The organism is Aquamicrobium ahrensii, assembly GCF_040545755.1.
Lineage (GTDB): Bacteria > Pseudomonadota > Alphaproteobacteria > Rhizobiales > Rhizobiaceae > Mesorhizobium > Mesorhizobium ahrensii.
The window spans coordinates 224,186-281,856 of record NZ_JBEPMN010000001.1 but is presented as its reverse complement, the minus strand read 5'-3'; the positions used below and the strand labels follow the sequence as shown (position 1 = coordinate 281,856).

Sequence of the window (57,671 nt, the reverse complement as noted above, 5' to 3'; positions counted from 1 at the left end):
GAAGGCAACGTCTTCGTCGTATTGTTCCGGGGCGTCGGCGGCTTCACGCAATTGCCTGTCGCGAAATTGCGTGAAGCTCTTGCCAAAGCCGGATTTAGCAACGTTTCGACCTATATCAACAGCGGCAACGCAGTTCTGATCTCGGACAAGGAAAGGACGCAGACGCAGGAGCTTGTCGCAGAAGTCGCGCGGCGCGATTTGGGTTTTGACAAGGATATCATGCTGGTCAGCCACGATGAGTGGCGACAGATCATCGACGATAATCCGTTTCCAGAGGCGGTCGAACGGCCAACGACGCTCCATGTATTCGTGCTGAGAGATGCGCCCGGACAGGAAGCCGTCCAGGCACTGGCGTCACGGGCTACCGGCGAGGGCGTTCACATTCGCGGTAACGTCTTGTACCTGCATGTTCCAGATGGGTTCAGCGCTTCCAGATTGCCGCCCGTAGTCGACCGCACTCTGAAAACGGTGTCGACCGCCCGGAACTGGCGAACAGTCCTGGCGCTCGGAAAGATGGCGGGTGACGCCGGGACAGGGGAATGACTTCAGGTGCGTGCGGGGTTCAGCTCGCAGCCACCACATCGGCGGAGAAGCGCAACTCGCGCATGGGCCTTACACTGGCGGTCGTTTCGGAATAAATCGGATCGGCCTTGAAGGCGTGCAGAGCCGCTTCATTCTCGAATTCGGCATAGACGACGATGTCGATCTCATTTCCGAACAGATCGACCTTACGGTTCACCGTCACTTCGAAATGGCTGGAATGTGGAATCCGGCCCAGGTTCATCAGCCCTTCGCGTACTGTCTCGACATCCGTATCTGGCTTGACGGTAAAGAACACGATGTGCCGGATCAATTCGGCCTCCTAAGGGTCGATATGGAAAAGCTGACGTCGCACGCACGCAGCCGCCTGGCGCATCTTTTGATCCGGAAGGCTCTGCTGCGTCAACTGGCAGGATGTCGCGCCGTTTGCTGGAGGTAAAGGCTCAGCCGGTGACCATGCGCACCAGATGGTTCATGCCCTTCACCCCAGTGTCGATGTAACGGCCTCCGTTGTAGAGGCCGTCCCAGATCAGAAAACAGGCGATGATGACGATCACGATGACGTAGCGCATGGCGTCATGGTAGTCGAAACACTTCTTCCCGGCCAGAGCGCTCAGCCTGGGTGAGTCATATCCTCGGGCCGCACGATGCGATCATAGTCCTCGGCGCTCACCAGACCGGTAGCGAGGGCTTCCTCGCGCAGCGTGGTGCCGTTCTTGTGCGCGGTCTTGGCGATCTTCGCGGCCGCATCATAGCCGATGGTCGGCGCAAGCGCGGTGACCAGCATGAGGGAGCGTTCCAGCGAAGCCTTGATGTTGTCCTCGCGGGCCTCGATGCCGACGACGCAATTGTCGGTGAACGAGACGGAGGCGTCCGCCAGAAGCTTCACCGACTGGAGGAAATTGTAGGCCATGAGCGGGTTGTAGACATTCAGTTCGAAATGGCCCTGGCTGCCAGCGAAGGTCAGCGCGGCGTTATTGCCGAACACCTGCACGCAAACCTGCGTCAGCGCCTCGCATTGGGTGGGATTGACCTTGCCGGGCATGATCGACGAGCCGGGCTCGTTCTCCGGCAGGGCAAGCTCACCAAGGCCGGCGCGCGGGCCGGAGCCGAGGAAACGGATGTCGTTGGCGATCTTGAACAGGGAAGCGGCGACGGTGTTGATCGCGCCGTGCGAGAACACCATGGCGTCGTGGGCGGCAAGCGCCTCGAATTTGTTGGGGGCGGAGGTGAAGCCGAGCCCGGTGATTGCGGCGATCTTTTCCGCCACTTTTTCGGCAAAGCCGATCGGCGCATTCAGGCCGGTGCCGACGGCAGTGCCGCCCTGCGCGAGCTGCATCAGCGCCGGCAGCGTCATCTCGATGCGCTCGACACCGTTCTTCACCTGCTGCGCGTAACCGGAAAACTCCTGACCGAGGGTGAGGGGGGTGGCATCCTGCGTATGGGTGCGGCCGATCTTGACGATGTGATCGAAGGCCTTGGCCTTGGCGTCGAGAGCGGCGTGCAAGTGCTTCAGCGCCGGCAGCAGATCGTGAACGGTACGCTCGGCGCAGGCGATGTGCATGGCCGTGGGATAGGTGTCGTTGGACGACTGGCTCATGTTGACGTGATCGTTGGGATGAACCGGCTTCTTGGAGCCCATCTCGCCGCCGAGCTTTTCGATTGCGCGGTTGGAGATGACCTCGTTGGCGTTCATGTTGGACTGGGTGCCGGAACCCGTCTGCCAGACCACCAGCGGGAAATGATCGTCGAGCTTGCCGTCGATGACTTCCTGTGCGGCTTCCACGACAGTTGCGCCCAGCTTCGGATCGAGCCTTCCGAGCTCCATATTGGCTTCGGCCGCAGCGCGCTTGACGATGCCGAGCGCGCGCACGATCGAGGCAGGCTGCTTCTCCCAGCCGATCCTGAAGTTGCCAAGGGATCGTTGGGCCTGCGCGCCCCAATAGCGATCGACGGCGACTTCGATGGGGCCGAACGTATCGGTTTCGGTTCTGGTCTTCTGAGCGCTCACTGCCGATCTCCTGAACATGCGAATTGAGTGGCTCCGGCCTATCGCTTTGCATCTTCGGCTTCAAGGGGAGATTGCCGCCGTTCACGACCCAAATCGGTTGAACTTTCAGGCGGCCCGCAAGTTCGGGGCAGACATGAAAAAAGGCGGCTTTGAACGCCGCCTTTTCCATTTCGAAGCCGGGTGGAAATCCCTTCAGTGGGCCTTCCGGACCTTTTCTTGGACGTCGCCGACATTCTTCTGCAGCTTGCCCCCGACCTTTTCAGCCTTGCCCTTCAGCTCGGTCTTTGTGCTGCCGGTGACCTTGCCGGCGGCTTCTTTCACCGCGCCCTTGGCCTGCCTCGCAATGCCTTCCACCTGATTCTTGTTCACCATGTCCGCATCTCCCGGGTTGAACTTGCCCGGATCAACGGCAGGCCGGCGACTTCGTTCCAGGGATCAAAAGAAAAGGGCGGCCGAAGCCGCCCTTTCCAATTCGATGCAGAGACCTTCTTAGAAGTCCATGCCGCCCATGCCGCCCATGCCGCCAGGCATGGCCGGAGCCGCAGCTTCCTTCTTCGGAGCGTCGGCGATCATGGCCTCGGTGGTGACCAGCAGGCCAGCAACAGAAGCGGCGTCCTGAAGAGCGGTGCGGACCACCTTGACCGGGTCGACGATGCCGAGCTGGATCAGGTCGCCATACTCGTCCTTGGCGGCGTTGTAGCCGTAGGTCGCGCTCTTGTTCTCGAGGATCTTGCCCACGATGATCGAGGCTTCAGCGCCGGCATTGTTGGCGATCTGGCGAGCAGGAGCCTGCAGAGCGCGACGAACAATGTTGATTCCAGCGGCCTGATCGGCGTTGGCGCCTTCAGCCTTGATCGCCTGGGTGGCGCGCAGCAGGGCGACGCCGCCGCCGGCGACGATGCCCTCCTCAACCGCAGCGCGGGTGGCGTTCAGGGCGTCGTCAACGCGATCCTTCTTCTCCTTGACCTCGACCTCGGTCGAACCGCCGACGCGGATGACGGCGACACCGCCGGCCAGCTTGGCAAGACGCTCCTGGAGCTTCTCGCGGTCGTAGTCGGAAGTGGTCTCTTCGATCTGGGCCTTGATCTGGCCAACGCGGCCCTGGATCTCGGCCTTCTTGCCGGCGCCATCGACGATCGTGGTGTTTTCCTTCTCGATGCGGACCTTCTTGGCGCGGCCGAGCATCTCGATGCCGACATTCTCCAGCTTGATGCCGAGATCTTCCGAGATGACCTGACCACCGGTGAGGATGGCGATGTCTTCGAGCATGGCCTTGCGGCGATCACCGAAGCCCGGAGCCTTGACGGCGGCGATCTTCAGGCCACCGCGCAGCTTGTTGACGACCAGCGTCGCCAGAGCTTCGCCTTCGACGTCCTCGGCGATGATGACCAGCGGCTTGGAGGTCTGCACGACAGCCTCGAGCACCGGCAGCATGGCCTGAAGGTTGGAGAGCTTCTTCTCGTGGAGCAGGATGTAGGCGTCCTCGAGTTCGGCGATCATCTTGTCGGGGTTGGTGATGAAGTAGGGCGACAGGTAACCGCGGTCGAACTGCATGCCTTCCACGACTTCCAGCTCGGTCTCGGCGGTCTTGGCTTCCTCGACGGTGATGACACCCTCGTTGCCGACCTTCTGCATGGCCTCGGCGATCATCTCGCCGATTTCCTTCTCGCCGTTGGCCGAGATGGTGCCGACCTGAGCGACTTCCTCGGAGGTCTTGATCTTCTTGGCCTTCTTGACGAGGTCGGCGACGACTTCGGTCACGGCCAGGTCGATACCGCGCTTCAGGTCCATCGGGTTCATGCCGGCGGCGACAGCCTTGTGGCCTTCCTGAACGATGGCCTGCGCCAGAACGGTTGCGGTGGTGGTGCCGTCACCGGCCTTGTCGTTGGTCTTGGAAGCGACTTCGCGAACGAGCTGGGCGCCCATGTTCTCGAACTTGTCTTCCAGTTCGATCTCCTTGGCGACGGAAACGCCGTCCTTGGTGATGCGCGGAGCGCCGAACGACTTGTCGATGACAACGTTGCGGCCCTTGGGACCGAGGGTGACCTTCACCGCGTCGGCGAGGATGTTGACACCGCGCAGCATGCGCTCGCGGGCGTCACGGGAGAATTTTACGTCTTTGGCAGCCATTGCTTACTCCTGGGCCTGTGGCCCGAAATTCGGATTGCAGTGATTGTTGAAGAATGGGACCGGCAGGATCAGCCGATGATGCCCATGATGTCGGATTCCTTCATGATCAGAAGGTCTTCGCCATTGAGCTTGACTTCGGTGCCCGACCACTTGCCGAACAGGACGCGATCGCCTGCCTTGACATCGAGGGCGACGATCTTGCCGTTCTCGTCGCGGGCGCCCGAGCCAACAGCGACGATTTCGCCTTCCTGCGGCTTTTCCTTGGCGGTGTCAGGGATGATGATGCCGCCAGCCGTCTTCTCTTCGGACTCGACCCGGCGAACGACCACACGGTCATGAAGCGGGCGGAACTTCGTCTTTGCCATTTGATTTCCTCGGTCACAATGATGAGAAAGAATTCCTCCGTCCGGCGTCGCCGGACCTGTTAGCACTCCTTCTTTCAGAGTGCTAACGAGGCATGAGATAATCGGCCCCTTGCACAGTGTCAAGAAGACAGGACCGTTTCCTGTGAGATCCGGTGAATGCCGTTTCCTCTAGCTGGCGAGAATCATCGTCCAGTATCGCCATTCGGGCCGGTCGGGGCGGCTTGCCCAGGCAAGGCCGAAGCGATTGAAACGGGCATCCAGCATGTTGCGGCGATGCGGGGGTGAATTCATCCACATGTCGATGGCGCGCGCGGCGTCCATGCGGCCTTCGGCGATGTTTTCGGCCGCCGCGCCCCTGATGCCGTTGCCTTTCACCCTTGCGGTGAAGCCTTTCCCGAAGCCGGTCGCGTGATTCATCTTGCCCGACGCCGCCATGTAATGGGCCTGCTGCAGTGCGGCCCGCTCCAATTGGCGGTCGGCTGACAGCATGGACAATCCCTGCGTCTTGCGAATTTCAGCCATGGAGCCGCTAGCAGAGGTTGTTGCTCCGCCGCCCGCGCCCTGCCGGGGCAGGGAACCGCAGCCCGCCAAGCCGGCAAGCGCGAATATACCGGCGCCCAGCACCAGAGTGCGGCGGTTGAAACATGGTTCAGGAGCGGGAAAGGAAAGATCGGATCGGGACATGCTCATCAAGTCTGATAGGATTCGGATCGTGGCTTTTAGCGGGCAGGCGTGCAAAATTCGACCTGTATCCCCGCGATCCCCGACGCGCGCCCCGGTTGCGCGACAGTGGTGGTGAAATCTGTTAGGATGCGACCGTTTTGAAGCGGCAGCCTGGGGCGGCCATCCGGCGGTGACCGCCTCATCCTGCTTTGTCAGGGAGGAAGTCATGGCCAGTTTCCACGTTATGACGGATGCGCGCGGCCAGCGCGTTCAGCCCGTTGTCAGGCGCATCGGCGCGTCCGATATAGTTGACGCCCTGCGCCTTGGGCTGGACGACTTCCGGCAAAAGCCGTCTCACTATGTTTTCCTGTGCCTTATCTATCCGGTTGTCGGGCTGATCCTGACGCGCTGGACGACGGGGGCAGGGGCCATTCATCTCGTTTACCCGTTGATGTCCGGTTTCGCCTTGCTGGGTCCGTTCGCGGCGATCGGTCTTTACGAAATCAGCCGCCGGCGCGAACTGGGAATGGACGCTTCGTGGCGTCACGCAGTTCAGTTGCGCTACTCTTCGGCGCTGCCCTCGATCGCCGCCGTGGGCGTCATGCTTTTCGCGCTGTTCCTGCTCTGGCTTTATACGGCGCAATCCATCTACACGGCGCTTTTTGGCGACGCTGCGCCGGCTTCCTTCATGGCCTTCTTCAATGAAGTGCTCACGACAAGGCGGGGCTGGATGCTTATCCTGCTCGGCAATGGCGCAGGTCTCATTTTCGCCGTCGTTGCGCTGGCCACGACGGTCGTCGCCTTTCCGCTGATGCTCGAGCGTGACGCCGGGGCGGTCGCGGCAGTGGAAACCTCGATACGCGCGGTGGGGCTCAATCCGCTTCCTTTGACCCTGTGGGGTCTGATCGTGGCTGCCCTGCTGGTGATTGGCGCCATCCCGCTATTGGCCGGCCTGGCTGTGGTGATGCCGGTGCTGGGGCATTCGACCTGGCATCTCTATCGCAAGCTGGTGGAGCCCGACCGCTCCATGCGCCGGCCAATGTAGCTATCTGAAATGGAAAAGGCCCGGAGCTTCGCAGCCCGGGCCCTGCTTTCTCGGCTTTTCCTAGCTTGTGATGCGCAGGTTGGACAGTTCGTCGGCAATCTCGCGGAACGCGTTCGACAGATCGTTGCCGGCGGCGTTCCAGAACAGCTTGGCTGGTTTGGACGGATCATCCGGATCGCGCCGATTGCGCGAGTCGGATGAGCATTTCTTCAAACCGGCGATCTGATCCTTTACCTTGGAATCTTTCTTTGCCTCGGCCTCGAGGTCAAGCCCGACCGTCATGATCATTACGCCTGAAGCCTTGGCGTTCTCGCACAGAGTTTGCATTTTATCGTTCATTGCCCGCGAGTAGTTTTCATTCGTATACTGGGTCTTGTTGAAGCTGCTGCTCAGGCCCTGGAACAGACGGCCATAGTCATACGGCTTGTTGTAAGGAAGCAGGAACCCGTAATCGCCATAGATCGATTTGACGTTGTTATTGTCGACGGCAGCGGAGGTCGAGCCGTTAAGACGGCGAACGCTGCTGGGCGTGTAATAAGTGTTCGCACCATCGGTGAGCAGGATCACGACCTTGTCGTTGCCACGATCCGTTTCCGGCCGTCCTTCGGTAAACGGCTCAGCGCTGGAGAGCACGCGCCACCCCCAGGCGAGACCGCTGCCGACACTGGTGCCGCCCAGCGGCTGCATCGCGGAAATGGCGTCCTTGATCTGCTTCATGCCCGCAGTATTCGTAACATCCACCAGAGGCGTGATCGGCTGCGTGGTGCAGTTGCCGTTGGGGCCGTTACCCTGACCCATCTTATGCGAGCCGTAGGGAGCCACATAACCCAACTGCGTGCCGTTGCTCGACCTCACGTCGAAATACTTCGTCATGGTGTGCGGAGCGCGATTGCTTGCGGAGAGGCTTGAGTCCGACGGATCCCAAAACAGTTTGTTCTTTGTCGAATCTGTCGTGCTCGTGACTTTGGTGATCCAGTCATTGTAACCGTTGCTGGAATCGTCAGGGTAAAACATCGGAACGAACAGCGTTGCCGGGTTGCCCTCACGGGGGCGTTCGTCGGTGAGGTCATAGGGGTAGGGGCGTTGCTCGACGCAGCCTTCCCACTCGGCATAAGACGCCGTTTCCTTCTTATTGCTGTCTTTATAGTACTTCAGTTCGTCAAAAAGGGTGAAGCGTGTAACGATCTGGTTTTCCTGAGCGCCCCAGTCAGATCCGCTCTTGACGTAAACGTCTCCCTTCTTGGTTATTTTTTTGTTCGTTCCGGAGAAAGAGAAGGACGACCAGTTGAAATTTTCATGATGAATGGGAGATACCCCTCGTGTATCCATCCACGAAGCGTCTTTATTGTCTTTTCCGATATTAACCGAAGTGGCGAATGGCACGACTGCGAATTGGATGGGCTTTTCCAGTTGCTTCACGCTGTCAGCCTGATTGACCATCGTGGTGATCAGTTCGTCGGCGGCTTTTTTCAGCAACTCCATGCGTGTCTGCGTGGAACCTGTACCCTTGATATCCATGGAGCCGGAATTATCGAGCACCAGCGCCACTTCCAGCGTGTTCTTCAGGCGCACCTCGGAGCAGGTTCTGAAGTCGAAATCCCGTGATTGTTTGCCCATCAGCATTGCAGAAGCGGGCAGGAAATAGGGTGAATAGTTCAGCGTGGCGCACATCTCCATGGTGCCGCCGCCAACCACCTGGCTTGGAAGCCGGACGCTAAGACCGCTTTTGGCGGGAACGACATGGCGCAAATTGGCGAAATAGAAATCGTTGGCGTACGCTATCGCCTTCGCATCGCTTATTCCGCTTTGAAGCTCGCGCGCCGTGGCGATGTTGGCTGCATCGAGGGCATTCTGCGTATCCAGCCGCTGACGTGACATTTCCGAGTAGTCGACGGCAAGCGCCACGGCCCCCATCAAAGGCGCCATGATCAGGCCCGTCATCATCGCATAGTTGCCGCGCTTGTCGGCCAGGAATTTTCGCAACATCTGGCTTAAGCCCCCGCTGCCAAATAGTGGTGTCGAGGGCGCATAATCGCAGGAATGGTTAAATTTCGCGTTTGCGAAATTGCCTGAAAACGCGAGCGCATTTTCAATCGGCGTTAACCAGACGGCTGCCGGTCGCCACAGGAAAGCTGATGACAGGGCGCGGCGCATCGGCTAATCCGGGCGCTCGAAGCCATCAGTTCCGACAATCTCCCAAACCATGGACACGCCAGCCGATATGACGGTTCCTCTCCCCATCATTTCTTCGCTCGAGGCCATATCGGGCCGCTACGCCGCAATATTTTGCGATGTATGGGGCGTGGTCCACAATGGCGTGGAGCATTTTCCGCAAGCTACCGCAGCGCTCGCGGCCGCGCGTGAACGTGGCGTCGCGGTTGTGATGATCACCAATTCGCCGCGGCTGCGAACCGACGTCACCACGCAGATGCGGTCCATCGGCGTTCCGGACGGCGCCTATGACAGGCTGGTGAGTTCCGGTGATGTCACGCGCGATCTGATCGCCGAGGCTCCGCGTCGGATTTTTCACATCGGACCTGATCGCGACACCAATATCTATGACGGTCTCGGCGTCGAACTGGTCGAGGATTTCGAGGCGCAGGCCGTGGTCTGCACCGGTCCGTTCGACGATGAGACCGAGACGCCGGAAGACTATCATGATCTGCTTGTACGCTTACGGTCGCGCAATCTGCCGTTCATCTGCGCCAATCCCGACATCGTGGTGGAGCGCGGCGAAAGGCTGATCTGGTGCGCCGGCGCGATCGCACGCGATTACGGGCAGATGGGTGGGCGCACGCTGATTGCCGGAAAGCCCCATGCGCCAATCTATGAGGCTGCGTTTAGGGCGGCCGCCGAAGTTGTGGGACGCGATCTGGAGCGCCGCGAGATCCTTGCGATCGGCGACGGCATGATGACCGACATCAAGGGTGCGGCCGATAATGGCGTTGACGCGCTTTATGTTTCGGGCGGCATCCATGCCCGTGATTATGGCGCTCCCCTGACGCCCGATCCGCGAAAGCTGGCTGAGTTTCTGGAAAAGCATGGCTATGCCCCGGTGGCGATCATGCCCCGGCTGCAATAGGGCGTGCACATGCTGGCGCGTATTGCCGGAAATGTGCAACTGCCCGCTCAACTGCGGGGCGGCGTCGTGGCGATCGGAAATTTCGACGGCGTTCACCGCGGGCATCAGGCCGTGCTCGAACGCGCGCTTCAGGAAGCGCAGAAACGCGGCGTACCGGCTCTGGTTCTTACGTTCCATCCGCATCCCCGGAAGTTTTTTCGGCCGCAGGCGCCGCTGTTCGTGCTGACGCCATCCGAAATGAAGGCAAAGCTGCTGCACAAGCTCGGCTTTGCGGCGATGGTCGAGCAGGAATTCACTGCCGACTTTTCGACGAAGTCGGCCGAGGAGTTCGTTGGGTCAATTCTGCAGAACAATCTTGGAATCTGTCACGCCGTGACCGGATTCAATTTTCATTTCGGCAAAAATCGTCAGGGCGGACCGGCTTTCCTGATGGATGCCGGCGAACGGCACGGGTTTGGCGTGACGCTGGTCGATGCGTTTCGCGACGAAGGCTCCCATATTATTTCATCGAGCCGCATTCGCGAATTGCTGGCGCTGGGCGATGTGGAAGAAGCTGCCGGTCTGCTCGGTTATCGCTTTACGGTATGTGGCGAGGTCATCGATGGGCAAAAACTGGGGCGAACGCTGGGCTTCCCCACCGCAAACATGTGCCTGCCGGAAGAGGTCGAACTGCGCGAAGGCATTTATGCCGTGAGATTCCGCCGGGCCGACGGAAGCCTGCATAATGGTGTCGCCAGCTTCGGGCGTCGTCCTACAGTTAATGACAATGGCGCGCCGCTGCTCGAAACATTCGTGTTCGATTTCTCGGGCAGCCTCTATGGAGAGATCTGCGAAGTCTCGTTCTTCAGCTATCTTCGCGGCGAAGAAAAATTCGACGGCCTGGAAGCGCTCGTCGCGCAAATGAAACGCGACGAGCAGGAGGCGAGAGCGGTTCTGGCCGGCGTGCGGCCGCTGTCGGAACTCGACGCCGCCGTCAGTTTCTGACAGCTCCGCCTATTTCTTCAGAGCCAGCCCGAAGGCGATGAAGGCCCAACCCTGGAAGATCAGGTCGATGGCCAGGAACAGGCCAAGGATTTGCAGGCTGTTGACCGGCCAGCCGAGCGCGATGACCAGACCTGCGAGGATCGTGACCACACCGGCGGTGACGATCCAGCCGGAGCCCTTCTGTTCCCAGTTCTGATAGCCGACCCAGGCACGCAAGGCTCCCGATGCGACCAGGGCTACCGCCAGCAGGAAGGTGAGGACCACGGAGGCGAGCACGGGATTATAAAAGGCGAAGATGCCGGCCAGCGCGTAAAGCAGGCCGCTGGCGAGCCAGAAGAAGAAGCGGCCCCATGTCTTTACGCCGAAGGCATGAATGATCTCGACTACGCCTGAAAACAGCATCAGCCAGCCGACGAAATAGACCGATGCGACCGTGGCGATGACCAGATTGCCGAAGGCGACGCCGCCGAGGATGAGCAGCAGCACGCCAAGCGCCACGAACCATCCCCATTTGCCGCGAATCTCGTCGGTAACGCCGTTAAGCGTCCTGTTCTCGAAAGTCATGATGCCTCTCCTGATTGAGAACTTGTCCACCCATGCAGGTTAGTGCGGCCACCGGGCATCGTCCAGCGGGTCGCCTCGCTATAAAGTATCGGATTTAAAGCAAATTTTACCAAATCTCGCGCAACAGTCGTCTCAACTCCCATTTGTATCGTGTAGACGGTGAGACATGCGTGCGTTGAAAACCACATCCGCTCTGGCGGCGTTGATCGCTTTCGGCGCAGCCGCGCCGGCAAACGCAGGTGAGGGCGTTCGCGGATGGCTCTCCGGCGACTGGTATCTGACGGTTGGGGCGACCGGTCTCATTGCTCCCGACTTCGAAGGCGGCAAGAAATATCTGCTCAGCGCCACGCCCATCATTTCGCTGGGCAAGGCCGGAAATCCGGTTCGCTTCTCCTCGCGCAACGACAATATCTCGCTGGCGCTGGTCGATCAGGGCGATTTGCGGGTAGGCGTCGCCGGGAAGTTCCTCTGGAAGCGCGATAATGACGAGGACGCCCTGCGCGGGCTCGATCCGGTCAAATGGGGTGGTGAGATTGGCGGATTCTTCGAATTCTATCCGCTCGATTGGATGCGCATGAGGGCAGAAGTGCGACAGGGCGTTCGCGCTCACAAGGGCGTGGTCGCTGATATTGCGGTGGACGCCTTTCATGACGTGACGCCCGAGGTTCGTGTTTCCGGCGGGCCGCGCGCATCCTTTGCATCGTCGAAATATTTCGATTCCTACTATGGCGTAAGCGCGGATGAGCACAGCAGGTCGGGTATCAGCGAATACGATCCGGGGGGCGGCGTCCGTTCGGTCGGGGTCGGCGGCGCGATCACCTGGAAGGTATCCGATCCTGTCACCACCAGCCTGTTCGGCGAATATTCGCGCCTGATGGGACCAGCAGCGGATTCCAGTATCGTGCGCGAGCGCGGAACCCGGGATCAGTTCACGGTTGGTGTTTCGGCGACGTATCGTTTCGACTTCACCATGTAGCGGCTTTATTCTTGACCGCTCATGAGTTAGAAGCGCGGCCATGATACGCCAACCGCGCCAGGTCGCGTTCGCGATACGAATTACCAGCCCGGTGCTCCGGGCGGGCTGAGGTGGAACTCGCCTGCCGGAGCCGCCGGGAATTTTGGCGCGCGTCTCTCGCGCATTTTCCAGATTATGTGAACTCCAGGCCCAACGCCCATCGTGGCCGGGCAAGCACTATGGCGAACCGATGACCGATACCGTCGAAACGATCGATTATTCCAAAACACTCTATCTGCCGCAGACAAATTTCCCCATGCGCGGCGGTCTGCCGGAAAAGGAGCCGCAGATCGTGGCTCGCTGGCAGGAAATGGACCTCTATAAGATGCTGCGCGAGGACGCCGCCGGCCGGCCTAAATATGTGCTGCATGACGGCCCGCCCTATGCCAACGGCACCATCCATATCGGTCACGCGCTGAACAAGATCCTCAAGGACGTCATCACCCGCTCGTTCCAGATGCGCGGCTACGATTCCAACTATGTTCCGGGCTGGGACTGCCACGGTCTGCCGATCGAATGGAAGATCGAGGAGAAATATCGCGCCGCCGGCAAGAACAAGGACGAGGTGCCAATCAACGAATTTCGGCAGGAATGCCGGGAATTCGCCCAGCACTGGATCGAGGTGCAGACGGCCGAGTTCCTGCGTCTCGGCGTCATCGGCGACTTCAAGAAGCCCTACACGACGATGAATTTCCACGCCGAGGCGCGCATCGCCGGCGAATTGCTGAAGTTCGCCATGTCGGGCCAGCTCTATCGCGGCTCGAAGCCGGTGATGTGGTCGGTGGTGGAGCGCACCGCGCTGGCCGAGGCCGAGGTCGAGTATCAGGATTATGAGAGCGACACGATCTGGGTGAAGTTCCCGGTGCTCGGGGGGGCACCGGACCTGGCCGGAGCCTCCGTCGTCATCTGGACGACCACGCCGTGGACCATCCCCGGCAATCGCGCGGTCGCTTACTCGCCGCGTGTGGCCTATGGTCTCTATGAGGTTACGGGGGCGGAAAACGATTTCGGGCCGCAGCCGGGGGAGAAGCTGATCTTCGCCGACGCGCTTGCCGAAGAGTCCTTCGCCAAAGCCAAGCTGCAATTCAAGCGCCTGCAGGGCGTGAGTGCCGACGAACTGGCGGCCATCACATTGGCCCACCCGCTCGCCGGTTTGGGTGGCGGTTATGGGTTCACGGTTCCGGCGCTGGCCGGCGATCATGTCACCGACGATGCCGGCACCGGTTTCGTGCACACCGCACCGGGGCACGGCCGCGAAGACTTCGATGCATGGATGGACGCGGCGCGCGATCTCGCTGCGGGCGGCATCGACACCGCCATCCCCTTCACCGTTGACGATGCGGGCTTCTTCACCAAGGACGCGCCGGGCTTCGGGCCGGACCGCGAAGGTGGCGCGGCGCGTGTCATCGACGACAACGGCAAGAAGGGCGACGCCAACAAAGCCGTGATCGAAGCTCTGATCGCGGCCGACAAGCTGTTTGCGCGCGGACGGCTCAAGCACTCCTATCCCCATTCGTGGCGGTCCAAGAAGCCGGTGATCTTCCGCAACACGCCGCAATGGTTCGTCTACATGGACAAGGATCTTGGCGACGCCACCACGCTGCGCTCCCGCGCGCTGAACGCAATCGACGCCACCCGCTTCGTTCCTGCGGCGGGACAGACCCGGCTGCGCGCCATGATCGAGGATCGACCCGACTGGGTGCTTTCGCGGCAGCGCGCCTGGGGCGTGCCGATCTGCGTGTTCGCCGACGAGGATGGCGATGTCCTCAAGGACGAGGCCGTCAACGCCCGCATTCTGGAAGCCTTCGAAAAGGAAGGCGCGGATGCGTGGTTTGCCGAAGGCGCGCGTGAGCGGTTCCTTGGTTCGCGGGCAGGCGAGCCCTGGCGGATGGTGACCGACATTCTCGATGTCTGGTTCGATTCGGGCTCCTCCCACACCTTCACGCTGGAGGATCGTCCCGATCTGAAATGGCCGGCGGACGTTTATCTGGAAGGGTCTGACCAGCATCGCGGCTGGTTCCATTCCTCACTGCTTGAAAGCTGCGGCACGCGGGGCAGGGCGCCTTACGACACCGTCGTCACCCATGGTTTCACCATGGACGAAGACGGCCGCAAAATGTCGAAGTCGCTGGGCAATGTGGTCGTTCCGCAGGAGGTGATGGCAAAGTCGGGCGCCGATATCCTGCGCCTGTGGGTCATGACAACCGACTACTGGGAAGACCAACGGCTTGGCAAGAATGTGCTGCAAACCAATATCGACGCCTATCGCAAGCTGCGCAACACGATCCGCTGGATGCTGGGCACGCTCGCCCATGACGAGGGTGAGGATGTGCCGCTGGCCGACATGCCGGAGCTTGAGCGGCTGATGCTGCACCGGCTTGCCGAACTCGATGCGGTCATGCGCTCCGGTTATGACGGCTTCGAATTCAAGCGAATCACTCGCGCGCTCATCGACTTCATGGTTGTCGAATTGTCGGCGTTCTACTTCGATATCCGCAAGGATTCGCTGTATTGCGACGCGCCGTCGAGCCTGAAGCGCAAGGCCTCAGTGCAGGTGGTGCGCCACCTGTTCGATTGTCTGGTGACGTGGCTTGCGCCCATGCTGCCGTTCACAACGGAAGAAGCGTGGGGCGAACGCTATCCGCAGGCGCGCTCCGTGCATCTTGCGCAGTTCCCGGAAATTCCGGCTGGCTGGCGCAATGACGAACTGGCCGCCAAGTGGCGCAAGGTGCGGCAGGTTCGCAGTGTCGTCACCGGCGCGCTCGAACTGGAGCGGGCCAACAAGACGATCGGTTCGTCGCTGGAGGCGGTGCCGGTCGTTCATGTCACGGATGAGACGCTGAGGGAGGCGATCGCCGATGTCGACTTCGCCGAAATCAGCATCACCAGTGATCTTGTCGTCTCTCCGGATGCCGCCCCGGACGGGGCGTTCACCCTGCGCGAAGTGCCCGGCGTCGCGGTTGTCATCGAAAAAGCGGTGGATCGGGGCCTGCGCAAATGCGCGCGGTCCTGGCGCTATACCGCCGATGTCGGCAGCGATTCCGCATTCCCGGATGTTTCCGCACGTGATGCGGCAGCGCTGCATGAGTTGCAGAATCTCGACCGTCTTTGAGACGGTTTGGGCGCCGCGCTCCCTGTGCGCGTTGCCCTTCAGCCGGGCTTGAGGTAAAGACCTTGGCTTCCGCCGACAAATTGTCGCCGGATTTTCCGTTACAAGGGCAGGGTAGAGTTTGCCCGTGCCCGGCCGGCATACAAGCAGGGGGCCGTTCCAAGTGAGTTTCTTCGGCATGAATGACACCCGATGCGGCCGTTTGGCCATGCTGGCTTCGCTCGCGGCTTCCGGCGCAATGCTCGCCGGCTGCGTGTCGTCTCCAACCTATGGAACCGACAGGACAGCCACGGAGCAGCTTGCCACCGATCTCAGCAGCGCACTGACCTTTGCGCCGCCGAAGCGCGAACGGATCGATTACAAGCCGCGCCCTGAACTCGTGAAGCCGGCTCCTGGTCAGAAGGGAAACCTGCCCGCGCCACAGGACAGCGTGGTCCAGACGGCCAGTGGCCAATGGCCGGAATCGCCAGAGCAGCGGCGGGCGCGTATCAGGGAAAGTGCGACCGCCAATCAGGACAACCGCTTCTATGAGCCGGAGATCACCAATGATCTTCCGGCACGGACCGCATCCGTGCCTGTCGCTTCGGATAAATTCGATCCCACCGAGAACGCTCGTGTGGCCAAGGGCCAAAGCTCGGAAGTACAGAAGCGCCTGGCGCAGTCTCGTCAGGGCAACCCGACCACGCGCCGCTATCTCAGCGAGCCGCCGCTGGATTACCGTGTGGCGGCAAACACCGCCCCTCAGGATGAGCTGGGCGAGGACGAATACGTCAAGGAACGTCGCCTGAAGCGCGCCGCCTCCAAGAAGGGCGGTATGTTCGACTGGCTGCCGTGGTAGATATTTCCTTCGGGATTTTGGGTGCTTAGCGCCGCGTCCTGAAGAATCCTTTCAATAAGGCGGACGCATCGGTTTCCCCCAGGCCAGAATAGACATCTGGCACATGGTGGCACGTCGGCTGCGAGAAAAATCGCACGCCCGAAACGATGGCTCCGCCTTTCTCGTCAGTTGCGCCGAAATAAACCCTGCGCAGGCGCGCAAAGGAGATGGCCGCCGCGCACATGGTGCACGGCTCAAGCGTCACATAAAGATCGCAACCGCACAGGCGTTCGGCCGTAAGTTTTGCAGCCGCCTCACGGATTGCGAGCATCTCCGCATGGGCGGTGGGATCCGCCAGTTCGCGCGTGCGGTTTCCGGCGGCCGCAATGACGGCGCCGTCGCAAACGAGCACCGCTCCGACAGGCACTTCACCGCGCCTTGCCGCTTCTTGCGCCTGCTGAAGCGCCAGGCTCATGAAGTCAGTGCGCTTCATGCAAGCAGTTCTCCTATTATCCCCTCGCATGCCGGGGGTTCACCTGCTATCTAGCCCGCCAAACGAGCAAAAACCACATGACCGAAGACGACAAATCAAAACGAAAGCCTGGTGCGAAACCCGGGGGCGGCCGAGGACCAGGCGCTGGTAAACCGGCCGGCAAGGGCTTTGCCAAGCGGCCGGGCGGGGATTCTCGCCCGAAACGCAAGTTCGATGCGCCCAAGCGCAGTGATGAACCGAGGAAATTCGAAGGCGGAGAACGCCCAAAGCGCGATTTCGATCGGGATGAGCGGCCGAAACGTGACTTCAAGCGCTCCGACCGACCTGAGAAAGCCGAAGCCGGAGCCGAGCGACCTTTCCGCAAAGGTCCCCGGCCAGAAGGCAAGCCGTTCCGCAAACGCGAGGGTGAGGACCGCCCCTTCCGGCCAAGAGAAGGCGAGGCGCGCCATGTCGAAAGGGGTGACAGGCCGCAACGCGATTTCCGGCAGGAAAGGCGTCCGCGCGAGGATGGAGAATCGCCACGCAATGCGGGCGGTCCCGGTAAGGGGCCGCGCCCTGGCGGCAAGCCTTTCGTAAAGCGGGAAGGGGGCGATCGACCCTTCACGCCGCGTGGAGAGCGTGGGTTTGGCCCGCGCAAGGAAGAGCGCGCCGATCGTCCGAAGCGCGACTTCGGCGGCGAGCGTAAAGCTGCCGGACCGTTCAAGCCGCGTCCGGTGGATGCGGAACAGGAAAGCGGTGAGCGCATCGCCAAGCGTCTGGCGCGTGTCGGCATCGCCTCGCGTCGGGATGCCGAGGAGTTGATCGCCGCCGGACGCATTCGCGTCAATGGCGTGGTTCTTGAATCTCCTGCCTTCAATGTGCAGCCGAACGACGTGATCCTTCTCGATGGTGTCGAGATACCACCCATCGAGCGCACGAGGCTGTTCCTGTTCCATAAGCCGGCAGGCGTCGTCACCACCAACCGGGACCCGGAAGGACGTCAGACCGTTTTCGACGTGCTGCCCGCCGAGCTGCCGCGGCTGATGACAGTCGGGCGTCTGGACATCAACACGGAAGGCCTGCTTCTGCTCACAAACGATGGCGGGCTGGCGCGCGTTCTTGAACTGCCGGCGACCGGCTGGCTTCGGCGCTACCGGGTGCGCGTCCATGGCAAGGTGGACGAAAAGGCGCTGGCCGACCTCAAGAACGGCATTGCGGTTGACGGCGTTTTCTATGGGGGAGCGGAGGCTGCGCTCGAACGCGTGCAAGGCTCCAATGCGTGGATCAATATCGGCTTGCGCGAAGGCAAGAACCGTGAAGTGCGCAATATTCTGGGCGCGCTCGGCCTGGACGTGAACCGCCTCATCCGCATCTCCTATGGCCCGTTCCAGCTCAACGAGTTGCCGGAGGGCCATGTGCTCGAAATCAAGGGACGCATGCTGCGCGAGCAGCTTGGCGAAAGGCTGATCGAGGAATCGGGAGCCAATTTCGATGCGGATATTTCAAAACCCTTCTCCAACAAGCCGGTAAGGCAACAACATCGCGCAGGTGACGATGCAGCGGAAGCACGGCCTGCGAAGAGACCGTCGCGGCTCGATATAGGCGAAGGCGGTCTTATCAAGCGCCGAAAGATGCGCGAGAGCGGCCGCGAGGAAGCGCTCGGCAAGCTTTCCACACGCCCGAAGCCGGGCTTCGGCGGGAAGCCGGCACGCAAGGACGAAGGCGGCAGGGAGGGGTTGCGTCGCAAGGAGCGGCCACCGCTCGATCCTCCGGGTCAGCGCAAGGCCAATGTCTGGATGGCGCCGGGCGCGCGTCCGGTTCGTGAGGGCGAAGCCACTACGGAAAAACGCGATGCCAGACCGCCGCGCAAGCCGGTCGGGCGTGGTGGCCCCCGAGGCGGCGCGGGCAAGGGACCTAAGAGGTCGTAGCATGCGAATCGTGGGTGGTGCGCTCCGCGGCCGGCCTCTGGCGACTCCGCGCTCCGATTCCATCAGGCCGACCACGGACCGCGCGCGCGAGGCCGTGTTCAACATGCTTGCCCACCGCTTCGCCGACAAACTGGAAGGCGCGCGCGTGCTGGACCTTTTCGCCGGCACGGGAGCGCTTGGGCTGGAAGCCTTGTCGCGCGGAGCTTCGCATGCCGTCTTCATCGAGGAATCGGCGGAGGGGCGGGGGCTTATCCGCACCAATGTCGAGGCCTTCGGCCTTACCGGACGCACCAAGATATTTCGCCGCGATGCAACGGAAATTGGCGATATCGGCACCCTGTCCCCATTTGGGTTGATCTTTGCCGATCCGCCCTATGGCAAGGGGTTGGGCGAGCGCGCGTTGAAAAGCATCCGCGCAGGGGGCTGGCTGGAGCCGGGGGCTCTGTGCATCGTTGAGGAAGCCGCGTCTGTTCCATTCGAGCCCGGCGCGGACTTCTCCATCCTTGATGAGCGCGGATACGGTGACACGGTGATCCGCTTCATCGCCGCCGCCTGACTTCCGCCGCGTTCGGCCTCCACATCACCCGCAATCCTCGCGATTCGGATCATGATCAACCGGAGCCTGCAATGACACCAACCAGAAACCGGCTATGCGCGATGTTTTTGGGGGCGTCGCTGGGCCTCGGCGTTCTTCCGGCGACAGCAGACACCGAGTCGGCCAAGGAGACGAAAATCTCCAGCTTCACGCTCGATAACGGCATGGAGGTGGTTGTCATCCCGGACCACAGGGCGCCGATCGCTACGCATATGGTGTGGTACAAGGTGGGCAGCGCCGACGAGCCGCCGGGAAAGTCGGGAATAGCCCATTTCTTCGAGCACCTGATGTTCAAGGGCACCAGCAACCACGCGGCCGGCGAGTTCGACCGCGCTGTGGCCGGGATCGGCGGCAACAACAACGCCTTCACCTCCTACGACTACACTGCCTATTTCGAGACGGTGCCGGCCGATGCGCTGGAACAGATGATGGCGTTCGAGGCAGACCGGATGCGCAATCTGGTGCTTAGCGACGATGTGATCGCCACCGAGCGCGATGTGGTTCTGGAAGAACGCCGTTCGCGGATCGATAACGATCCGAGCGCGCTTCTGGACGAGGAAGTCAGCGCCACGCTCTGGCAAAATCAGCCCTACCGCATCCCGGTGATCGGCTGGGTGCAGGAGATGGAACAACTGAACCGCGCCGACGCACAAGCCTTCTATGACCGTTACTATACACCGAACAACGCTGTTCTGGTGGTCGCCGGAGATGTCGAGGAAGAGGCCGTGAAAGCCATGGCCGAACGGACTTACGGCAAGATCGCGCGCGGGCCGCACCTACCGCCGCGTCAGCGCCCGGTCGAGCCCGAGCAGAACACGAAACGCACCGTCTCGCTGACCGACGAGCGGGTGAGCGTGCCAAGCTTTTCGATGCAATGGGTCGTTCCGTCCTACCACACGGCCGGGCCGGGCGAGGCTGAATCGCTCGACCTTCTTGCCGAGATACTGGGCGGCGGAATGCGCAGCCGGCTCTATCAGGAACTGGTGGTCAGGAAGCAGATCGCCGTCAGCACCGGCGCCTCCTATAACGGCACGATGCTCGACGATACGAGCTTCACGGTCTATGGCGCTCCCGTCGGGCAAGCTTCTCTTGAGCAGGTAGAGAAGGCGGTCGCTGCCGAGATCGCCCGGATCGCCGAGGACGGCGTTTCGGCTGACGAGCTTGAGAAAGCCAAGAAGCGGTTTGTCCGCGCCACGATTTTCGCTCGGGACCGGCAATCGGCAATGGCCAACATCTTCGGCAGCACGCTGGCGACGGGCGGATCCGTCCGGGATATTCAGGAATGGCCGGATCGTATCGGCAAGGTCACGCCGGAACAGGTGAAGGCGGCCGCGGTCCGCTATCTGCTGCCGTCACGGTCGACTATCGGCTATCTTCTTCCGCAGGCAAAAGGCGGGAACTGAAACCATGCAGAAGTATTCCGCCCCGCTGCAACGTGTCGCTATCCAGTTCGTCACGCTGTTGGTTTTTCTGCTGGTTATGGCGTCGCCAGCGCGCTCCGACGTGAACATTCAGGAAGTGCATTCGGAAAAGGGCATAACCGCCTGGCTTGTCGAGGATTATACGGTTCCCATTGTCACGTTGCGGTTCGCCTTTGAAGGTGGCAGCTCGCAGGATCCGGTTGGCAAGGAGGGCCTTGCAAACCTGATGAGCGGCCTTTTCGACGAGGGTGCGGGCGATCTGGATAGCGACGCCTTTCAGGAAAAGCTGGATGATGCCGGCGCCGAAATGCGCTTCTCCAGCTCGCGCGACGCGATTTATGGCGGAATGCGGATTCTGGCCGAGGACAGGCAGGCGGCATTCGACCTGCTTCGCCTTGCAATATTGGATCCGCGTTTCGACCAGCAGCCCGTGGATCGCATTCGCAACCAGATACTCACCGGCATAGACGCCGCCGAGCGCGATCCTAACGCGCAGGCGAGAAAGCAATGGATGCGCGCGATCTATGGCGAACATCCCTACGCGCGGCCCGACGAAGGCACGAAGCAAAGTCTGGCCGGGATCACAGCCGATGATTTGCTGTCCTTCCAGAAATCCCAGTTCGCCCGCAGCGGCCTGCATGTCGCTGTGGTGGGGGCGATCGATGCGGAAACATTGAAAGATGATCTCGACCGCCTGTTCGGCGACCTGCCGGAACAGCAGGACTTGCAGCCTGTCCCGCGTGCCGATCTGAAGCTTGGACAGGAAGTCGCCGTGTCTTACGATCTTCCGCAAACCTCGATCCAGATGGCGTTTCCCGGTATCGAGCGCACCGATCCGGATTTCTATGCGGCCATGCTGATGAACGAGATACTGGGCGGCGGCACCTTCACCTCACGTCTTTTCGAGGAAGTCAGGGAAAAGCGCGGTCTGGCTTACTCGGTCGGTTCGATCCTTTCCAATCGCCGCTATTCCGCGTCGCTCGGAATAAGCACTGCAACCCGCTCCGACCGGGCTTCCGAAACGATTCAGGTCATACGCGACGTCGTCAGGCGGATGGCGAATGAAGGTCCGAGCGCGGCCGAGCTTGAAGCGGCGCGAAAATATATGATCGGGGCCTATGCCATCAACAATCTCAATTCGTCGGGCGCGGTGGCCAGCACGCTGGTGGAACTGCAGCTTGCCGATCTTGGCAGGGACTACATATCGCGCCGCCCGGGGTTGCTGGAAGCGGTGACTGTCGATGATGTGACGAGGGTGGCCAAGCGCCTGCTTAGCGCCGAGCCTGCTATTCTGCTCGTAGGGCCCGACATGAAAAAGGCAGGCGCGCAATGAGCCCAACCTTCGGAATAGCTTTCGGAGGTGGAGGAGCACGCGGGCTCGCCCACATCCATGTCGTTGAGGCTTTCGATGAACTCGGCATCAGACCAGCGGCCATTGCGGGCTCGTCCATAGGCGCAATCATCGGGGCGGCCATGGCGTCGGGAATGAGCGGTCGCGACATTCGCCACTACTCACACTCGATACTGGCGCGCCGCTCCGAGGTTGCAAGCCGCATCTGGCAGGCGCGCCCGGAAAGCCTGGCTGATCTGATGAAGGGGGGCCTTCACGTAAGCCAGTTCAATGTCGAACGCGTCATCAAGGCGTTTCTGCCCGAAACCATTCCCGATACATTCGAGGCGTTGCAGATACCCCTCAAGGTGACGGCCACCGACTATTACGGCCACAGGCAGATGGTTCTGGAGGAGGGCGACCTTTACTCCGCGATTGCCGCATCCGCCGCAATTCCGGCTGTGTTCCGGCCGGTGGTGCGGGACGGCAAGATGCTGATCGACGGCGGCATCTACAATCCGGTTCCGTTCGACCTGATAGGCCATGAAGCCGACATCGTGGTTGCTGTCGACGTGATTGGCGGGCCGGTCGCGAACGGCTCCCGCAATCCGTCCTCGGTGGACCTGATGTTCGGTGCGACCCAGTTGCTGATGCAATCGATCATCGACAACAAACTTACTCAAGCGCGCCCGGATGTTCTGGTGAGGCCGCCGGTCTCGAAATTCCGGGTGCTCGATTTCCTCAAGATCGACGCGGTGTTGGAGGAAACCTCCGCCGTCAAGGATGAGGTCAAGCGCAAGATCGATGAAGCATTGAACGCCAGATACGAGCCGCAACGGCACTGATTGCAGCTTGACGCCGCTGAACGGCCTTTCGCCATTGCGAAAGCGGAACGCCGACAATAGATGGAGGCACAGGGTTTGCACTTCCTGCGCCCTCACGGGAATTCGACATGACTGACAAGATCAATGCCGCAAAGCTTACCGATCGCGTTTCGGCGCTGGTCGAGGCGGCGAGCAAGGCCGGCGCGGACGCCGCTGACGCCGTGGCGATACTCAGCCGTTCCTCCGGGGTGAGCGTACGGCTTGGCAAGGTTGAAGGCACCGAATCTTCGGAAAGCGAGGACGTTTCGCTGCGTGTTTTCGTCGGTAAGCGGGTCGCCAGTGTTTCCGCAACTGCAGCGTCCGATCCCGCCACTTTGGCGGAACGTGCGGTCGCCATGGCGAAGGTGTCGCCGGAAGACCCATATCAGGGACTCGCAGACAAGACCCTTCTTGTGCGCCAACCGGTCGATCTCGATCTTTTTGACGCGACCGAGGTGCAGGCCGAAAGGCTGAAAGAGGATGCGTTGGCGGCGGAGTCCGCCGCCCTTGCCGTGAAGGGCGTCACCAACTCGGGTGGCAGTGGCGCAAGTTCCGGGATGGGCGGGCTCGTGCTCGCCACTTCCGGTGGTTTTGTCGGCCACTATGCCGTAACCCGCTTTTCCCGTTCCGCCAGCGTGATCGCCGGTGAAGGCACCGGCATGGAGCGCGATTACGAATATTCCTCACGCCAGCATTTTTCCGATCTGGATTCGCCCGAGGAGATCGGCCGCAAGGCTGGCGAAAGAACGGTGAAGCGGCTGGGCGCGCGCAAGGCCGCAACAGGACCGGTCAACGTTATCTACGATCCGCGCGTGGCGCGTGGAGTCGCTGGACATCTGGCAGGCGCGATCAATGGCGCGGCCGTCGCTCGCAAGACCAGCTTCCTGCGCGATATGATGGGCCGCAAGATCGCCAATGTCTCAATCACCGTGACCGACGATCCGTTGCGCCGGCGCGGGCAGGCCTCGCGTCCTTTCGATGGAGAGGGCGTGGCCGGCGAAAAACTGGTGATGGTCGATCAGGGCGTGCTGAACCATTGGCTGCTTTCGACTTCGGCGGCGCTGGAGCTTGGACTTGCAACCAATGGCCGTGGTTCGCGCCATGGTTCCTCGGTCTCGCCGTCCTCCACGAATTTTTCCATCGAGGCGGGAACCGCGACGCCGCAGGAACTGATAAGCGGATTGAAATCAGGTTTCTATGTCACCGAAGTGTTTGGGCAGGGCGTCAATATGGTCACCGGCGAGTATAGCCGGGGCGCTTCCGGGTTCTGGATCGAGAATGGCGAGCTGGCCTATCCGGTGGCCGAGGTGACCATCGCCTCCAACCTGAAGGACATGTTCCAGAACATGATCCCCGCCAGCGATCTGGATCGCAACTTCGGGACTGCGGCGCCGACACTGCTCATTGAAGGAATGACTCTTGCCGGAAGCTGATGTCCGAAAACTGCCTTCGCCTGCAGAAGACCTTGCCCTTCTGCGGGCCGCCGCACGGGAGGCCGGTCGCATAGCGATGGGCTATTTCGGCAAGGACCCGCAGGTGTGGATCAAGGAGGGGTCCTCGCCGGTCAGCGAGGCCGACTACGCTGCCGACAGGTTCTTGCGCGATACGCTGCTGCAGGCCCGGCCCGACTATGGCTGGCTGTCGGAAGAGACCGCCGACGATCTCGGGAGGCTGAAAGCCCGGCGGACCTTTGTCGTCGATCCGATCGATGGAACGCGTGCCTTCATCGCCGGCAACCCGACATGGTGCGTCAGCGTGGCGGTGGTGGAGCAGGGCAGGTCGCTGGCCGGCGTTCTCGATTGCCCCGCCAAGGGCGAAATTTTCTGGGCGACCCGTGGCGGCGGCGCGTTTTTGGATGGAAACCGGCTGAATGTCGCGGCGATCGGACCACAACCGTCGATAGCCGGGCCGAAAACCCTGATCGACCAACTTGAACCCGGCCTGCTCGCGCAGAGCAAGCGCGTGGACTATGTACCGTCGCTGGCCTACCGGCTGGCGATGATAGCGGACGGGCGCATCGACGCCAGTTTCGTCAAATCGGATTCGCATGATTGGGATCTTGCCGCAGCAGCGCTGGTGCTTGAGGAAGCCGGTGGCGTCCTGCTCAACTCCGGGGGAGATGCGCCGCGCTTCGCTACGGAACTTATCCGCCATGGAGAACTGGTGGCTGGTAGCGGCGAGCTTCTGCAAAAGCTTTTCCCGGTTATTGCCGGTCCTGAAAACGCACGGGCCCAAATGCCGGTTTAGCGCTGGCGCATGTTTCAAAATCCGCCGGTTTGGATTAGACCAAGCACGGTGATTTTCAGCTAGAGGACGAATATGAGCAGCGGTGACGACAAGCAGCTCCTGCATCTGGTGTTCGGCGGTGAACTCAAGGAGCTTGGCAGCAATGAGTTCCGTGACCTCAATGCGCTCGATATGGTGGGCATCTACCCGAATTATCAGGCCGCCCACACGGCCTGGAAGGCCAAGGCGCAGGCAAGTGTTGACAACGCCCATATGCGCTATTTCGTCGTGCATCTGCACCGGCTGCTCGATCCGCAGAACAAGGCCGACGCTTGAGCATGAAGCAGGAAACCGCACCGGTCCAGGCTGCACAAAACGCCTCCGGTGACAAACGCCAGAAGGCGTCCAAACGGCTGTGGCGTCGCATTCGCCAGCCCCTGGCGCAGTCGCGTTTTGCAAAATCCGCAATCGCCACGCTGCTGGCGCAGGCTTTGCGCTTCATCCGGCTCACCAATCCCTTGACGAAGGAATCCACGGCCATCGCCGGCGGCGAATATGGGCATCTTGAGCCTGGCATTATCGCTCTGTGGCATGGCCAGCATCTTATGGCGCCGGTCTTTTACCCCAAGGGCCGGCCGCTCGTCGCCATGGTGTCGCGCAGCGCCGATGCGGAACTCAACGCGCTGGTCGTGGAGAAATTCGGCATCGAGGCGGTGCGCGGATCCGGTGGCCGTGAAAATGCCCGCCATCTCGACAAGGGCGGAGCCAAGGCGCTGATCGCCCTCAAAAAGTCTCTGGTCGCAGGCAAGAACGTAGCCATGATCGCAGATATTCCGCATGGCACGCCGCGTGACGCCGGACTTGGCATCGTTCTGCTTGCGCGCCTTTCAGGCCGCCCGATCTTGCCGGCCGCCATAGCCACCAGCCGCCGCAAGGTGCTGGAAAGGAGCTGGGACAAGACGACCATCAACCTGCCTTTCGGCCGATCCTCGATTGTCGTGGGCGCCCCCGTTTTCGTGCCCAAGGATGCCGATGACGCCGAGATGGAGCTCAAGCGGCAGGAGGTGACCGCCTCTCTGAACGCGGCGACGGCCAGGGCATACGGCCTCGTGGATGCGAGGTCATGAGCGAGCGGGCCGCCCGGACCCTGCTGACGCTCTACCGCTATGCCGGCGCGGCAGCCTATCCGCTGATGGGACCCTATGTCGCCTGGCGCGCTTCCAAGGGCAAGGAAGATAAGGGGCGCACGCGAGAGCGCTACGGCTTTGCCGGCCATGAGCGTCCCGAAGGACCCCTGATCTGGGTGCACGCCGCCAGCGTTGGCGAAACCATCGCCGTCGTGCCTCTGGTTCAGACCATACTGGGCTATGGGGTCAATGTCGTTTTGACCACAGGCACCGTGACCTCGGCCAAGGTAGTGCGCGAGCGGCTTGGCGACAGCGTTATCCATCAATATGTGCCGCTGGACCTGAAGCCGGCCGTGAGCCGTTTCCTGGAGCACTGGAATCCGGATCTGGCCATTATCGCGGAGTCCGAAATCTGGCCGATGACCATTCTGGAACTGGGCGCGCGCAATGTGCCGCAGGTATTGGTCAACGGGCGCATGTCGGACCGCTCTTTCGCTTCGTGGAAGAAGCGGGCGAGCCTTGCCGAAGCGTTGTTCGAGAATCTCGCACATGTCGTGGCGCAATCCGAGATCGATGGCGAGCGCTTCCGTGCCTTGGGCGCGCGACCCGTCACCGTGTCGGGCAACCTGAAGGTGGACACACTGCCGCCGCCGGTTGACGAGAAGGCTTTGCAGACGATCACGCGCCAGATCGGCAAGCGCCCTACCTGGGCCGCCGTTTCCACCCATGAAGGCGAGGAGCAGATGGCGGCTGAAATCCACGCGGCCCTGCGCAAGCGTCATCCCGGCCTGCTGACGATTGTGGTGCCACGGCATCCGCCACGCGCGGACGAACTGGCGCAGCAGATCAGTTCCATGGGCCTCAAGCTGGTGCGCCGCAGTTCGGGCGAGCCTGTGGCCGCCGACACCGATATTTTGCTGGGCGATACGATCGGCGAGATGGGTCTGTATCTGCGCCTGACCGAGATTGCTTTCGTCGGCCGTTCGCTGACGGGGACAGGTGGGCAGAACCCACTCGAACCGGCCATGCTGGATACAGCCGTTCTGTCTGGAAAGAATGTACAGAATTTTCGCGATTCCTATAAGAACCTCCTGGAGCGCGGGGGGGTGAAACTGGTGCGGGACCGGAACATGCTGGCTGGAGCGGTGAACTATCTGCTTCTCAACGAGGAAGCACGGCGCAACATGATCGCTGCGGCGTCTGCAACCGTACAGGATATGCGTGGCGCGTTGGCCGCCACGATGAAGGCGCTTGAACCCTTCATTCACCCTCTGATCGTACAGGCCCGCCTGCGTCGGGCAAGCAAGGGCTGACATGGCCAGTGAAGCGCCGCCGTTCTGGTGGGAAAAGCCGGATTGGCGCGCCTTCGCCCTTTCACCCCTTTCGGCCATCTATGCAGCCGTTGCAGGCCGCCGCCTGCGCAGGGCGCCACGGGAAAAAATTCCCGCCCCCGTGCTGTGCGTGGGTAACTTCACCGTAGGCGGAACCGGCAAGACTCCCGTCGCGATCGCACTCGCCGGCCAGGCTCGCGACATGGGTTTTTCACCCGGAATTCTCTCGCGCGGACATGGTGGAGGCTTTTCCAGCCCGCACATTGTCGATCCTCACCACGACGCGGCGAAGCATGTCGGCGACGAGCCGCTGCTTCTCGCCGAACACGCGCCGGTCGCGGTGTCGGCGAACCGCGCCGCGGGCGCGCGGCTGCTGCTTGAGGGATATGGTTGCGATTTCCTGATCATGGATGACGGCTTCCAGAGTGCGCGCATCCATATCGACTACGCGCTGATGGTGGTGGATGGGCGCTACGGTCTCGGCAACGGCCGGGTCATCCCCGGCGGGCCGCTGCGCGCAAGGGTCGTCGACCAGCTCGTCTACACCCATGCGCTGCTGCGCATGGGTGAGGGTAGCGCGGCAGACACGATTGTGCGGCAGGCCGCGCGCGCGGGAAAACCGGTGTTCGACGCAAGGTCGCGTTCGCGCGATCCTGGACGCTTTGCAGGACGACGTTTTCTTGCATTCGCCGGCATAGGTCATCCCGACAAGTTCTTCGATAGCGTATCGGGAACCGGAGCCACGGTCGCGCAGTCGCGGCCATTTCCCGACCATCATTTCTATGCCGCGGATGAGCTGGAGGAGTTGTTGACGACGGCGCAGGCCGGCGGTCTGGAACTGGTCACGACAGCCAAGGATGCCGTACGGCTGCGCCATGGGGCGGCCAGTCCGGATTTTTTGCAGCGCCTGAACGTGCTGGAGATCGAAACCGTGTTCGATCAGAAACTGGCCCCGGCCAGGATCATCAGGGAAACGGTCGAAAGCTGGAAACTGCGGCGTCTGGCGGGCTGAGGTCGTCCTACTTCATGCGCTCCCGCATATGCGGGTTCATTTCAAGCTCGCGCTCGAAGGAAACCTTTGCGCTGACGTAAGGTTCCTGCCGTTCGACGCTCCAGTATCTCAATTCGTCCAGCGTGATGTGCTCGCCCGTCACGGCGCAGCGGACAAAGGAGCCGGGGCTGGTGACCTGAAAGTCACCATCGAGATAACGGATGCGGGCCTCACGGCTGCCGGGACCATCAAAGCGGTTCATCATGGAAGCGTACCAGGTTCAATCGGCATGTCATCGCTGCAAAAAGCGGCAAGGTCAAGGTCAGGCCCGGATGGTCAGCGCCTGCCGAAAAGGCGCTCGATGTCGGCCAGCTTGAGTTCGATATAGGTCGGGCGACCGTGATTGCAGGTTCCGGACCCCGGAGTCGCTTCCATCTGCCGCAGAAGAGCGTTCATTTCCTCCGGCTTGAGCCGCCGGCCAGAGCGCACCGAACCATGGCAGGCCATGGTCGCGGCGATGTGGTGGAGCCGTCCGGTCAGCGTCTCCGTGGTGTCGTGATCGGCGATCTCGTCGGCAAGATCGCGCACCAGTTGCTGAACATCGACTTCGCCAAGCATGGACGGCGTCTCGCGCACCGCCACTGCGCCCGGGCCGAACCGCTCCAGGCGCAATCCAAAGCGCGCAAGTGTTTCGGCGTGTGTCGCGAGGCGCTCCGCATCGTCCTGCGGCAGATCGACGATTTCCGGCAGGAGCAGCATTTGCGAAGGAACGGCGCGCGCATGCAGCGCCCTTTTCAGCTCCTCATAGACAAGTCTTTCATGCGCGGCATGCTGATCGACGATGATGAGCGAATCTTCGGTCTGGGCGACGACATAGTTTTGGTGAACCTGGGCGCGCGCGGCTCCGAGCGTGAGGCTTTGCAGCGCCTCATCCCCCATGGCCTGGCTGGCGCGCATATCCGCGCTCGTTGCTTCTGTCGAGGTAAAGGAGGTTTGCCCGCTTTCGGTGAAGCCGCCCACCCTGTCCGACGGCCTCATATCGAGAGGTCTGTGGACGGAGCCGTGCATATCGAAACCCGCCATGGCCCGGGACGACGCCTGCCCTCCCGGGAAATAGGGGGCTGAACCGTTTCGGTGTTCGGAGGCAGGCCGGAAGGCCGCCATCATGCCGGCTGCGCCGGTGGTTGCTGCACGGATGCCCGCATCCGCCAGCGCCTGACGGATCGCGCCGACGATGAGGCCGCGCACCAATCCCGGGTCGCGGAAACGCACATCGGCTTTCGCCGGATGCACATTGACGTCCACCGTGGCGGGGTCGAGCGTCAGGAAAAGCACGGTCACGGCATGACGATCCCGTGGGAGCACGTCGGCATAGGCGCCCCTTATCGCGCCGGCGAACAGCTTGTCGCGAATGGGCCGGCCGTTCACATAGGCATATTGCTGGAGCGCATTGGCGCGGGTGTAGGACGGGATCGAAACATATCCTTCCAGCCGCACGCCTTCGCGCATGGCGTCGATGGGAATCGCATTGTCGGCGAACTCCCGCCCCATGACCTGCGCGATACGCTCCAGCCGGCCTTCAGGCGTATCGCTGGCCGCCGGCAGATCAAGAGTGGAGCGATCGGCGCCCGCCAGCGTGAAGCGCACGGTTGGAAAAGCTATCGCTATACGCCGGACGATGTCGGTGGTCGCTGTGCTTTCGGCGCGCTCTGTCTTCATGAATTTCAGCCGCGCCGGCGTGGCGAAGAACAGGTCACGCACCTCCACGGTTGTGCCGCGATTGGCGGGCGCCGGGCGCACGGGACCGACCCGTCCGCCTTCGACAGCGATCTCGGCGCCATTGTCGCTGTCCCGGCCACGTGAGCGGATCGAAAGCCGGGCTACCGATCCAATGGAGGGCAGGGCCTCGCCGCGGAAGCCCAGCGAACGGATGTCGTGAATGTCGTCGGCGAGCTTGGACGTGCAATGACGACCGATGGCCAGCGGCATTTCCTGCTCGCTCATGCCCGAGCCGTCGTCCGTCACGCGGATGAGATTGAGCCCGCCGCCGCCGGTTACGACCTCGATGCGTGCCGCGCCGGCGTCGAGCGCGTTCTCCACAAGCTCCTTCACCACCGAAGCGGGGCGTTCGATCACCTCGCCGGCGGCAATCTGGTTGATCATTGTCTCGGATAGCTGGCGGATTGGCATGGTTCACATTAGCCGGATTCTGCCTTGCAATAAAAGTGATGGGCTCCACTCGCCCCCAGCCAAATGCAGCCTCAGGGCATAGGTAAGGAAAGTGCTTCACATAATCAAAAATTATGCGAATTGGTATGTTTTTCAGGCGTTACAGCCTCCATTGCCCGCGTTAGCATGACATTACTTCAACGTGTGTCAGGTCCGGAGGGGAGGATATGGATACTGCGGAAGCCGCCGCCACCAAGATCGGACAGGCGTCCCGTCGTGAACGGGGAGGAAGGCATGCAAGGCGCGAGCAGCGCTCGCATGGATCGCAGGGAACAGGCCGCCCCTATATCGTGCGCGGCATTCCCGCCTACGACGTTATGTCGGAAGAAAATCTCGTCCGTATCGAGGAGACGGCCGATCGCATTCTCGCAGAGATCGGCATCGAATTTCGGGACGATCCCGTCGCCCTCGATCTGTGGCGGAGGGCCGGAGCCAAAGTCGATGGCGTTCTGGTCAGGTTCGAGCCCGGCATGTTGCGCGAGGTGCTCAGGACCGCGCCGGCCGAGTTTACCCAGCATGCGCGAAATCCGGCGCGTTCGGTTCAGATCGGCGGCAAGAATGTGGTGTTCTCGCCAGCTTACGGTTCGCCCTTCGTCATGGATCTGGACAAGGGACGGCGCTACGGAACGATCGAGGATTTCCGCAATTTCATCAAGCTCGCCCAGTCATCGCCCTGGCTGCATCATTCGGGCGGCACGATATGCGAGCCGGTGGATGTGCCGGTCAACAAACGCCACCTCGACATGGTCTACAGCCATATCAGATATTCCGACCGCGCCTTCATGGGATCGGTGACGGCCGAGAGCCGGGCCGAGGATTCCATCGAAATGGCGCGGATCGTCTTCGGCCGTGACTTCGCGGATGAGAATTGCGTCATCCTAGGCAATGTCAACGTCAACTCGCCGCTGGTGTGGGATGGCACCATGACGCTGGCGTTACGCGCCTACGCCCGCGCCAATCAGGCGGCTGTCGTCGTGCCCTTCATTCTCGGTGGGGCCATGGGGCCGGTGACGAATGCAGGGGCGATTGCGCAATCTCTGGCGGAGACCATGGCGGGCTGCGCGCTCACGCAGCTCGAGCGGCCGGGCGCGCCCGTCATCTTCGGTAACTTCCTTTCATCCATGTCGCTGCGTTCGGGTTCCCCGACTTTCGGCACGCCCGAGCCGGCCGTCGGCTCCCTGGTCGTGGGCCAGCTCGCCCGGCGTCTCAACCTGCCGCTGCGCTGCTCGGGCAATTTCACCACTTCCAAGCTGCCGGATGCGCACGCCATGAACGAAGGCACCATGTCGATGCTGGCGGCGGTGCAATGCGGGGCCAACTTCATCCTGCATTCGGCGGGCTTCCTCGATGGGCTGCTTTCCATGTCCTACGAGAAATTCGTCATGGACGCCGATTTTTGCGGCGCGCTCCACACCTATCTCGACGGCGTGAAGGTGGATGACAATCAGCTTGCGCTCGACGCCTTCCGCGAAGTCGGTCCCGGCAATCACTTCTTCGGTTCCGCGCATACGCTGGCCAATTACGAGACCGCGTTCTGGGATTCCGAAATCGCTGACAATGAAGCGTTCGAGAAATGGGAGGCGGCGGGTTCGGCGGACGCAGCAACACGTGCGAACAGGCGCTGGAAGAAGACGCTGGCCGAATATGAAGCTCCGCCGCTCGATCAGGCGACCGATGAGGCGCTTCTCGATTTCATGGCCCGCCGCAAGGACGCGATGGAGGATGCGTGGTATTGACGGGCAGGTTCATCTCAGGAGGATCGTGATGAGACTGTCTCCGCTTGTCCTTGCCCTAGCCGTTCTCGCCCCGGCAACCGTCATGGCGGGCCCGGCCTCGGACGCCGTGAAATTCTTTTACACGCAAGGGCGATTTGTCGGCGACCCGGACTACCGGGACCGCTTTGTAGGACCGGTCAAAAAGCTTTTCGACCAGAATGACGCGGCGCTCGCCAGCGCGGATGGCATTCCCTGCATCGATTCCGATCCGGCGCTCGACGCTCAGGACTTCGACGATAGCGAACTTGCCCGCACGCTGAAACTCGCCGAAGCGGTGCATGGGGACCAGGCGGAGGTGACGGCCATATTCAGTCTTTTTCCCGGTGATGGGGACGCCAGCCGCGAGATGCTCTGGTCGCTGACGACGGTCGACGGCGAGTGGAAAGTTGCGGATATCTCTTCAAAAACAAATGGCTGGAAGCTGAGCGAACTCGAATGCTTTGCCGGGAACGCCGAATAGGAGCACGTTCCGACGCACGGACGCCAAACCCAGCCAGCATCGCATAGCGGGAAAGACGATGGCCAGCCAGGATCCTTTGCTTCAGCCATATCAGCTCAGGCATCTGACGCTGAAGAACCGCATCATGTCGACCAGCCATGAGCCGGCATACTCCGAGGACGGCATGCCTAAGGAGCGCTACCGCCTCTATCACGCCGAAAAGGCGAAGGGCGGGATGGCGCTGACCATGACGGCGGGCTCGGCCATCGTCAGCAGGGACAGCCCGCCCGCTTTCGGCAACCTGCACCTTTATGACGATGCGATCGTGCCATGGCTCGCTGAGCTGACCGACGCCTGCCACGAGCACGGTTGCAAGGTGATGATCCAGATCACCCATCTCGGCCGCCGTACAAGCGGATGGAACAAGGGCGATTGGCTTCCGGTGCTGGCGCCCTCGCAGGTGCGGGAACCCGCGCATCGTTCCTTTCCCAAGGCGATCGAAGACTGGGACATGGAGCGCATCGCGGCCGACTATGCATCCGCCGCACAGCGCTGCCACGCAGCAGGGCTCGATGGGATCGAGCTGGAGGCCTATGGCCACCTCATGGACGGATTCTGGTCACCCGCCACCAATCACCGTGACGATGAGCATGGCGGGCCGCTTGAAAACCGCCTGCGCTTCACCTTCATGGTGCTTGATGCGATCCGCAAGGCGGTCGGAAACCAGTTCATCGTCGGTATAAGGCTGGTGGCCGACGAGGATTTTGCCTCGGGCCTTTCGCGGGAGGAAGGCGTGGAGATCGCCCGCAGGCTTGCCGGGTCCGGCAGGATCGATTTCCTCAACATCATCCGCGGCTCCATCGAGACGGATGCGGCGCTCACAAGGGTGATCCCCATCACCGGCATGCGCTCGTCTCCACATCTGGATTTCGCAGGCGAGGTGAGGGCGGCGACCAAGTTCCCGACCTTCCATGCCGCACGCATCGCCGATGTCGCCACGGCGCGCCACGCCATCGCTGAAGGCAAGCTCGACATGGTGGGCATGACGCGCGCCCATATCGCCGATCCGCACATCGTCAGCAAGATTATGGCGGGTCGCGAGCATGAAATCCGACCGTGCGTTGGGGCGACCTACTGTCTCGACCGCATCTATGAAGGCGGCGAGGCGCTGTGCGTCCACAATGCCGCGACCGGACGTGAGGCTTTCATTCCGCATATTATCCGCAAGACTGAAGACCCCGTGAAAAGGATTGTCGTCGTCGGAGCGGGTGCGGCCGGGCTTGAGGCGGCGCGGGTGACGGCCGAGCGCGGTCATTCCGTAATTGTTCTGGAGGCTGCGGGCGTCGCCGGCGGCCAGATCGGACTCGCAACACAAAATCCACGGCGCAAGGAGCTGATCGGCATCGTGGACTGGAGGCTTGCCGAACTTGACCGGCTGGGCGTCGAAATTCGCTACGACACATGGGCCGACAAGGATGACGTTCTGGCGCTGGGGCCCGATGTTGTGGTGATTGCGACAGGCGGCCTGCCGCAAAATCCTCCGCTGGAAGCCGGGGATGAACTTGTCACTTCAAGCTGGGACATCATGGCCGGGAGCGTCAAGCCGGGTGAAACCGTTTTGCTGTTCGATGACAATGGCGGCCATCAGGGCATGGGAACGGCGGAGTTGATCGCCAATGCCGGCTCGAAGCTGGAGCTGGTTTCGCCCGAGCGCTTCCTTGCCCCGGAAATGGGAGGCATGAACCATGCGCCCTATATGCGAAGTTTCCATGAGAAAGGCGTCGTCGTCACCATTAACACGCGGCTGAGATCGGTGCGGTGCGACGGCAACCAGCTTGTTGCGATGCTTGGTTCGGATTTCTCCGAAGGCTGGCGCGCCGAGCGGCGTGTCGATCAGGTGGTTGTGGAGCACGGGACCGTGCCGCTCGACGAGCTTTATCTGACGCTCAAGCCCCTGTCGCGGAACCGGGGCGCCATTGACTACGAGCGACTGGTGAAGGGCGGAGACATTTTTCCCGTGCGCAATCCGGACTCCGGCCTCATCGTGTTCCGGATCGGCGATGCGGTCGCCTCACGCAACATCCATGCCGCGATCTATGATGGCATCCGTTACGGTCTTCGGGTTTGACCCAGGCGTCAAGCCACAAGCCTGTCAGCCCTTCGATTGCTGAATGGCGAGGAAGAGATTGGTGCAACGCCCGCCGGAGCGGCAATAGGCGAGGACCGGTGAGGGAAGCTCTTCCAGAGCCTTCGCCTGATCCGCAACATTGTCCGCAGTCATCTGGCCGCTGATAACGGGAATGTAGCGATAGGTCATGCCGGCAGCTTCGACCGCAGCGCGCACCTCGTCCTGCTCCGGCTGGTCGAGTTGCTCGCCGTCGGGGCGGTTGCAGATCACGCTCCTGAAGCCGGCGGCCTTGATTTGCGCCACGTCGGCAAGAACAATCTGGCCGGTAACCGAATAGTCTTCGCTGATCTGACGGATTTCCATGGGATACCTCTGGGCGAAATAAAAGCTGCGCGGATGCGACAGTTGACGCTTACATGCCAAAGCCGAAGGGGGCAGACAAGATATGGAATTCCTTCCGGCAATGTTTTTGCGACATTGCCCAATGTCAGATCGAGATCGCTATTGCCGGGTTTGGGTACGCTATCTACAGAGGTCTTGCCCCATGCAGGGCACGGCATTTTCAGGAAGGAAGACAAATGAGTATCCGTCGTTTGGAAGTTGGCCCGCGCATGAGCGATATCGTCGTTCACGGCAACACCGTTTATCTGGCCGGGCAAGTTGGCGAGGGTGACACCGTCGAGACCCAGACGCGCGATATCCTCGCGACGGTCGACCAGCTTCTTGCGCAGGTCGGCTCCGACAAGACCAAAATACTGCAGACGATCATCTGGCTGGCCGATATTTCGACCTTCGCCGAGATGAACAAGGTTTGGGACGCATGGGCGCCGCAGGGACATACGCCTGCGCGCGCTACCGGAGAGGCGAGGCTGGCCGATCCCAAATACAAGGTCGAGATGATTGTGACGGCGGCAATCTGACCCCGACTTCCATATTGCGCGCCCGGCAAAGCTGTGGCGCGCAATGATATTGCCGGCCCAAGAGTTCACGCAGTTTCGCGCATTCATTAAAGGGCTGTTGCAAAGCTTTATTGAAGCTGGGCTCCTGCACTCGCTACACAGCGCGTAAAACACGAAAAAGCCAGAATTCTTTCCTTTCGATCCCTGTTCGGCTTGCGGGATCGGTGGGAATATGTGTGCGTGGGGCGCGGGTGATGGCGCAGCAAAATCGCTGTGGGCCGTATGATGCAACCATTTGCATTTAAAACGGTTTATGGTTGCAGCGGCCATATCGAAGCCGTGGTCGTTTCTCGCCTTGTGGATTTTTAATGAATATTCAGACCAGCCCAAACAGCCTTGAAGCCAAGCCCACCGTCACGCCTCTGGCTGCGGAGCGCCCGATCAGGGCTCAATTCTATCAGGAAGACAGGTTGAGGCTGCTCGGCAAGCAGATGGCCGAGGGTGACACGCAGAGCCTCGACGGGCTTGGGACTTTCGACTTCCAGTCCCGCATCCGTGAAAGCGCAGCCAGGATTCTCGAGGTCTACCGGTCGACCAACGCCGCTCAGGCCAAGGGTGAAACGATCACACCGGCCGCCCAGTGGCTGCTCGACAACAATTATCTGGTCGAGGAGACGATCTACCAGATCAAGCGCGACTTGCCGCGCCGGTTCTACAGGCAGCTTCCGACGCTCCGACTGAAGGACGGTACAGCCGTGCCGAGAGCGCTCGCCATTGCATGGGCCTACGTCGCGCATTCCGACAGTTCGGTCTCTGGACAGACCTTCAAGGCGATCGTGGAGGGGTTCCAGTCGATCGAACCGATGAAGATCGGCGAGGTCTGGGCGCTTCCATCGCTGCTTCGCTTCGTTCTGATTGAAAATCTGCGCCGTCTCGCCTTGCGTGTCGAACGCGCGCGCAAGATGCGTCTTGTCGCCAACGAGGTCGCTGATCGTGCGCTGGCCTCGGCCGATGGTGGCGAACGCGAGCAGATGCTGAGCCAGTACAGCGCCTATGCGCGCGACACGACGTTCGCCACGCAGCTTCTTTACCGGCTGCGCGACGGCTCGCAGAACGCTGGCAGGGCGCTTGAATGGCTGGAAGGCGAACTGGAGAAATCCGGCTCGGACGCCGAGCAGATCATCATGGCCGAGCACCAGACGCTTTCGGCCGGCAATGTCACCACGGGCAACATTATCAGGGGCCTGCGCCTCATCAACGATGTCGACTGGACCGTCTGGTTCGAGGAGGTCAGCCGCATCGACGAGGTGCTGCGCAAGAAGGCGGATTATTCGGCGCTCGATTTCGCCTCACGCGACCAGTACCGCACTGCGATCGAGGAGCTGGCGCGCGGTTCCGGCCGTTCGGAATATGAGGTGGCCGAAATTGCGGTCGAAATGGCCGCGACCTCCGCCGACCGGCCGGAAATGTCCGGCGAAGCGAGCGATGTCGGCTTTTACCTCGTAGGGGCACGCCGCGAGACGCTGGAAAAAGAGATCGGCTATCGCCCGCCATTCGGTCTGTCGCTGAAACGCTCGTTCCGCAAGGCGGGCTGGATGGGCATTGCGGTTCCGGTGTTCGCGCTTACCGTCCTGTTGCTCTACATGAGCGGCAACGCGCTCATGGTGCTGGGTCTGCCGGTGTCGGCCATCGCACTTATGCTGGCGCTGTTTGTCGTGCCGGCCAGCGAGGGCGCACTCGGTTTCTTCAACACAGTGGTGCTTCTTTTTCTGAAGCCCACGCGCCTGACAGGATACGATTACAAGGACGGCATACCGGTCGAGGCCAGGACCCTCGTCGTGGTGCCCTCGCTGATCGGTTCACGCGATGACGTTGAGGAGAATATCCGCAATATCGAGGTTCATCACCTCGCCAACGTCTCCGATGAACTTTATTTCGCGCTGCTTTCCGATTGGCCGGACAGCGACAGTGAATTGAATCCGGCAGACGCCGAAATTCTCGATTTTGCCCGCGCCGAAATCGCCCGCCTGAACCAGCGCTACCCGGTGGAGGGCGTGCCGCGCTTTCATCTTCTGCATCGGCGTCGTTTGTACAATCCTTCCCAGAGCGTGTGGATGGGATGGGAGCGCAAGCGTGGCAAGCTGCACGAGCTGAATCTGCTTCTGCGCGGGGACGGCGACACCACCTTCATGCCGCTGGACGTGCCGCTTCCCGATAACATTGTCTATGTGATGACGCTGGATGCCGACACGCGCACCACGCGCGACGCGGTGACGAAGCTCATCGGCAAACTCGCGCATCCGCTGAATCGCCCGCACTATGACGCGGCAGCCAAGAAGGTGACCGGCGGCTACACCATCCTGCAGCCGCGCATCACGCCATCCCTGACCACCGGCGACGAAGCTTCGTTCTTTCAGCGTGTTTTCTCGACCGATCGCGGCCTCGACCCCTATGTCTTCGCCGTGTCCGATCTGTATCAGGACGTGTTCGGCGACGGCACGTTCACCGGCAAGGGCCTCTACCATATCGATTCTTTCGAGGCGGCGCTCAAGGATCGATTCGATGAAAACGCCATTCTCAGCCACGATCTCGTCGAGGGCGCTTTCGCGCGCGCGGCGCTGGTGAGCGATGTCGAACTGGTCGAGGATTATCCCACCCGCTATTCGGTCGACGCGTCGCGCCAGCACCGCTGGTCGCGGGGCGACTGGCAGCTTCTGAATTTCATCATCAACCCGCTTTCGGGTGTTCCCGCCCTTTCACGCTGGAAGATGGTGGACAATCTGCGTCGTACTCTCACACCCATCTTCTGGGTGTTGGCAGCGATAGCCGGCTGGACATTGCTGCCGTTTACACAGGCCGCGCAATGGCAGGCGCTGCTGATCCTGACCCTGTTCATGGCGCCGACGTTCAACATCGTGAACGGCTTGTGGCCGAAGAGCCGGGATTCCACGCCGCGTGGACATTTCTCCGCTCTGGCGCGCGACATAGCCTTCGGCACCGCGATGGTGGCGCTGCGTGTGGTTCTCATGGCCCATTCCGCCTGGATGATGGGCGACGCCATCGTCCGCACGCTGTACCGCCTTTTCGTGTCCCGCAAGAATCTGCTCGAATGGCGCACGGCCTCGCAGGCTCACAAGGGCGGGACGAACGATCTCGGTTCCTACTATTCCGCCATGTACGGGGCGGTGATCATCGGCGTCGTCGGCCTGGCCATTCCCGTCTTCGCCGACTCGACCGGCGCCTTCGTCGCCTTCTTCTTCGCCCTGTTCTGGATCGGCTCGCCGGCATTCGCCTGGCTGATCAGCCGCTCGGCCGAAACGGAGGACCGACTGCATCTGGCGCCCCGCGACATGCATGCGTTGCGCATCGCGGCTCGCCGCACATGGCATTATTACGAGACCTTCGTCACCGAAGAACACCGCCATCTGCCGCCGGATAATTTTCAGGAAAGTCCAGCGCCGGTGGTGGCGCCGCGCACTTCGCCCACCAATATCGGCGTGTATCTTCTGTCCGTGGTGTCGGCGCGCGATTTCGGCTGGATCAGCATGGCGGATGCCGTGTCGCGCATCGAGGTGACGCTCTCGACCATGGAGACCATGCCGCGCGAGCGCGGTCATCTGTTCAACTGGTATGATACGAAGACGCTCAAGCCGCTGCATCCGCTTTATATTTCAGCCGTCGACAGCGGCAATCTCGCCGGCCATCTGGTGGCGGCGGCTGCAACCTGCGCCGAATGGGCGGAAGCGCCTTCAGTTCACCTTCATGGCGACTTCGAGGGCGTGCTCGACGTGGTCGCCATTCTGGACGAAAGCCTGGACGAACTGCCGGATGACCGCAGACAGTTGCGCCCGCTGCGCCAGCGGCTGGCGGACCGGCTGGACGGCATGCGCCGGGCGGTGCACACCATCAAGGAACAGCCCGAGATGGCGTCCATCCGCACCATCAATCTGTCGGTGCTGGCCGGGGAAATCCGCAAGCTGGCGACGGCCATACATGCCGAGGTCGGCTCCAGCCGCTCCGAAGTTGTGGGCGACTGGGCTGCCCGTCTGGAAGCGACCTGCGAAGCGCATGTGCATGATTCGCACAGCGAGGACCGTACTGTCGAGGAGTTGCGCGCACGCCTGCTCAAACTGCGCGAACGTGCACGCCGTTTTGCGTTCGAGATGGATTTTTCCTTTCTCATGCGCCCGGAGCGCAAGCTGCTTTCCATCGGATACCGGGTGGAAGAGCACCAGCTCGATGAAGCCTGTTATGATCTTCTGGCGTCCGAAGCCCGGCTGACTTCCCTGTTCGCCGTCGCCAAGGGCGATCTCCCGACCGAGCACTGGTTCAAGCTCGGGCGTCCGATCGTCGAGATCGGATTCCGTGGCGCGCTGATCTCATGGTCCGGCTCGATGTTCGAGTACCTGATGCCGCCTCTGGTGATGAAGGAGCCGCAGGGCAGCCTGCTCAACCAGACGAGCAATCTCGTCATCAAGCGTCAGATGCAATATGGCCGGTCACGCAACGTGCCGTGGGGCATTTCCGAAGCTGCCTACAACGCGCGCGATCGCGAACTGACTTACCAGTACACCAACTTCGGCGTTCCGGGTCTGGGGCTGAAGCGCGGGCTCGCGCAAAACCTCGTCATCGCACCCTATGCGACCATTCTGGCTGCGCAATTCATGCCGCGCGAGGCCGTGGAAAATCTGAAACGGCTCAAGAGCATCGGCGCGCTCGGGCGCTACGGCTATTACGACGCGGTGGATTTCACCCCACAGCGCGTGCCGGAAGGCGCAGACCACGCGGTGGTGCAGAGCTATTTCGCGCACCACTCCGGCATGTCGATCGCGGCCGTCGCCAATGTCGTTTACGAAGGGCGGCTGCGGGACCGTTTCCACTCGGACCCGGTAATCGAATCTGCGGAGCTTCTGCTTCAGGAAAAAGCCCCGCGCGAAATTCCCGCCGATACGGTGCGCACCGAGGCGGAAGAGCGTCCGCTTCTGGACGAGCAGGAAGCCCAGAGCCTCGATACGCGCATCATACCCGACCCCGCAACGGCCCTTCGCGCCACGAGCCTGATGTCCACCGGCCATTATTCCATGATGGTTACGGCGACCGGTTCCGGCTACAGCCGCTGGGGTGACCTGGCCATAACGCGCTGGCAACCCGACCCGGTCGAGGATCGCATGGGCTCCTACATCTTCCTGCGCGACGCCGACAGCGACGAATGGTGGTCGGCGACCGTGGAGCCGAAAAGGGCTCCGGGCGAGGTCGCTCAGACCTATTTTTCCGACGACAAGGCGACGTTCGCAAAGAGCGTGCAATCGCTGCGCTCGGAGGTGGAGTGCATCGTCATCTCGGAAGGTCACGGAGAGGGAAGACGTGTAACCCTTCACAACGACGGATCGATAGACCGTTATATCGAGGTGACGTCCTTCGCCGAGCTCGTTCTTGCTCCGGAAGCGTCGGACAACGCCCATCCCGCCTTCTCGAAGATGTTCGTCGAGACGGAAATCGCTGAAAACAAGGGGGCGATCTTCGCTCGCAGGAAAAAGCGGGACCCGAGCGAACCCGACATTGTCGCGGTGCATTTCGTCACGGACCCGACCGGTCTCGCCCGAGACACGGAAGCGGAAACCGACCGCCGCGCTTTCATCGGGCGCGGGCGCACGATCGCCGACCCGGCCGCCATGGAACCCGGCGCCCGTCTCTCTGGCCACTCCGGCTTTACGCTCGACCCGATCGTCGCCCTGCGCCGCAAGGTGCGCGTTCCGGCCAACAAAAAGGTCTCGCTGACGTTCTGGACCTGTGTCGGGACGAACAGGGGAGAGCTTGATGACGCCATCAACCGTCTCGATCATCCCGAAAGCTTTGCCCGGCAGGCAATGCTGTCGTGGACGCGTTCACAGGTTCAGACCCGCCATCTCGGATTGACCCTGGCGGATGCGGCGATCGGGCAGAGCCTTGCGCGCTATCTGATCTACCCCGATCCGAACCTGCGACTGCCCTCGGAATCGATCGCGAGCGGTCTCGGCAAACAGTCGAGCCTTTGGCCGACGAGCATTTCCGGCGACTATCCGATATTCGCCATACGCATCGACGATCTGGCCGACCTGGAGATCGTCGCACAGGCCCTGCGTTATCAGGAATACATGCGCGCGCGCGGGCTCACCGCTGATCTCGTCATCGTCAACGAGCAGTCCTCCTCCTATGTGCAGGATTTGCAGCAGGCCATCGACTATCTGTGCGAAAACGCCCGTTTGAGAGGCTCGGAACTCGGGCCGCGCCAACACATCTTCGCGGTGCGTCGCGATCTGATGGACGAGCCGACCTATCGCACGCTGCTGACCTCGGCGCGAGTGGTGCTGCACACGCGCAACGGGACGATCAGCGACCAGATCGAGCGCGCCGAGATAACCGCATTGCAGGCGCGCGAGAGTGCGAACGGCGCCGCCAAGACGACATCGATCCATCGTGAGGCGGAACTTGTATCGTCAACAGCACCGGCAAAGTACAAATCCGCGGATGGAAAGGGGCTTTCCAACTGGAACGGATTTGGCGGCTTCGAGGACGACGGACGCCGCTATGTCGTCCGGTTGACCGGGCGCAAGGTCACGCCGCAGCCGTGGATTAATGTCGTCTCCAACGAAAGCTTCGGCTTCCACACCTCGGCGGAGGGCGCAGGCTTCACCTGGAGCCGAAACAGCCGCGACTATCAGCTCACGCCGTGGTCGAACGATCCGGTGACCAACCGGCCGGGTGAGGGTCTGTACATCCACGATCTCGACAGCGGCGCCAGCTTTTCCCCGATCGCCGCCGTGCTGCGTGACCCGGCGGTGGCCTATGAAGCCGTTCACGGACAGGGTTTTTCCTCGTTCCGGGCAAGACGTGGCGCGCTCGAGATGGAACTGACGCATATTGTGGACGCCGCCGACCCGGTGAAGGTGTCGCGGCTGCGCATTCGCAACTCCGGCGCTTCCGCTATGCGGCTCCGCGTCTATGCCTATGCCGAGTGGGTACTGGGAACTCACCGCTCCCGCACCGCCGGCACCATCATACCGTCGCAGGACGAGGCGACGGGCGCGCTGCTCGCCACCAACCCGTACAATCTCGATTTCGGTGGCCGGGTGGCCTTTCTCGCAGGCGATGGCCGACCGGATTCGGTCACAGCCGATCGCGCGGAATTCATTGGGCGGGACGGCTCCAGCGAACGGCCTCAGGCTGTTGTGACGGGCCTGGCGCTGTCGGGCCGCATCGAGGCCGGCGACGATCCTTGCGCCGCGCTGGCGCGCGATGTCGAGGTTCCGGCGGATGGCGAAATCATGCTGCTATGGCTCCTCGGCGATGCGGAAAGCGCGGCGGAGGCGTCCGCTCTCATTGGCCGGCATCGTGCGGTCGATTTCGAACAGCGCCTTGGCGACGCCGAGAAATCATGGCGCGGTTTTCTCGACACCATTCAGGTCGAGACGCCGGACAAGACGCTCGACTTCATGGTGAACCACTGGCTTCCCTACCAGAGCGTCGCCTGCCGTATCCGCGCACGCTCGGCGTTCTATCAGGCAAGCGGGGCCTTCGGTTTCCGAGACCAGTTGCAGGATACGCTGGCGTTGCTCGCGCATGATCCCGGTCTTGCTCGCATCCAGATACTGAACGCGGCCGGGCGCCAGTTCCCAGAAGGCGACGTGCAACACTGGTGGCTGCCGCGCACTGGCGCAGGCGTTCGCACCATCATCTCGGATGATGTGGTCTGGCTGGCTCACGCCGTCGCCAGCTATATCGGGGTGACGGGTGACCGGGCTCTTCTCGACGAGAAACTTCCCTTTATTCAGGGCGAGCGTCTCGGCGAGCAGGAGCATGACGCCTTCTTCCTGCCGGAGCCCTCCGGTGAGAGCGCTTCGCTCTATGAACATTGCGCGCGAGCCCTCGATCTCGCCATCACCCGCAGCAGTCCTGGCGGCCTTCCGCTTATTCTGGGCGGCGACTGGAACGACGGCATGAACAGCGTCGGTGACGAGGGGAGGGGCGAGAGCGTGTGGCTCGGCTGGTTCCTGCTCAGGACGCTTGTCGACTTCGACCCGATCGCAAAAGCGCAGGGCGACGCCAAACGCGTAAAAGCATGGCAGGCGCATGCTTCCGCGCTCAAACGGGCGCTGGAGAACAGCGCATGGGACGGCCAATGGTATCGGCGCGGCACATTCGATGACGGAACCCCGCTTGGCTCCCGTGAGTCACAGGAGTGCCAGATCGACTCCATAGCCCAGTCATGGAGCGTGCTGTCGGGCGAGGGCGATCCCGCCCGGTCACGCACGGCGATGGACAGCGCCATGGAAATGCTGGTCGATGACGAGCACAAGATCCTCAAGCTGTTCACGCCGCCATTCGCCAACTGGGAGAAGGACCCCGGCTACATAAAGAGCTATCCCCCGGGCGTACGCGAAAATGGCGGCCAGTACACGCATGCGGCGACATGGTTCGTCATTGCGCTGGCCGAGATGGGGCGCGCGGACGAGGCGTACCGGTGCTTCTCCATGCTCAACCCCGTCAACCATGCGCTGGATGAAGCCTCTGCCGAACATTACCGTGTCGAACCTTATGTGGTCGCGGCCGATGTGTATTCGGCCGACAAGGCCGGCCGTGGCGGCTGGACATGGTATACCGGCTCTGCGGGCTGGCTTTACCGTGCCGCCGTAGAGGCCATACTCGGCATCCGCAGGCGTGGCGACGCCATGGAAATCAACCCGCGCATTCCCTCCCATTGGGATGGCTATACTGCAAGGCTTTCTCTCGGCGGTGGAAAGCAGACCATTCGGGTGCGGCGCAGCACAGGCGCATCTACGACGACACTTCAAGTGAATGGCAAAAAAGTGAAGGGAACCTCCTTTCCCCTCAAAACGGGTGAAACTGATGTCGTGGTGACATTGCCGGCTAATGGTTCAGGCGGCCGCATCAGTTCGACCAAAAAGCGATAAAGACGGCAGGGAACCGCGAAGGCGCCTACACCCAGTCGTTTCCCGCTAAAATTGCGGCAACCCTTTTCGGGATTGCCGCAATTTTGCCTTACGATGGTCATTTTGCCTTTCAACTCAAATCCTTAGCCGATCACGGCAGATTTCCGCTCGTAGCCATGTTTTGTTCGCGCAACGGGAACTGACGCTGTAAGTGAACATTGTTCTGGCATGCATGATTTCATACGTTTCCAGGCATGGTGCATTGCACAATGAGCGGTTCGGTGGAGTAAGCGAGTGTCCCTTCTGCAAGTCTACTGGAGAGCGCTCGGCTATCTGGCCGCCGACGGCAAACGGGTCGCGCTGATCTGCGGCGCGAATGTCACTCTCGCCATCGTCGCCATTCTTGAGCCGATCATGTTCGGGCGGATCATCGACGCGATTTCCGACCGCGTTGACGTGGTGCCGCCACTCGTAATCTGGGCGGGTCTCGGCATATTCAATATCATCGCCTTTGTTCTTGTGGCGCGTGGAGCGGATCGCTTCGCCCACAGGCTGCGCGGCACGGTGCTGTCGCAGTCCTTCGAGCGGATCATCAACATGCCGCTCGCCTGGCACCATACCCGCGGCACCTCCAATTCGCTTCATACGCTGCTGCGCGCCGTCGAAACCCTGTTCACGCTGTGGCTGGAGTTCATGCGCCAGCACCTTTCCACCGCCGTGGCGCTTATGCTTCTGGTCCCAACGGCTCTGACGCTCGATTTGCGCATGTCCATGGTGCTGCTGGTGCTGGGCGTCATCTACTATGCTGTCGGCCGTCTGGTCATGCGAAAGACGCGGGAAGGGCAGGCGAGTGTGGAACGCCATTACCATCAGGTGTTCGCGCATGTTTCCGATTCTGTCAGCAACGTCGCTGTGCTCCAGAGCTACAACCGCATCGGACACGAGACGGCAGCCCTGAAGCGTTTCATCGGTGAATTGCTGGACGCGCAATATCCTGTTCTGGACTGGTGGGCGCTGGCGAGCGCCATGCATCGCCTGTCTTCCACCATTTCGATGATGGTGGTCCTGCTGATCGGTTCCTATCTGGTCATGCAGGGGCAATTGCGGATTGGCGACGTCATTGCCTTCACCGGCTTCGCCACACTGCTGATCGGCCGGCTCGACCAGTTGTCCACCTTCGTCAACCAGATCTCGGAAGCCAGGGCGAAGCTCGAAGAATTCTACCGGATGGAAGACTCTGCCCTCGAAGTCAGGGAGCCCGCCGGGCTGCGCGAGATCGGCCGGGTTACCGGCCATGTGCGTTTCGAGAATGTCAGCTTTGAGTTCCCGAATTCGGGGCAGGGGTTGGACGAGGTTTCCTTCGAGGTCGCCGCCGGGCAGACCGTCGCCATTGTCGGCCCCACCGGCGCCGGCAAGACCACGCTCATCAATCTCCTGCAGCGCGTATTCACGCCGCAGCACGGCCGCATCCTCATCGATGGCGTCGACACCCGCACGGTCACGGCCCGTTCGGTGCGAAACTGCATCGCCACCGTGTTTCAGGATGCCGGCCTTCTCAATCGTTCCATCGAGGAAAATATCCGCATCGGCTGTGCCGACGCGACCTATGAAGAGGTTCATGCGGCCGCTCGCGCAGCTGCGGCGCAGGATTTCATCCTTGGCAAGGGCGAGGGCTACGACACTCTCGTCGGCGAGCGCGGCGGCCAGCTTTCCGGCGGTGAGCGCCAGCGCATCGCCATCGCCCGCGCCGTTCTGAAGAACGCGCCGATACTCGTCCTCGACGAGGCGACCAGCGCGCTCGATGTCGAGACCGAGGAACGGGTGAAACAGGCCATCGATGAACTGCGTCGCGGCCGCACCACCTTCATCATTGCGCACCGGCTGACCACCGTTCGCGACGCCGATCTGGTCGTGTTCATGGACAAGGGCAGGGTGGTCGAAATGGGCGGCTTCGCCGAACTTTCCCTGCGCAACGGACGTTTCGCGGCTCTGCTGCGTGCCGGCGGTCTTCTCAACGATGAAGAAGTCCGACGCCTGTCGCGCATCTCGGCGGTGGAAGATAACGCCGCGGCATAAGAGGCGCTTCCCCTTGGCCATAGCAGGCTGTTGCTTCCCGGCGTGCTGCAAGGTTATGTAGCTTGTCATGACCGCTTCCCGCACCCGCATGTCCAGTTGGCTGGACCTCGCCAATCCAACCCGGTTTGTCGGCTTTGCCGACAGGGTCGTTCCCTGGCTGACGGGCGCCGCCTGCCTTGTCCTGGCGGCGGGGGTCTATATGAGCTTCTCCGCGCCGGAGGATTACCAGCAGGGAACTACGGTTCGCATCATGTACATCCATGTGCCGTTCGCGTGGCTCTCCATGATGTGTTACGCAGTCATGGCGGCGGCGGCGCTCGGCACGCTGGTCTGGCGGCATCCGCTCGCGGATGTGTCTTTGAAATCGGCAGCTCCCATCGGCGCCTGCTTCACCGCTCTGGCGCTCGTCACCGGCTCGATCTGGGGCAAACCCATGTGGGGAACCTGGTGGGTGTGGGACGCGCGTCTCACCTCGGTTTTCGTGCTGTTTCTGATGTATCTCGGAATAATAGCCCTTACGCGTGCTCTGGAAGACACCGGCAAGGCCGCGTGGGCGGCCGCCATCATCACCCTGATCGGTTTCGTCAACATACCGATCATCAAGTTCTCGGTGGACTGGTGGAACACGCTGCATCAGCCGGCCTCGGTGTTCCGTATGGATGGACCGACCATCGACGGCAGCCTGCTTCGCCCGCTGCTGGTTATGGCGATCGGCTTCACGCTGCTGTTCTTCGCCCTGCACATGGTTGCGATGCGCACTGAAATCAATCGGCGGCGCATCGCTTCCATGCGCAAGCTGGCGGCGCGGGGAGAGCGTTGACCTTCGAACTGGCGGCTGGCTGAATACACCGACGGGAGGGAACATGAAGCGCTCGAGAGTGAACGAGACCATCCGCGAGGGTGACGCCTTTATCCGCTCCTTCGGCTACGTCATGCCGCCTTTCGCCTATTGGTCGCCCGGAGAAATGCAACAGCGCAGAACTGTTTCCGCCGGTGTTTTCGACGGACGGCTGGGTTGGGACATTACCGATTACGGGCAGGGGAAGTTCGATGAGCTGGGGCTCTTCCTGTTCACGGTCCGCAACGGCCGTTTTGAGGACATGAAGAAGGGCGTCGGCATGCTCTATGCCGAGAAGATCATGATCTCACGTAAGGATCAGCTCTCGCCCATGCACCGCCATGTCATCAAGGCGGAGGACATCATCAACCGTGGCGGCGGCAAGCTTGTTCTGGAATTGTTCATGCCCGACGAAGAGGGAGGCATCGACCTTCATGCCGAGGTGACCGTTCCGGTGGATGGCTCCATTCGCAGGCTTCCGGCAGGCGGCCTTCTCAAGCTCGATCCGGGAGAGAGCGTGACGCTGCTGCCCGGCGTATGGCACGCTTTTTGGGCCGAAGGCGCGGACGTTCTTATCGGCGAAGTCTCAACCGTGAACGACGACCTCACCGATAACGTCTTCCGTGACCCCATCGGTCGCTTCTCGGAGATCGAGGAGGATGTTGAGCCGGTTCATCTTCTGGTTTCGGACTACCAGAAATGGCTGACAGACTAATGGCTCCGCGAACCCGTTCCGAGGGCTGACCATCATACTTTCAGTGCACGGCGCGCTTCTCTTTAGCTGAAGGCCGACTCAACGCTGAACGCAGGGGCATTGGACCACAAACAAAAGTCGCATAACATGTATTATGGAACTATTTTGTGCGCGGAGGATTGAGAATGGCCGCTTTCCCACTTTTAATCGCAAGTCTTAAAGACCTCGCCTGACATGCCATGTTTGAGCCCGCGTGCGGAGATTTGTGCGCGAACCAGCAAGGTTGCAGGAAACAGGAACCCAGGGTTTCCGACGCTGTACGAATGGACAGCTATAATGGATTGCTCCAACTTGCGTCGCCGTTGGGGGAGAAATCCCCAGCATCAATCTGATATTATTGGAAATTCCAACATCATGCCGTCATAGGCCGGCTGAACGTGGTCGGGCGTTTCCGCCCGGACCGTCTCATAGTCCAGCGGAATATGCATGTGCGTCAACACAGCGTTCTTCGGTTCGAGCCGTTCGATCCATTCCAGCGCTTCGCCAAGCGAAAAATGGCTGGGATGCCGGCGGTATTGCAGAGCGTCGATGACGAGCAGATCGAGATCGTTCAACCGCATGGCGGTGGCCTCCGGGAAGGCGCTCACATCGGGGCAATAAGCGACATTCTCAACACGGAATCCAAGGGAAGTGATGTCGCCATGCACCTGTGGCAACGGCTCGAAGGTGAGGGAGCCGCCCTCTCCTTCTACAGTCACGGATCGACCATGGTCGATGTTGCGCGCCCATAGGATCGGCGGATAAGCGCTGCCGGGCGGGGTTTCAAAGCAATATCCGAATGCTTCACGCAGGCGCGCCATGGTGACAGTGTCGGCATAAATATCGATAAGACGTTTCTGTTCGAGGACATAACCACGCAGATCGTCAATGCCGTGAATATGGTCGGCATGGGCGTGTGTATAGATCACCGCATCGATATGTCTGACACCCGCCATTAGCATCTGGGCACGGAAATCCGGGCCAGTGTCGATCACCACGACAGTGCGTCGGCCGTCATCCCTGATGCGCTCGAACATTGCTGCCGCGCGCATACGGCGGTTTTTCGGATTGGCAGGATCACACGCGCCCCAGTCACCCGTGATGCGCGGCACGCCCGGGGACGAGCCGCATCCGAGTATGGTCAGGCGCAGCCGGTCGCTCACGCCTCGAGCGCCACTTGATCCGGCTTCGGCATCTTACTGAAAAGCCTGAAGAAATTATCTGTCGTCAGCTTCGTGACCGTCTCGTTATTGACACCGATAGTGTCGGCGAGAACGGACGCTGTGTGCGTCACAAAAGCAGGCTCGTTGCGTTTGCCGCGATGCGGAATGGGGGCAAGATAAGGTGCGTCGGTTTCCACCAGCAGCCGGTCATGCGGCACAGCAGCGGCTATATCGCGAATATTCTGTGAGTTCCGGAAGGTCAGAATGCCGGAGAATGACACATAGCCGCCAAGCTCGACGCCAATCTCGGCCAGCCGCTTGCCTGACGAGAAGCAGTGCAGGACGAAAGGAAAGGGCCCCTTCTCCGTTTCTTCCACCAGAATGGCGGCGACATCCTCGTCGGCCGCTCGTGCGTGAATGATCAGCGGCAGTCCCGTTTCGCGCGCAGCCGCGATATGGGTGCGGAATCCCTTGGCCTGCGCCTCCCGCGGCGCGTAGTCGTAGTGATAATCGAGACCCGCCTCGCCGATTGCGACCACTTTGGGATGGGTCGCCAGCCGCACCAGTTCATCCGCCGTGACGTCCAGTTCCTCGGCCGCGTTGTGCGGGTGGGTTCCGACCGAACAATACACCTCGTCGTGAGCCTCCGCGATTTCGCGAATCCGGGAGAATTGCCGCACGCGAGTGGAAATCGTCACCATGCGTCCAACGCCTGCTTCGCGCGCGCGCGCGACAATGGCGTCCCGCTCATCGGCGAAGTCTGGAAAATCCAGATGGCAATGGCTGTCGACCAGCATCAGGCGGCCTGCTCCGGCTCCGCATAGCGCGGGAAAACCGGCTGCGGCGCCGGTAGCGGCGCCCCCGGCGCCAGAACCTCCAGCGTATCGATCCTGTCGAAGCCGCGCGCATCGTTCCCGACTGCAAGCAGGTCGAGCAGTTTTGCGGCGGAACCGGGAATGAACGGCTGGCACAGGATGCCCACGCGACGGATGACCTCTGCCGTCGTCCACAGCACGGTTTCCATGCGTGCCGGGTTGGTCTTCTTCAGCGCCCAGGGTTCCTGCCCGGCGAAATAGCGGTTGGCTTCCGCCACCACGCCGAAGATCGCCGCCAACGCCTGATGAATCGCTTGCTCGGACATGGCTTTGCGCGCGGTCGCCAGAGCATCCGCCGCCTGCGCGAGGATGGCGCTGTCCGGGTCCGTCAACTCGCCGCGTGCCGGAACCGTACCGCCGCAATTCTTGGCGATCATCGACAGCGAGCGCTGTGCAAGATTACCGAGATCGTTGGCGAGATCGGCGTTGGTGCGGTTGACGATCGCCTCATGGCTATAGCTGCCATCCTGCCCGAACGGAACTTCGCGCAGGAAGAAATAGCGCACCTGATCGAGGCCGTAATGCTCGACCATCGTGAATGGGTCGATCACGTTGCCGAGCGATTTGGACATCTTCTCGCCGCGGTTGAACAGGAAGCCGTGACCGAACACGCGCTTCGGCAGTTCAATGCCTGCGGACATCAGGAAGGCCGGCCAGTAGATGGCATGGAAGCGCACGATGTCCTTGCCGATGACGTGTGCATCGGCAGGCCAGAATTTCCATTTCGCTTCGTTTTCATCGGGATAGCCAAGCGCGGTGATGTAATTGGTGAGGGCGTCCACCCAGACATACATCACATGCGTCTCATCACCTGGCACCGGCACGCCCCAGTCGAATGTGGTGCGCGAGATCGACAAATCCTTCAGCCCCGAGCGGACGAAGCTCGCCACCTCGTTGCGACGCTCGGCCGGCCCGATGAAGTCGGGCTGGTTTTCGTAAAGGTCCAGCAGCCTGTCCTGATAATCGGAGAGACGGAAGAAATAGCTCTCCTCCTCCACCCATTCGACAGGCGTGCCTTGGGGCCCGTAGCGTACGCCGTCCTCGCGCAACTCGGTTTCTTCCTCGCCGTAATAGGCCTCGTCGCGCACGGAATACCAGCCGGCGTACCCGCCCTTATAGATGTCGCCCCTGGCGGCCATCGCCTTCCAGATCGCCTGCGAGGCCTTGTAGTGGCGCTCTTCCGTCGTGCGGATGAAATCGTCGTTCGATGCGTTGAGCGCCGAAGCCATGCGCTGGAACTCGGCAGCATTGCGGTCGGCCAGTTCACGAACGGAAATGCCCTCCTTCCTGGCCGTTTGCAGCATCTTGATGCCGTGCTCGTCAGTACCGGTGAGGAAAAACACGTCCTTGCCGTCGTAGCGCTGGAAGCGCGCCAGCGCATCCGTGGCGATCAGCTCATAGGCATGGCCGATATGCGGCTTGCCGTTCGGGTAGGAAATGGCGGTGGTTATGTAGAAACTGTCGCGCGACATGAAATGGACCGTCTTGAAGCCTGCAAATGAGGAATGTGGGGTGGATATAGCATCGGAACGGCTAACGCCATCCCGCGGCAAGGCGGAGCATCACATTCGAAATGCAGAATTCAGGCGGTCGATCATCGAAAGCGCGTGCTGCTTCTTGTCGAGGTTGTAGGTTTCCATCTCGATTATCGCATCGCGCGCTTCCTGCCAAGCGTCTGCAAGCGATTTGGCGCGGGCGAGATCGCCGGCAAGTGCGGCCTGTCGCGCTTCTTCTGAAAGCAGGTCCAGAGCGTGGCGATTGAAGATGTCGAACGGAACGGCGCCGTCGCGACCTGCGACCACATCCGCGAGCTTGTGCGCAGCGCCGATTTCGTAATGCGCCGACCGCTGCAGATTTTCCAGCGCCCCGGCGATCTCCAGCCCGCCATATTGCGAAAGCAGAATGGCGTTTCGCACGCTGCCCCCTGCCCGCGCCAGCAGATTAGCGTCACCGGCGTGCTGCCCTAGCGCTTGCATCACCTGCCCCAGACCTTGCGGCTCCAGCGGCGACAGACGGACTACCTGACAGCGGGAGCGGATAGTGGGCAGCAGCGAACCCGGCGCATGGACGATGAGGATGAACAACGTGCGGGTCGGCGGCTCCTCAAGGTTCTTCAGCAACGCATTGGCGGCATTGGCGTTCATATCGTCCGCCGGGTCAACGATCACCACGCGATAGCCGCCGTCATGCGAAGTCAGCGACAGGAAGCCGCCCACCTTACGGATTTCGTCTACGGTGACGACAGACTTGAAAGCCTTGGTGCGCTCGTTGAGCGGACGGGTGAGGTGCAGGACCGCGGGGTGAGCGCCTTGCGCGATCTGCCGGAACAGCGGCGACGCAGGATCGGGAACGGCAAGTTGCGCCGGCGAATCTTCATGGCGTGGATATTTCAGAAGATGATGGGCAAGATGGAAGGCGAGCGTCGCCTTGCCTATCCCCACCGGGCCGACGAACATCAGCGCATGCGGCAGCTTGCCGGCGCGATAGGCGCCGACCAGCATGTTCGCGGCCTCCTCATGCCCCACCAGAAGCGGTGTTTCGGCGGGTTCGGGCACGCCGTCCAGCGTGTCGTGTTGTTCGGGTGCAAGGCGTTCGAACATCACTTTGCCGCACTCCGCGAATTTGCGGCGGTTGCGCGCTCGGCGAGCTTTGCGAAAACCGCTTCCGTCACCGCATCCTCCACGGCGTGGGGCGAGGCGGCCGCATCGATGACGACGCAGCGCTCAGGTTCGGCGTTCGCGATGGCGAGAAATGCCTCGCGGCGTCGCCGGTGCGTATCCACGGTTTCCTTCTCGAAACGGTCCGGCGCATCGCCGGCGGAACGGCGCGCATTGGCGCGCTTCAGACCCTCGACCGGATCGATATCGAGGATGATGGTCACGTCCGGCATCATGCCGTTGACCGTGACCTTCTCCAGCGCCCCCATGAAGTCGGACGGCAACCCGCCGGTTACACCCTGATAGACTCGTGAGGAGTCGACGAAGCGGTCGCACAGCACGATCGCGCCGCGCGCAATGGCGGGACGGATGAGCTGTTCGACGTGATCGGAACGCGCGGCGGCAAACAGCATCGCCTCCATCTTTGGCCCGAGTTGTTCGGCTGCTCCCGACAGGATGACATGGCGAACGGCTTCCGCACCGGGGGAACCGCCCGGTTCGCGCGTAACGACAACGTCATATTTCTTCGCGCGCAGCTTCTGCGCCAGCCGCTCGATCTGAGTGGACTTGCCGGCCCCTTCCCCACCTTCGAAGCTTATGAAGAATCCCTGGCGCACTGGCTGATGTTTCGTTCCGTTGTCGCGGTATCGCTACCGCTTATCAGCGCAGCCAGCCGATGGCCAGTTCCTTGAGCGCATCGAATGCCCGGCTGTGGAGTTCGCCCACCTCGACCGTCTCGGCTGCATAGAGCGGCATTTCCTGGCTCAGCGTGTCGCCGATCCATATACGCAACGCGCCGACGTGCTGACCTTCTTCCACAGGCGCGGGCAATGGTCCCTGATACACGATACGGGCCGTCAGCTTGTCGCGATGGAACGTTGGCAAAAGCAGGTCCACCGGCCCTTTTGCCTTCAGCGGCACGCCGCCTTTCGTCCCGCCATAGACCTGTGCAGTGCCGACCACCTCATCAGCCGCAAAGATTTCCGTCTTCTCGAACGAGCGCAACCCCCATTCCAGAAGCTTGCGCGCCTCTTCCGCCCGCTCACGGTCGGAAGACATCCCGCTCAGCGCGGCAATCACACGCCGGCCGTTCTGGTGGATTGCGCCGACAATGGCGAAACCATTCTGTTCGCTTGCGCCGACGGCCAGCCCCTCCGCACCTATATCCATGGCCAGCAATGGATTGCGGTTGCGCTGGTTGATCTTGTTCCAGGTGAAATCCGTTTCCGCAAACAGCCGATAGAGATCCGGGTAGGTTTCCTGAAGGTGACGGGCAAGCTGCACAAGTTCGCGAACTGTGGTCATCTGGCCTTCAGCGGGCAATCCGGTGGCGTTGACGAACACCGATTTCTGCAAGCCAATCTTGCGGGCGCGCTCCGTCATCTGGAACGCGAAACCGGTTTCCGAACCGGCGATGCCTTCGGCAATAATAATGCAGCCGTCGTTGGCTGCCTGCACGGCGATGCCGCGCATCAGATCCTCAAGCCTGATGCTGGAACGGACTGCTGCGAACATGGTGGAGGTGCGCGATGGTGCGCCGCCGGTGCGCCACGCATTTTCGCTGACGACAAAGGTATCGTCGAGCGCCAGCCGGCCGGATTTCACCGCATCGAACGCCATTTCCAACGTCATCAGCTTGGCCAGCGAGGCAGGCTGGATCGGCGCGTCGGCATCCTTGGCGAACAGCACGCTGCCGGTCTCGGCATCGACCATGAAAGCCTGCGTCGCCTTGGTTTCGAACAGTTGCGCAGAAGCCACGCCTGCCCCAAGGCAAACGCTGGCCAATGCGATCAGGCCAAAAAACTGCGCGCGCAGGAAAGATGACATGGAGAATGCGCCCGTGCTGCCTTTGCGGATAGTGGTTCAAGCTAGCAGGGCGTCGCGTCGTGAATCAACTGCTATGCAGCGTTGCGACGATCAGTTGCGAACCCTCAGCGCATCCGGCGCGCCGTTCGCCCACGCCGCCTGCAGCATGGCGTCGGCATCGGCGCGGCCATCGCCGTAAAGCTCCACGGCGTACCATCCCCTGCCCTCTGACGCGGACTGCCTGATCGACACCTTTCCGAACCCGGAAAGGCGCTTGGCGAGCTGGCGCGCCTCTGCGTCGCTTTCGAAGGAACCGGCTGCTATATAATCCGCGCCCGGCTGCCCCGTATTGCTGCGCTTCCACGACGCCGCCACTGCTTGCGAGGTCAGACCACCACGGTCCACGGCGGCAAATGCGTGCGCGGCGGAAGCGACGCGTTCATCCGCATAGGAAAGCGTCGCTAGCGCGAAAGGCGAGTCGGATGGAAGGCTGGAATCCGGGCGAATAGGCACGATCGGGCCATAGTCCGGCAGTGAAACGTCTCCGAAAGCCAATGTCTGCTGTGCGCCGGCCGCCTGCGTCGGAAACGGCACACCACGGATGCCGCCAGCGCTCGGCGTCGAACCACTCATGGCGATCATCACGCCTGTCGGCAGACCGATCGACGGATCGGGAGCGCGGTTTCCTGGATGATAGGAGGCCATCAGATAGGGTTCGTCATCGCCATCGAGAGGCGCGCGGCCGACATATTCGACCTTCACCTTCGCCGTGCCGGCCATGCGATAGCCCAGCATATCGGCGGCGCGTTTCGACAGATCGATGACACGGTCGCCGTGATATGGTCCACGGTCGTTGACGCGTACGACTACCGAGCTGCCGTTCTCGACATTGGTGACGCGGGCATAGCTCGGTAACGGCATGGTGGGATGCGCCGCCGTCAGATGTTCCTTGTCGTAGATCTCCCCATTGGCCGTCAGGCGCCCATGGAATGCGTCCCCGTACCAGGATGCGGAACCCGTCCTGGCGTATTTGGGATCTTCCTTGGGATAGTACCATTTGCCGGCCACCTGGTAAGGTTTTCCGACCTGATCGCGCCCGCCGCCCCGCTTGATCTTCGAGCCATGCGCCACGCGCGGGCTGGCCTTCACGCCATATTTGGATTCGGGGAAATATTCCTTGGAACGTGACTTGACCTGCTCCTTGGGCTGCGGCGTTCCGCAGGCGGCCAGAGCGATCGCCGATACGGCAAAGGACATGATTGTAAGAGTGCGACGAAAACGCTGCCGCGCCACGACCTGCATCAAGACGATCCCCTGACTTCAGGAAGGAGGTCACACAAACAGGATCGCTCGCAGTTCGCGTCGATCCCGAGCATGGCCTTCTGCTTCCGCTCAAGGCCATTTGCGCAGGAATTTCTTAGCGACCTGTTAACCGATTGTGGCGGGAAGCGGGCATCTTTGTGTCGCTCGGGAATCGCATCTGTAGCTGTTCAGGCGTCCGCTTCGCGCCGGTCAGGACAACAGCTCGATCGCCACTGCGGTCGCTTCTCCGCCGCCGATGCACAGGGAGGCGACGCCGCGCGAAAGACCATTCCTTTCCAGAGCCGCCAGCAACGTGACCATCACGCGCGCGCCGGAGGCGCCGATCGGATGACCGAGCGCGCAGGCTCCGCCATGAATGTTGACGCGTTCATGCGGCAGGTCGAGGTCGCGCATTGCGGCCATGGCCACGACCGCGAACGCCTCGTTGATTTCAAACAGGTCCACATCGCCGATCACCCAGCCAGTCCGTTCGGACAGCCGGCGAATGGCATGGACAGGCGCGGTCGGGAACTTCGCCGGCTGGTCGGCATAGGTGGCGTGCCCGACAATCACGGCGCGCGGCGTCAGCCCAAGCCGGTCGGCTTTCGAGCGGCGCATCAGCACCATCGCCGCCGCACCGTCGGAGATCGAACTGGAATTGGCGGCGGTTACAGTGCCACCCGAACGAAACGCCGGTTTCAGGGTCGGTATCTTGTCGAGCCGCGCCTTGCCGGGCTGTTCATCGATTGCGATGCTGCGCTCGCCTGCACGCCCTGTCAAAATCACCGGTGTGATTTCGCTCTCGAACGAGCCGTCGGCGATAGCGGCCTGGGCGCGGTTCAGGGAGGTTATGGCGAAAGCGTCCTGTTCTTCGCGGGTAAAACCATACTCCGCCGCGCAATCCTCGGCGAATGTCCCCATCAGTCGTCCATGATCATAGGCATCCTCAAGCCCATCCAGGAACATGTGGTCGAGCACCTGCCCATGCCCCATGCGGTAACCCTGACGCGCTTTGGGCAAGAGGTATGGTGCATTGGTCATGCTCTCCATGCCGCCGGCAACGACGATTTCGGCGCTGCCCGCCAACAGAAGATCATGCGCCAGCATGGCGGCCTTCATGCCGGAGCCGCACATCTTGTTGATGGTGGTGGCGCCCGCGGCGCGGGTGATGCCTGCGCCCAGCGAAGCCTGCCGCGCGGGCGCCTGCCCCTG

At 61.6% G+C, this 57,671-nt stretch carries 47 protein-coding genes (2 of these 47 running past the window's edge); 26 read left to right on the top strand and 21 right to left on the bottom strand.

The window, feature by feature from the left end; genetic code table 11:
* On the top strand, positions 1–543 hold the 3' portion of the coding sequence (locus ABID44_RS01390) for a DUF1697 domain-containing protein (RefSeq protein ID WP_354149887.1). 15 nt of this gene lie to the left of the window's left edge; the window shows 543 of its 558 coding nt (coding positions 16–558); the start codon falls outside the window, past its left edge; the stop codon is at positions 541–543.
* A 19-nt stretch (positions 544–562) separates the two neighbouring features.
* On the opposite strand, the gene ABID44_RS01385 is transcribed toward ABID44_RS01390, so the two are convergent.
* The 7 genes from ABID44_RS01385 to ABID44_RS01355 all read right to left on the bottom strand — a co-directional run bounded on the left by ABID44_RS01385 (position 563) and on the right by ABID44_RS01355 (position 5,568).
* A complete protein-coding gene (locus ABID44_RS01385) occupies positions 563–853 on the bottom strand; it encodes a Dabb family protein (protein WP_354149886.1) in 291 nt (96 codons plus the stop codon).
* A gap of 130 nt (positions 854–983) precedes the next feature.
* The gene (locus ABID44_RS01380; RefSeq protein WP_354149885.1) at positions 984–1,112 is read right to left on the bottom strand and encodes a hypothetical protein; all 129 of its coding nucleotides are present in this window, start codon (positions 1,110–1,112) and stop codon (positions 984–986) included.
* 41 nt (positions 1,113–1,153) lie between these two features.
* Complete coding sequence (gene fumC, locus ABID44_RS01375; protein WP_354149884.1) at positions 1,154–2,551, bottom strand: class II fumarate hydratase; 1,398 nt, start codon at positions 2,549–2,551, stop codon at positions 1,154–1,156.
* A 192-nt stretch (positions 2,552–2,743) separates the two neighbouring features.
* Entirely contained in the window at positions 2,744–2,923 is a 180-nt protein-coding gene (locus ABID44_RS01370) for a CsbD family protein (RefSeq protein ID WP_354149883.1), read from the bottom strand.
* A gap of 117 nt (positions 2,924–3,040) precedes the next feature.
* Positions 3,041–4,681, bottom strand: a complete 1,641-nt coding sequence (gene groL / locus ABID44_RS01365; RefSeq protein WP_354149882.1) for a chaperonin GroEL — start codon at positions 4,679–4,681, stop codon at positions 3,041–3,043.
* Positions 4,682–4,749: 68 nt separating this feature from the next.
* Positions 4,750–5,046 (bottom strand): co-chaperone GroES, encoded by a 297-nt coding sequence (gene groES, locus ABID44_RS01360; protein WP_354149881.1) that lies wholly within the window; start codon positions 5,044–5,046, stop codon positions 4,750–4,752.
* Between the two features lie 168 nt (positions 5,047–5,214).
* Entirely contained in the window at positions 5,215–5,568 is a 354-nt protein-coding gene (locus tag ABID44_RS01355; protein WP_354149880.1) for a CAP domain-containing protein, read from the bottom strand.
* Between the two features lie 367 nt (positions 5,569–5,935).
* On the opposite strand from ABID44_RS01355, the gene ABID44_RS01350 reads away from it, so the two are divergent.
* Positions 5,936–6,754, top strand: a complete 819-nt coding sequence (locus ABID44_RS01350; RefSeq protein ID WP_354149879.1) for a DUF2189 domain-containing protein — start codon at positions 5,936–5,938, stop codon at positions 6,752–6,754.
* Positions 6,755–6,814: 60 nt separating this feature from the next.
* Here the strand turns inward: ABID44_RS01350 and ABID44_RS01345 are convergent, their stop codons facing one another.
* Positions 6,815–8,908: a TadE/TadG family type IV pilus assembly protein gene (locus ABID44_RS01345; protein ID WP_354149878.1), complete on the bottom strand. Its 2,094-nt coding sequence runs from the start codon at positions 8,906–8,908 to the stop codon at positions 6,815–6,817.
* Between the two features lie 67 nt (positions 8,909–8,975).
* Here ABID44_RS01345 and ABID44_RS01340 point away from each other — a divergent pair, with 67 nt between their 5' ends.
* A complete protein-coding gene (locus ABID44_RS01340; protein WP_354149877.1) occupies positions 8,976–9,836 on the top strand; it encodes a TIGR01459 family HAD-type hydrolase in 861 nt (286 codons plus the stop codon).
* Positions 9,837–9,845: 9 nt separating this feature from the next.
* Positions 9,846–10,820, top strand: coding sequence for a bifunctional riboflavin kinase/FAD synthetase (locus ABID44_RS01335; protein WP_354149876.1), 975 nt, complete (start codon positions 9,846–9,848; stop codon positions 10,818–10,820).
* A 9-nt stretch (positions 10,821–10,829) separates the two neighbouring features.
* Here ABID44_RS01335 and ABID44_RS01330 read toward each other — a convergent pair whose 3' ends face one another.
* On the bottom strand, positions 10,830–11,384 hold the full coding sequence (locus ABID44_RS01330; RefSeq protein WP_354149875.1) for an HdeD family acid-resistance protein: 555 nt from the start codon (positions 11,382–11,384) through the stop codon (positions 10,830–10,832).
* Between the two features lie 166 nt (positions 11,385–11,550).
* On the opposite strand from ABID44_RS01330, the gene ABID44_RS01325 reads away from it, so the two are divergent.
* From ABID44_RS01325 to ABID44_RS01315, 3 genes are all read left to right on the top strand, one after another.
* Entirely contained in the window at positions 11,551–12,360 is an 810-nt protein-coding gene (locus ABID44_RS01325) for a MipA/OmpV family protein (RefSeq protein ID WP_354149874.1), read from the top strand.
* A gap of 229 nt (positions 12,361–12,589) precedes the next feature.
* Entirely contained in the window at positions 12,590–15,511 is a 2,922-nt protein-coding gene (gene ileS, locus ABID44_RS01320) for an isoleucine--tRNA ligase (protein WP_354149873.1), read from the top strand.
* Between the two features lie 175 nt (positions 15,512–15,686).
* Complete coding sequence (locus ABID44_RS01315) at positions 15,687–16,346, top strand: hypothetical protein (protein ID WP_354150183.1); 660 nt, start codon at positions 15,687–15,689, stop codon at positions 16,344–16,346.
* Between the two features lie 25 nt (positions 16,347–16,371).
* On the opposite strand, the gene ABID44_RS01310 is transcribed toward ABID44_RS01315, so the two are convergent.
* Positions 16,372–16,818 carry a nucleoside deaminase gene (locus ABID44_RS01310; protein WP_354149872.1) on the bottom strand — a complete coding sequence of 149 codons (447 nt, stop codon included), beginning with the start codon at positions 16,816–16,818 and terminating at the stop codon, positions 16,372–16,374.
* Between the two features lie 77 nt (positions 16,819–16,895).
* Between ABID44_RS01310 and ABID44_RS01305 the strand changes: the two genes are divergently transcribed.
* From ABID44_RS01305 to lpxK, 11 genes are all read left to right on the top strand, one after another.
* Entirely contained in the window at positions 16,896–18,725 is a 1,830-nt protein-coding gene (locus ABID44_RS01305; RefSeq protein WP_354149871.1) for a pseudouridine synthase, read from the top strand.
* A 1-nt stretch (position 18,726) separates the two neighbouring features.
* Positions 18,727–19,281: a 16S rRNA (guanine(966)-N(2))-methyltransferase RsmD gene (rsmD, locus tag ABID44_RS01300; RefSeq protein ID WP_354149870.1), complete on the top strand. Its 555-nt coding sequence runs from the start codon at positions 18,727–18,729 to the stop codon at positions 19,279–19,281.
* A 71-nt stretch (positions 19,282–19,352) separates the two neighbouring features.
* The gene (locus tag ABID44_RS01295) at positions 19,353–20,723 is read left to right on the top strand and encodes a M16 family metallopeptidase (protein ID WP_378226713.1); all 1,371 of its coding nucleotides are present in this window, start codon (positions 19,353–19,355) and stop codon (positions 20,721–20,723) included.
* A gap of 4 nt (positions 20,724–20,727) precedes the next feature.
* On the top strand, positions 20,728–22,074 hold the full coding sequence (locus ABID44_RS01290) for a M16 family metallopeptidase (protein ID WP_354149869.1): 1,347 nt from the start codon (positions 20,728–20,730) through the stop codon (positions 22,072–22,074).
* Complete coding sequence (locus ABID44_RS01285) at positions 22,071–22,916, top strand: patatin-like phospholipase family protein (RefSeq protein ID WP_354149868.1); 846 nt, start codon at positions 22,071–22,073, stop codon at positions 22,914–22,916. The genes ABID44_RS01290 and ABID44_RS01285 overlap by 4 nt, the downstream gene beginning before the upstream one ends.
* A gap of 107 nt (positions 22,917–23,023) precedes the next feature.
* Complete coding sequence (locus ABID44_RS01280; protein WP_354149867.1) at positions 23,024–24,367, top strand: TldD/PmbA family protein; 1,344 nt, start codon at positions 23,024–23,026, stop codon at positions 24,365–24,367.
* On the top strand, positions 24,354–25,181 hold the full coding sequence (locus tag ABID44_RS01275) for a 3'(2'),5'-bisphosphate nucleotidase CysQ (RefSeq protein ID WP_354149866.1): 828 nt from the start codon (positions 24,354–24,356) through the stop codon (positions 25,179–25,181). Before ABID44_RS01280 ends, ABID44_RS01275 begins: the two co-directional genes overlap by 14 nt.
* Before the next feature lie 72 nt (positions 25,182–25,253).
* On the top strand, positions 25,254–25,496 hold the full coding sequence (locus tag ABID44_RS01270; RefSeq protein WP_354149865.1) for a DUF4170 domain-containing protein: 243 nt from the start codon (positions 25,254–25,256) through the stop codon (positions 25,494–25,496).
* Positions 25,497–25,498: 2 nt separating this feature from the next.
* Positions 25,499–26,287, top strand: a complete 789-nt coding sequence (locus tag ABID44_RS01265) for a lysophospholipid acyltransferase family protein (protein WP_354149864.1) — start codon at positions 25,499–25,501, stop codon at positions 26,285–26,287.
* The gene (waaA, locus tag ABID44_RS01260) at positions 26,284–27,600 is read left to right on the top strand and encodes a lipid IV(A) 3-deoxy-D-manno-octulosonic acid transferase (RefSeq protein WP_354149863.1); all 1,317 of its coding nucleotides are present in this window, start codon (positions 26,284–26,286) and stop codon (positions 27,598–27,600) included. The genes ABID44_RS01265 and waaA overlap by 4 nt, the downstream gene beginning before the upstream one ends.
* 1 nt (position 27,601) lies before the next feature.
* Positions 27,602–28,630 carry a tetraacyldisaccharide 4'-kinase gene (gene lpxK, locus ABID44_RS01255; protein ID WP_354149862.1) on the top strand — a complete coding sequence of 343 codons (1,029 nt, stop codon included), beginning with the start codon at positions 27,602–27,604 and terminating at the stop codon, positions 28,628–28,630.
* Positions 28,631–28,637: 7 nt separating this feature from the next.
* Here the strand turns inward: lpxK and ABID44_RS01250 are convergent, their stop codons facing one another.
* The gene (locus ABID44_RS01250) at positions 28,638–28,874 is read right to left on the bottom strand and encodes a DUF2093 domain-containing protein (RefSeq protein WP_354149861.1); all 237 of its coding nucleotides are present in this window, start codon (positions 28,872–28,874) and stop codon (positions 28,638–28,640) included.
* Positions 28,875–28,945: 71 nt separating this feature from the next.
* A complete protein-coding gene (gene mutL / locus ABID44_RS01245; RefSeq protein WP_354149860.1) occupies positions 28,946–30,799 on the bottom strand; it encodes a DNA mismatch repair endonuclease MutL in 1,854 nt (617 codons plus the stop codon).
* A 206-nt stretch (positions 30,800–31,005) separates the two neighbouring features.
* Between mutL and ABID44_RS01240 the strand changes: the two genes are divergently transcribed.
* The 3 genes from ABID44_RS01240 to ABID44_RS01230 are packed head-to-tail and all read left to right on the top strand — an operon-like array spanning position 31,006 to position 35,180.
* Entirely contained in the window at positions 31,006–32,574 is a 1,569-nt protein-coding gene (locus tag ABID44_RS01240; protein ID WP_354149859.1) for a trimethylamine methyltransferase family protein, read from the top strand.
* Between the two features lie 28 nt (positions 32,575–32,602).
* Positions 32,603–33,073, top strand: coding sequence for a YqhG/Tai3 family protein (locus ABID44_RS01235; RefSeq protein WP_354149858.1), 471 nt, complete (start codon positions 32,603–32,605; stop codon positions 33,071–33,073).
* A 58-nt stretch (positions 33,074–33,131) separates the two neighbouring features.
* Positions 33,132–35,180, top strand: a complete 2,049-nt coding sequence (locus tag ABID44_RS01230; protein ID WP_354149857.1) for an oxidoreductase — start codon at positions 33,132–33,134, stop codon at positions 35,178–35,180.
* Between the two features lie 24 nt (positions 35,181–35,204).
* Here ABID44_RS01230 and ABID44_RS01225 read toward each other — a convergent pair whose 3' ends face one another.
* A complete protein-coding gene (locus ABID44_RS01225) occupies positions 35,205–35,543 on the bottom strand; it encodes a protein tyrosine phosphatase family protein (protein WP_354149856.1) in 339 nt (112 codons plus the stop codon).
* Positions 35,544–35,758: 215 nt separating this feature from the next.
* Here ABID44_RS01225 and ABID44_RS01220 point away from each other — a divergent pair, with 215 nt between their 5' ends.
* The 5 genes from ABID44_RS01220 (at position 35,759) to ABID44_RS01200 (ending at position 48,638) form a co-directional block, all read left to right on the top strand.
* Positions 35,759–36,100 carry a RidA family protein gene (locus tag ABID44_RS01220; RefSeq protein WP_354149855.1) on the top strand — a complete coding sequence of 114 codons (342 nt, stop codon included), beginning with the start codon at positions 35,759–35,761 and terminating at the stop codon, positions 36,098–36,100.
* Positions 36,101–36,447: 347 nt separating this feature from the next.
* Positions 36,448–45,030, top strand: a complete 8,583-nt coding sequence (locus tag ABID44_RS01215; protein ID WP_354149854.1) for a glycoside hydrolase family 94 protein — start codon at positions 36,448–36,450, stop codon at positions 45,028–45,030.
* 273 nt (positions 45,031–45,303) lie between these two features.
* The gene (locus ABID44_RS01210) at positions 45,304–47,085 is read left to right on the top strand and encodes a glucan ABC transporter ATP-binding protein/ permease (protein ID WP_354149853.1); all 1,782 of its coding nucleotides are present in this window, start codon (positions 45,304–45,306) and stop codon (positions 47,083–47,085) included.
* A gap of 67 nt (positions 47,086–47,152) precedes the next feature.
* On the top strand, positions 47,153–47,905 hold the full coding sequence (locus ABID44_RS01205; protein WP_354149852.1) for a heme ABC transporter permease: 753 nt from the start codon (positions 47,153–47,155) through the stop codon (positions 47,903–47,905).
* Positions 47,906–47,948: 43 nt separating this feature from the next.
* Positions 47,949–48,638, top strand: a complete 690-nt coding sequence (locus ABID44_RS01200; RefSeq protein WP_354149851.1) for a D-lyxose/D-mannose family sugar isomerase — start codon at positions 47,949–47,951, stop codon at positions 48,636–48,638.
* 362 nt (positions 48,639–49,000) lie between these two features.
* Here the strand turns inward: ABID44_RS01200 and ABID44_RS01195 are convergent, their stop codons facing one another.
* From ABID44_RS01195 to ABID44_RS01160, 8 genes are all read right to left on the bottom strand, one after another.
* Positions 49,001–49,819 (bottom strand): MBL fold metallo-hydrolase, encoded by an 819-nt coding sequence (locus ABID44_RS01195; RefSeq protein ID WP_354149850.1) that lies wholly within the window; start codon positions 49,817–49,819, stop codon positions 49,001–49,003.
* Complete coding sequence (locus ABID44_RS01190) at positions 49,816–50,616, bottom strand: TatD family hydrolase (protein WP_354149849.1); 801 nt, start codon at positions 50,614–50,616, stop codon at positions 49,816–49,818. Before ABID44_RS01190 ends, ABID44_RS01195 begins: the two co-directional genes overlap by 4 nt.
* A complete protein-coding gene (gene metG / locus ABID44_RS01185) occupies positions 50,616–52,166 on the bottom strand; it encodes a methionine--tRNA ligase (protein ID WP_354149848.1) in 1,551 nt (516 codons plus the stop codon). The genes ABID44_RS01190 and metG overlap by 1 nt, the downstream gene beginning before the upstream one ends.
* A 90-nt stretch (positions 52,167–52,256) precedes the next feature.
* Positions 52,257–53,297: a DNA polymerase III subunit delta' gene (locus tag ABID44_RS01180; protein ID WP_354149847.1), complete on the bottom strand. Its 1,041-nt coding sequence runs from the start codon at positions 53,295–53,297 to the stop codon at positions 52,257–52,259.
* Positions 53,294–53,968: a dTMP kinase gene (tmk, locus tag ABID44_RS01175; RefSeq protein WP_354149846.1), complete on the bottom strand. Its 675-nt coding sequence runs from the start codon at positions 53,966–53,968 to the stop codon at positions 53,294–53,296. Before tmk ends, ABID44_RS01180 begins: the two co-directional genes overlap by 4 nt.
* A 43-nt stretch (positions 53,969–54,011) precedes the next feature.
* The gene (locus ABID44_RS01170; RefSeq protein WP_378226708.1) at positions 54,012–55,178 is read right to left on the bottom strand and encodes a D-alanyl-D-alanine carboxypeptidase family protein; all 1,167 of its coding nucleotides are present in this window, start codon (positions 55,176–55,178) and stop codon (positions 54,012–54,014) included.
* A 90-nt stretch (positions 55,179–55,268) separates the two neighbouring features.
* Positions 55,269–56,459 (bottom strand): septal ring lytic transglycosylase RlpA family protein, encoded by a 1,191-nt coding sequence (locus ABID44_RS01165; protein WP_354150180.1) that lies wholly within the window; start codon positions 56,457–56,459, stop codon positions 55,269–55,271.
* A gap of 210 nt (positions 56,460–56,669) precedes the next feature.
* Positions 56,670–57,671, bottom strand: partial view of an acetyl-CoA C-acyltransferase gene (locus ABID44_RS01160; protein WP_354149845.1) — the 3' portion only. 189 nt of this gene lie beyond the right edge of the window; the window shows 1,002 of its 1,191 coding nt (coding positions 190–1,191); the start codon falls outside the window, past its right edge — the gene reads right to left on this strand; the stop codon is at positions 56,670–56,672.

Bases quoted from the DNA above. Each gene is read 5' to 3' on its own strand.
- ABID44_RS01380 (WP_354149885.1), bottom strand. From the start codon at position 1,112: ATGCGCTACGTCATCGTGATCGTCATCATCGCCTGTTTTCTGATCTGG.
- ABID44_RS01370 (WP_354149883.1), bottom strand. From the start codon at position 2,923: ATGGTGAACAAGAATCAGGTGGAAGGCATTGCGAGGCAGGCCAAGGGC.
- groL (WP_354149882.1), bottom strand. From the start codon at position 4,681: ATGGCTGCCAAAGACGTAAAATTCTCCCGTGACGCCCGCGAGCGCATG.
- groES (WP_354149881.1), bottom strand. From the start codon at position 5,046: ATGGCAAAGACGAAGTTCCGCCCGCTTCATGACCGTGTGGTCGTTCGC.
- ABID44_RS01355 (WP_354149880.1), bottom strand. From the start codon at position 5,568: ATGGCTGAAATTCGCAAGACGCAGGGATTGTCCATGCTGTCAGCCGAC.
- ABID44_RS01350 (WP_354149879.1), top strand. From the start codon at position 5,936: ATGGCCAGTTTCCACGTTATGACGGATGCGCGCGGCCAGCGCGTTCAG.
- ABID44_RS01345 (WP_354149878.1), bottom strand. From the start codon at position 8,908: ATGCGCCGCGCCCTGTCATCAGCTTTCCTGTGGCGACCGGCAGCCGTC.
- ABID44_RS01340 (WP_354149877.1), top strand. From the start codon at position 8,976: ATGACGGTTCCTCTCCCCATCATTTCTTCGCTCGAGGCCATATCGGGC.
- ABID44_RS01335 (WP_354149876.1), top strand. From the start codon at position 9,846: ATGCTGGCGCGTATTGCCGGAAATGTGCAACTGCCCGCTCAACTGCGG.
- ABID44_RS01330 (WP_354149875.1), bottom strand. From the start codon at position 11,384: ATGACTTTCGAGAACAGGACGCTTAACGGCGTTACCGACGAGATTCGC.
- ABID44_RS01325 (WP_354149874.1), top strand. From the start codon at position 11,551: ATGCGTGCGTTGAAAACCACATCCGCTCTGGCGGCGTTGATCGCTTTC.
- ileS (WP_354149873.1), top strand. From the start codon at position 12,590: ATGACCGATACCGTCGAAACGATCGATTATTCCAAAACACTCTATCTG.
- ABID44_RS01315 (WP_354150183.1), top strand. From the start codon at position 15,687: ATGAATGACACCCGATGCGGCCGTTTGGCCATGCTGGCTTCGCTCGCG.
- ABID44_RS01310 (WP_354149872.1), bottom strand. From the start codon at position 16,818: ATGAAGCGCACTGACTTCATGAGCCTGGCGCTTCAGCAGGCGCAAGAA.
- ABID44_RS01305 (WP_354149871.1), top strand. From the start codon at position 16,896: ATGACCGAAGACGACAAATCAAAACGAAAGCCTGGTGCGAAACCCGGG.
- rsmD (WP_354149870.1), top strand. From the start codon at position 18,727: ATGCGAATCGTGGGTGGTGCGCTCCGCGGCCGGCCTCTGGCGACTCCG.
- ABID44_RS01295 (WP_378226713.1), top strand. From the start codon at position 19,353: ATGACACCAACCAGAAACCGGCTATGCGCGATGTTTTTGGGGGCGTCG.
- ABID44_RS01290 (WP_354149869.1), top strand. From the start codon at position 20,728: ATGCAGAAGTATTCCGCCCCGCTGCAACGTGTCGCTATCCAGTTCGTC.
- ABID44_RS01285 (WP_354149868.1), top strand. From the start codon at position 22,071: ATGAGCCCAACCTTCGGAATAGCTTTCGGAGGTGGAGGAGCACGCGGG.
- ABID44_RS01280 (WP_354149867.1), top strand. From the start codon at position 23,024: ATGACTGACAAGATCAATGCCGCAAAGCTTACCGATCGCGTTTCGGCG.
- ABID44_RS01270 (WP_354149865.1), top strand. From the start codon at position 25,254: ATGAGCAGCGGTGACGACAAGCAGCTCCTGCATCTGGTGTTCGGCGGT.
- ABID44_RS01265 (WP_354149864.1), top strand. From the start codon at position 25,499: ATGAAGCAGGAAACCGCACCGGTCCAGGCTGCACAAAACGCCTCCGGT.
- waaA (WP_354149863.1), top strand. From the start codon at position 26,284: ATGAGCGAGCGGGCCGCCCGGACCCTGCTGACGCTCTACCGCTATGCC.
- lpxK (WP_354149862.1), top strand. From the start codon at position 27,602: ATGGCCAGTGAAGCGCCGCCGTTCTGGTGGGAAAAGCCGGATTGGCGC.
- ABID44_RS01250 (WP_354149861.1), bottom strand. From the start codon at position 28,874: ATGATGAACCGCTTTGATGGTCCCGGCAGCCGTGAGGCCCGCATCCGT.
- mutL (WP_354149860.1), bottom strand. From the start codon at position 30,799: ATGCCAATCCGCCAGCTATCCGAGACAATGATCAACCAGATTGCCGCC.
- ABID44_RS01240 (WP_354149859.1), top strand. From the start codon at position 31,006: ATGGATACTGCGGAAGCCGCCGCCACCAAGATCGGACAGGCGTCCCGT.
- ABID44_RS01235 (WP_354149858.1), top strand. From the start codon at position 32,603: ATGAGACTGTCTCCGCTTGTCCTTGCCCTAGCCGTTCTCGCCCCGGCA.
- ABID44_RS01230 (WP_354149857.1), top strand. From the start codon at position 33,132: ATGGCCAGCCAGGATCCTTTGCTTCAGCCATATCAGCTCAGGCATCTG.
- ABID44_RS01225 (WP_354149856.1), bottom strand. From the start codon at position 35,543: ATGGAAATCCGTCAGATCAGCGAAGACTATTCGGTTACCGGCCAGATT.
- ABID44_RS01220 (WP_354149855.1), top strand. From the start codon at position 35,759: ATGAGTATCCGTCGTTTGGAAGTTGGCCCGCGCATGAGCGATATCGTC.
- ABID44_RS01215 (WP_354149854.1), top strand. From the start codon at position 36,448: ATGAATATTCAGACCAGCCCAAACAGCCTTGAAGCCAAGCCCACCGTC.
- ABID44_RS01205 (WP_354149852.1), top strand. From the start codon at position 47,153: ATGACCGCTTCCCGCACCCGCATGTCCAGTTGGCTGGACCTCGCCAAT.
- ABID44_RS01200 (WP_354149851.1), top strand. From the start codon at position 47,949: ATGAAGCGCTCGAGAGTGAACGAGACCATCCGCGAGGGTGACGCCTTT.
- ABID44_RS01190 (WP_354149849.1), bottom strand. From the start codon at position 50,616: ATGCTGGTCGACAGCCATTGCCATCTGGATTTTCCAGACTTCGCCGAT.
- metG (WP_354149848.1), bottom strand. From the start codon at position 52,166: ATGTCGCGCGACAGTTTCTACATAACCACCGCCATTTCCTACCCGAAC.
- ABID44_RS01170 (WP_378226708.1), bottom strand. From the start codon at position 55,178: ATGTCATCTTTCCTGCGCGCGCAGTTTTTTGGCCTGATCGCATTGGCC.
- ABID44_RS01165 (WP_354150180.1), bottom strand. From the start codon at position 56,459: ATGCAGGTCGTGGCGCGGCAGCGTTTTCGTCGCACTCTTACAATCATG.